The organism is Intestinibacillus sp. Marseille-P6563, from assembly GCF_900604335.1.
Taxonomy (GTDB): Bacteria; Bacillota; Clostridia; order Oscillospirales; family Butyricicoccaceae; genus Butyricicoccus_B.
The window spans coordinates 1,370,666-1,417,500 of sequence record NZ_UWOD01000002.1 but is presented as its reverse complement, the minus strand read 5'-3'; the positions used below and the strand labels follow the sequence as shown (position 1 = coordinate 1,417,500).

The 46,835-nt window shown below is 58.8% G+C and carries 35 protein-coding genes and 3 tRNA genes (2 of these 38 running past the window's edge); 19 read left to right on the top strand and 19 right to left on the bottom strand.

Going from position 1 to position 46,835, the window contains the following annotated elements:
• Window positions 1-3,211: the 5' portion of a helicase-exonuclease AddAB subunit AddA gene (addA, locus tag EFB11_RS15160; RefSeq protein ID WP_122791156.1), read on the bottom strand. The gene continues 323 nt to the left of window position 1, outside the view; 3,211 of the gene's 3,534 nt are visible here — the first part of the coding sequence; the start codon lies at window positions 3,209-3,211; its stop codon lies off the left edge, out of view.
• The gene (locus EFB11_RS15155; RefSeq protein ID WP_122791155.1) at window positions 3,192-6,617 is read right to left on the bottom strand and encodes a PD-(D/E)XK nuclease family protein; all 3,426 of its coding nucleotides are present in this window, start codon (window positions 6,615-6,617) and stop codon (window positions 3,192-3,194) included. Before EFB11_RS15155 ends, addA begins: the two co-directional genes overlap by 20 nt.
• 184 nt (window positions 6,618-6,801) lie before the next feature.
• On the opposite strand from EFB11_RS15155, the gene EFB11_RS15150 reads away from it, so the two are divergent.
• The 5 genes from EFB11_RS15150 (at window position 6,802) to EFB11_RS15130 (ending at window position 10,096) form a co-directional block, all read left to right on the top strand.
• Window positions 6,802-6,878: transfer RNA gene (locus EFB11_RS15150), tRNA-Asp, on the top strand.
• A gap of 9 nt (window positions 6,879-6,887) precedes the next feature.
• Window positions 6,888-6,963 (top strand) — tRNA-Phe (locus tag EFB11_RS15145).
• A 5-nt stretch (window positions 6,964-6,968) separates the two neighbouring features.
• A tRNA-Gly gene (locus tag EFB11_RS15140) sits at window positions 6,969-7,044 on the top strand.
• 101 nt (window positions 7,045-7,145) lie between these two features.
• Window positions 7,146-9,266, top strand: coding sequence for a ribonuclease R (gene rnr, locus EFB11_RS15135; RefSeq protein ID WP_122791153.1), 2,121 nt, complete (start codon window positions 7,146-7,148; stop codon window positions 9,264-9,266).
• On the top strand, window positions 9,254-10,096 hold the full coding sequence (locus EFB11_RS15130) for a patatin-like phospholipase family protein (protein ID WP_122791151.1): 843 nt from the start codon (window positions 9,254-9,256) through the stop codon (window positions 10,094-10,096). Before rnr ends, EFB11_RS15130 begins: the two co-directional genes overlap by 13 nt.
• A gap of 41 nt (window positions 10,097-10,137) precedes the next feature.
• On the opposite strand, the gene EFB11_RS15125 is transcribed toward EFB11_RS15130, so the two are convergent.
• The 10 genes from EFB11_RS15125 to EFB11_RS15080 form a co-directional block, all read right to left on the bottom strand.
• Window positions 10,138-10,530 carry a thioesterase family protein gene (locus EFB11_RS15125; RefSeq protein ID WP_122791149.1) on the bottom strand — a complete coding sequence of 131 codons (393 nt, stop codon included), beginning with the start codon at window positions 10,528-10,530 and terminating at the stop codon, window positions 10,138-10,140.
• A gap of 111 nt (window positions 10,531-10,641) precedes the next feature.
• The gene (locus EFB11_RS15120; RefSeq protein ID WP_164706798.1) at window positions 10,642-11,217 is read right to left on the bottom strand and encodes a TetR/AcrR family transcriptional regulator; all 576 of its coding nucleotides are present in this window, start codon (window positions 11,215-11,217) and stop codon (window positions 10,642-10,644) included.
• Window positions 11,210-14,347, bottom strand: coding sequence for an efflux RND transporter permease subunit (locus EFB11_RS15115; protein ID WP_122791141.1), 3,138 nt, complete (start codon window positions 14,345-14,347; stop codon window positions 11,210-11,212). The genes EFB11_RS15120 and EFB11_RS15115 overlap by 8 nt, the downstream gene beginning before the upstream one ends.
• A 1-nt stretch (window position 14,348) precedes the next feature.
• Window positions 14,349-15,551, bottom strand: a complete 1,203-nt coding sequence (locus EFB11_RS15110; RefSeq protein WP_122791140.1) for an efflux RND transporter periplasmic adaptor subunit — start codon at window positions 15,549-15,551, stop codon at window positions 14,349-14,351.
• 23 nt (window positions 15,552-15,574) lie between these two features.
• Window positions 15,575-16,912: a TolC family protein gene (locus EFB11_RS15105; protein WP_122791139.1), complete on the bottom strand. Its 1,338-nt coding sequence runs from the start codon at window positions 16,910-16,912 to the stop codon at window positions 15,575-15,577.
• A gap of 269 nt (window positions 16,913-17,181) precedes the next feature.
• Window positions 17,182-20,370: a UvrD-helicase domain-containing protein gene (locus tag EFB11_RS17430; protein WP_122791137.1), complete on the bottom strand. Its 3,189-nt coding sequence runs from the start codon at window positions 20,368-20,370 to the stop codon at window positions 17,182-17,184.
• Between the two features lie 14 nt (window positions 20,371-20,384).
• Window positions 20,385-21,140, bottom strand: a complete 756-nt coding sequence (locus tag EFB11_RS15095; protein ID WP_164706797.1) for a YdcF family protein — start codon at window positions 21,138-21,140, stop codon at window positions 20,385-20,387.
• A complete protein-coding gene (locus EFB11_RS15090) occupies window positions 21,137-23,026 on the bottom strand; it encodes an ABC-F family ATP-binding cassette domain-containing protein (protein ID WP_122791133.1) in 1,890 nt (629 codons plus the stop codon). The genes EFB11_RS15095 and EFB11_RS15090 overlap by 4 nt, the downstream gene beginning before the upstream one ends.
• Before the next feature lie 72 nt (window positions 23,027-23,098).
• On the bottom strand, window positions 23,099-23,818 hold the full coding sequence (locus tag EFB11_RS15085; protein WP_122791131.1) for a hypothetical protein: 720 nt from the start codon (window positions 23,816-23,818) through the stop codon (window positions 23,099-23,101).
• A 57-nt stretch (window positions 23,819-23,875) separates the two neighbouring features.
• Entirely contained in the window at window positions 23,876-24,394 is a 519-nt protein-coding gene (locus EFB11_RS15080; protein ID WP_122791130.1) for a peptidylprolyl isomerase, read from the bottom strand.
• Between the two features lie 302 nt (window positions 24,395-24,696).
• Here EFB11_RS15080 and EFB11_RS15075 point away from each other — a divergent pair, with 302 nt between their 5' ends.
• From EFB11_RS15075 to EFB11_RS15010, 14 genes are all read left to right on the top strand, one after another.
• Window positions 24,697-25,533 (top strand): hypothetical protein, encoded by an 837-nt coding sequence (locus EFB11_RS15075; RefSeq protein ID WP_122791128.1) that lies wholly within the window; start codon window positions 24,697-24,699, stop codon window positions 25,531-25,533.
• A gap of 40 nt (window positions 25,534-25,573) precedes the next feature.
• Window positions 25,574-27,082, top strand: a complete 1,509-nt coding sequence (locus tag EFB11_RS15070; RefSeq protein ID WP_122791127.1) for an MBOAT family O-acyltransferase — start codon at window positions 25,574-25,576, stop codon at window positions 27,080-27,082.
• 15 nt (window positions 27,083-27,097) lie between these two features.
• Window positions 27,098-28,186: a hypothetical protein gene (locus EFB11_RS15065; protein ID WP_122791125.1), complete on the top strand. Its 1,089-nt coding sequence runs from the start codon at window positions 27,098-27,100 to the stop codon at window positions 28,184-28,186.
• Between the two features lie 18 nt (window positions 28,187-28,204).
• Entirely contained in the window at window positions 28,205-28,561 is a 357-nt protein-coding gene (locus tag EFB11_RS15060) for an arsenate reductase family protein (protein WP_122791123.1), read from the top strand.
• A 141-nt stretch (window positions 28,562-28,702) separates the two neighbouring features.
• Window positions 28,703-29,152 carry a MarR family winged helix-turn-helix transcriptional regulator gene (locus tag EFB11_RS15055; protein WP_122791121.1) on the top strand — a complete coding sequence of 150 codons (450 nt, stop codon included), beginning with the start codon at window positions 28,703-28,705 and terminating at the stop codon, window positions 29,150-29,152.
• A 21-nt stretch (window positions 29,153-29,173) separates the two neighbouring features.
• A complete protein-coding gene (locus EFB11_RS15050; RefSeq protein ID WP_122791120.1) occupies window positions 29,174-31,234 on the top strand; it encodes an ABC transporter ATP-binding protein in 2,061 nt (686 codons plus the stop codon).
• Between the two features lies 1 nt (window position 31,235).
• Entirely contained in the window at window positions 31,236-33,080 is a 1,845-nt protein-coding gene (locus EFB11_RS15045; protein WP_122791118.1) for an ABC transporter ATP-binding protein, read from the top strand.
• A gap of 89 nt (window positions 33,081-33,169) precedes the next feature.
• A complete protein-coding gene (locus EFB11_RS15040) occupies window positions 33,170-33,826 on the top strand; it encodes a hypothetical protein (protein ID WP_122791116.1) in 657 nt (218 codons plus the stop codon).
• 20 nt (window positions 33,827-33,846) lie between these two features.
• Complete coding sequence (locus EFB11_RS15035; RefSeq protein WP_122791115.1) at window positions 33,847-34,659, top strand: Cof-type HAD-IIB family hydrolase; 813 nt, start codon at window positions 33,847-33,849, stop codon at window positions 34,657-34,659.
• A 576-nt stretch (window positions 34,660-35,235) separates the two neighbouring features.
• Complete coding sequence (locus EFB11_RS15030) at window positions 35,236-36,573, top strand: sodium-dependent transporter (protein ID WP_279220558.1); 1,338 nt, start codon at window positions 35,236-35,238, stop codon at window positions 36,571-36,573.
• Window positions 36,574-36,700: 127 nt separating this feature from the next.
• Window positions 36,701-37,150, top strand: a complete 450-nt coding sequence (locus tag EFB11_RS15025) for a MarR family winged helix-turn-helix transcriptional regulator (protein ID WP_122791113.1) — start codon at window positions 36,701-36,703, stop codon at window positions 37,148-37,150.
• Window positions 37,147-38,502 carry an MATE family efflux transporter gene (locus EFB11_RS15020; protein ID WP_122791111.1) on the top strand — a complete coding sequence of 452 codons (1,356 nt, stop codon included), beginning with the start codon at window positions 37,147-37,149 and terminating at the stop codon, window positions 38,500-38,502. The genes EFB11_RS15025 and EFB11_RS15020 overlap by 4 nt, the downstream gene beginning before the upstream one ends.
• A 99-nt stretch (window positions 38,503-38,601) precedes the next feature.
• Window positions 38,602-38,916: an imidazolonepropionase gene (locus EFB11_RS15015; protein WP_122788647.1), complete on the top strand. Its 315-nt coding sequence runs from the start codon at window positions 38,602-38,604 to the stop codon at window positions 38,914-38,916.
• Window positions 38,917-38,966: 50 nt separating this feature from the next.
• The gene (locus EFB11_RS15010; RefSeq protein ID WP_243115141.1) at window positions 38,967-39,770 is read left to right on the top strand and encodes an IS3 family transposase; all 804 of its coding nucleotides are present in this window, start codon (window positions 38,967-38,969) and stop codon (window positions 39,768-39,770) included.
• A gap of 80 nt (window positions 39,771-39,850) precedes the next feature.
• Here the strand turns inward: EFB11_RS15010 and EFB11_RS15005 are convergent, their stop codons facing one another.
• The 7 genes from EFB11_RS15005 to EFB11_RS14975 all read right to left on the bottom strand — a co-directional run.
• The gene (locus EFB11_RS15005) at window positions 39,851-41,215 is read right to left on the bottom strand and encodes a sodium-dependent transporter (RefSeq protein ID WP_122791109.1); all 1,365 of its coding nucleotides are present in this window, start codon (window positions 41,213-41,215) and stop codon (window positions 39,851-39,853) included.
• A gap of 134 nt (window positions 41,216-41,349) precedes the next feature.
• Window positions 41,350-42,882 (bottom strand): putative basic amino acid antiporter YfcC, encoded by a 1,533-nt coding sequence (gene yfcC, locus EFB11_RS15000; RefSeq protein ID WP_122791107.1) that lies wholly within the window; start codon window positions 42,880-42,882, stop codon window positions 41,350-41,352.
• Between the two features lie 162 nt (window positions 42,883-43,044).
• Window positions 43,045-43,959: a 4Fe-4S binding protein gene (locus EFB11_RS14995; protein WP_122791106.1), complete on the bottom strand. Its 915-nt coding sequence runs from the start codon at window positions 43,957-43,959 to the stop codon at window positions 43,045-43,047.
• Window positions 43,960-44,098: 139 nt separating this feature from the next.
• Window positions 44,099-44,914 carry a zinc ribbon domain-containing protein gene (locus tag EFB11_RS14990; protein WP_122791104.1) on the bottom strand — a complete coding sequence of 272 codons (816 nt, stop codon included), beginning with the start codon at window positions 44,912-44,914 and terminating at the stop codon, window positions 44,099-44,101.
• Between the two features lie 67 nt (window positions 44,915-44,981).
• Window positions 44,982-45,818 carry an undecaprenyl-diphosphate phosphatase gene (locus EFB11_RS14985; RefSeq protein WP_122791103.1) on the bottom strand — a complete coding sequence of 279 codons (837 nt, stop codon included), beginning with the start codon at window positions 45,816-45,818 and terminating at the stop codon, window positions 44,982-44,984.
• Between the two features lie 67 nt (window positions 45,819-45,885).
• The gene (locus tag EFB11_RS14980; protein WP_122791101.1) at window positions 45,886-46,539 is read right to left on the bottom strand and encodes a hypothetical protein; all 654 of its coding nucleotides are present in this window, start codon (window positions 46,537-46,539) and stop codon (window positions 45,886-45,888) included.
• A 139-nt stretch (window positions 46,540-46,678) separates the two neighbouring features.
• A protein-coding gene (locus EFB11_RS14975; RefSeq protein WP_164706796.1) for a sensor histidine kinase crosses the window boundary here: on the bottom strand, window positions 46,679-46,835 show its end. It continues 1,334 nt past the right edge of the window; the window shows 157 of its 1,491 coding nt (coding positions 1,335-1,491); the start codon falls outside the window, past its right edge — the gene reads right to left on this strand; its stop codon occupies window positions 46,679-46,681.

Sequence of the window (46,835 nt, the reverse complement as noted above, 5' to 3'; positions counted from 1 at the left end):
CCTGCCGGTACAGATCGGAAGCAAAGAATGCTTCAATCCGGCGCACATCCACGGCGTCGGCCTGCTCGGGCGACAGGATATGTTTGTCCCGCAGGCGGGGAAGTTCTTGTTCAGCTCCGCCCGGCATAGCGCAGGTGTCAAAATCGCAAAACTGCATAAACAGATGATGGGCTGTGCCCCGCTCGGCCGGGGTCAAGCCGCGTTTCTCCTGCGCAAAGCGCGGCTGCCGCAGCGTAACCTCGGGACGCGGCAGTGGGGTATCCTCGGCCGCTTCGGCGGCCTTGTAGCTTTGCCCCACCCCGGTGGCGGTCAGCTTGGCCGGGATGTCCTGCAAATAAGGATGTACATAATCCAGCCGGGTATTGACAACCGGCCGTTCCTCTTCGGTTTGGTCGGCATCCGCTTGGGCCCGCCCAGCTTCGAGTGCTTCGGGCGTGACCACCCGGATGTCAAACACATCGGGTGCATCCAGGTCGGGCAGGCCGTCAAATCCGGCCATCTGCCGGAGCGCATCCCCAGCCGGATGGCGCAGCAGCGGCAGCAGCAGCCACGGCAGCGTGGAGCGCATGCGCGAGAGCGCATAGGGCGGCAGCCGGTCCATCCGCGCCAGGGTCGCCCATTTTTGCAGGTCTTTGTTAAGCCGCGCCCCGGCGGCGGTGATAATCAGCTTTTCCTCGGCACGGGTCAGGGCAACATATAACACGCGCAATTCCTCGCTGACCGCTTCCCGCCGGGCGCGCACGGCCACCGCCTGCCGCCACAGGGTCGGATACTGCACCCCGCGTGCCAGGTCGCGGCACTTGGGCCCCAGCCCCAGTTCGGGATGCACCAAAACCGGCGCGCGCAAGTCCTGCTCGTTGAACGACTTGGCGCAGTCGGCCAGGATGACGATCGGAAATTCCAGTCCCTTAGACTTATGAATGGACATCATGCGCACCGCGCCGCCACTGCCGCCCGCGCGGACGGTCTGCCAGTCCTCGCCACGCTCGGCCATGCCGCGCAGCAAGGCGGTGAATCGGAACAGACCTCGGCTGCCGTTTTCCTCAAAGGCGCGCGCCCGCTCGAAAAAGGCGAGCAGGTTGCGCTGGCGCTGCTTGCCGTTCGGCAGCGCACCATAGACGCCGAGTGCACCGTACTGGTCATACAATCGCTGCACCAGCGATGACACCGGCAAATCGGTCGCCAGACGGCGCAGGGTGTCCAGCTGCTGCAAAAACAGGGCAGCTTTTTCGTTCCCCGCTTCGGCGGCCAGATGCAGGGCGTCAAAGAAGGCGGCTTTTTTGTCTGTGAGCCGCACTTCGGCCAGCTCCTGCTCGGTAAAACCGATGAGCGGCGAGCGCAGCAGGCCGATGAGTTCGACATCCTGCCGCGGGTTGTCGATGACATGCAGGAAAGACACCATGGCCGCAACCTCGCTGGTCGCGAGCAAGCCGCTCGACTCGTCGGTTTCGGCACTGAGGCCGATTTTTTCGAGTGCCTGCCGGTAAATGGCCGCCTTGCGGCTGATCGAACGCAGCAAAATCACGATATCCCCCGGCGACACCGGGCGCGTGGCGTCCTGTCCACGGTCATAGACCGGCAAGCCATCACGCAGCAGCTGCCGGATGCGCCCCGCGACCAGTTCGGCTTCCAGGACGGTCTTGTCCTCCTCGCCGTCCGCGGTGTCGAGCAGCAGCACCTCGGTCTTGTAGCGGCTGTCTCCCGGATTCGGGTAGTCCGCGCCGACATAGAGGGCTTCGCGGTCGGTGTAAGCCAGGTCGCCGACCTCCTCACACATGACGCGGCGGAAGATATAATTGGTCGCGTCCAGCACCGCCGCCCGCGAACGGAAGTTGCGCGTCAGGTTCAGCTTGCGCGGCGCGCCGTCCTCTGCCCCGTCCGCGTCCGGCCAAGCGCGGTATTTTTCCAGAAAGATATAAGGGTTGGCCAGGCGGAAACCATAAATGCTCTGCTTGACGTCGCCGACAAAGAATAGGTTGCGCCCCTCGCGGCTGACCGCACTGAAGATGGCTTCCTGCACGGCGTTGGTGTCCTGGTATTCATCGACCAGGATTTCGTCAAACCCGGCCGTGACCGACCGCGCCAGCGCGGTCGGCTGGCCGTTTTCGAGCAGCAGCCGCACGGCGAAATGCTCCAAATCCCCGAAGTCGGCCACGCCCCGCCGCAGTTTTTCGTCGGCGAACGCGCGTCCAAAGGCGCACACGGTGGCGACCAACGCGCCCATGGCGGGCGCGACCAACGCCCGGTGGGCCTGTTCGGCCCCTCCGTCCACGGCCAGCAGGCTGGTTTGAATACGGGCGCAGGCGTCCTTCCACTCGTCGCGCAGGCCCTTGATGTACTCCTGAAAGGCTTTGTCCTCGTACCCGCGGACGGCGCCCAGGCGGTCGTGGGTGATGGACTGCGCGGCCGCGACCGCCGCATCCCAGCCTTTGCCCAGGGCGTCCAGTAAGGCACGGGCATGGGCTTCGTCGGCCAGAAAGGCCGGGCCGTAGGCGGCATTCAGGTCGCCGTCGGTTTCCAGTTCGCCGAGCGCCAGCTTCAGGCAGTCCAGACCGTATTCGGCCGCGCTACGGGCTTCGTCCAACAGGGCGGCGCGGTGCTTTTCGCTGTTGCCCTGGAACATGGACTCGACCTCGCTCAAAAAGGCGTCCGGGTCGGCATGGCTCTGGATTTTCTCAAACACCTCGAGCACGACCTGGCTCAGCCGCTTGTCGTCCCGTCCGGCCGAAAGCAGGTCGCTCAGGGCTAAAAAGCCCTCGTCCTCGCTGTCGTACCCGGCTTCGAGGACGGTTTCCATGCACTCCTCCTGCATTTCCGCCCGTTCGCCCTCGTCCGCAATGCGGAAATCGGGTGGCAGGCCGAGGGTAGCGAACTGTTCGCGCACCAGCTGCAAGCAGAAGGCATGGACGGTCGTGATCTGCGCCCGGTGGACGAGCAGCAGCTGGCGGCGCAGCCGGGCATCGTCCGGCCGCTCGCTCAGGCGTTTGGTAATGGCATCCGCGATCTTGCCGCGCATTTCGGCGGCTGCCGCGCTGGTGTAAGTTACGAGCAGCAGACGGTCGATGTCAGCCGGGTTTGCTTCATCGGTCAAGCGGCGCAGCACCCGCTCGACGAGCACCGCCGTCTTGCCCGAACCGGCCGCCGCCGACACCAGCAGCGCGCCGCGGTCTTCTTTAATGGCCGCCCATTGTTCATCCGTCCACTTCGGCATGGTCCTCCCCTCCTTCCTCGAGTTTTTCCCAAAATTCGCTGTCCTTTAAATGGGCGAGCGCGCGCACCCGGTCGCCCAGTGTTTCGTCAAACCGGCAGGCGGCGCGGAATTCGCACCAGTCGCATTGCAGCGCCTGCCCATGGCGGCAGGGCGCGGCGTCGATGCTGCCCGCCTTGAGTTCGCGGCCCATCTCGATCAGCTTGCCCTGCGCAAACCGCGCCAGACGGCCAAACCGGGCCAGATCGGCCACGGCCGACGTGGCCGACAGCGTCGGCGCCGGGTCGGGATTCTTTTTGGTGGGCTTGGCCACTTTGAGCTTGACCGGCAGGAACCGGCTCTCGTCGGCAAGGCCGTGCTCCATGGCTTCCAAGAGCGTTAAATCGTCGCTGACCAGCCCGCTGCGGCGCAACGCCTTGTCCTTCAGGGCGCGCAGCTTGTCCTCGTCCGGCTCGTCGGCGTCCAAGTCCATCACCTCGTCGCGCGCCGGGATGTACAGCACGCCCGCGGCCTCGATGCCGTCCAGGTCGGCGGCCAGCTTGTGGCGGTAGCGTTCCAGCCCCTCCCGCTCGATGGCAAAGAGATAAATGATGAGCTGCAAATTGAGGCCATTCCAGACGTCCGAGAGCGAAAACGACTTGTAGCCGCTTTTGTAGTCCATCACGCGCACATACAGCCGTCCGCCCCTAACATAGCCGTCCACGCGGTCGGCCGTGCCGCTCAGGTAGACCGCGTCCTCCCCTTCCGCGCAGCGCACGGGCGGCAGGTCGCCGTCAAAACCGAATTTCAATTCATAGTCAATGGGCGAAAAGTCCGAGTTTCGCATTTCGTCCAGCACGTTTTCCAAAATGCCGCCCATCATCTTGACCAGCCGCCGGAACAGATACCGGAACCGCGCGGTCTGCTTGTCCAGACTGCCGAGGTAGGTCTCCACATAGGTCTGCACCCATTTCTTCATCGTGCGGCGGACGGTATCGGCGTCTGCGCCGCGCGCGCCGTCCGGGGTCTTATCCAGATCGGCCAAAGTATTTTCCAGGACATAATGGATGAAGGTGCCGGTTTCGGGCGCGGCGAAGGCTGCGCGGCGGCGGGGCTTGGCGCGCAGGCCGTGGCGCATAAAGAAGGCGAACCGGCAGGAATAGAACAAATCGACCCGCGACGCGGTCAGGCCGGGGATTTTGCCGTACAGCCCCTCGACCGTTTTGCGGTCAGCCACCGGCCCGCGGCTAATGCGTGCATTTTTGGCGCGGTGCACGCGCTCATCCTCCGCAAAATAATCAAGCGCCGCCTGCTGGGCCGAGGTGCGTGCGCCCTCGGACAGGGCCGCGCAGGCCAGTTCGACCGCCGGACGGTCGGCGCACAGGCGGTCGGCATCCGCTGCCCCGGCGCCGGTCTCCACCGGCAGGCCGGGCAGTTTTAACCGAAACGCCCCCAGCAGATAGGACGGTCGCATCTCCTTGCCGTCCGCCCCGGCCAGATGGCAGGACAGCAGCAGGCTTTCGGTCGGGCAGGCCAGGGCTTTGTAGATGGTCTCCTGCTCCATGAGCATGCGCTCAGCGCCCGACGCCGACAGGCTCAGGCCCAGATTATCGAGCGCTAAGCGGTCGTTGTCGCTCAAAATGCCCGCGCTCGCGGGCGCCTTGGGCAGCAAGCCGTCGTTGACACCGAGCAAAATCACGTGCTTGAACCGTCCCCCGCCGCATACGCGGTCGATGGCGCCGCAGGTCACGCGGTCGAGCGACACCGGGATGGAACCCACGTCGTACTCACCCAGCACCAGCGGGAACAGGGCGGCGAACCGCTCCAAATCCATGGGGCTATCGCCGCACACCCAGGCCATTTCCTCCATGGCGGTGACGAGAATTTCCCACAGCTGGCGGTATTCGTCGGCCAGCTGCAGTTCGCCCGCCTGCTCATACCCGGCTGCGCGGTCGGCCATGCGGTCAGGCGTGCCCTGAGCGGTCAGAAAATCATAGAGCGCCTGCAAAAATTCGCGCGCCAGTCCGACTTCCCGCAGGCCGTCGGCCAGCGCGGCAAAGGGTGCTGCCGCACGTGCACGCAGCGCGTTGAGTTCGTCCAACTCCTGCTGGGCCGCTTCGTCCATCTGGTAGCCGTAGCCGTCCGGGTGACCGGTGAAGTCGGTGCGCCAGGCCGACGCGCCGCGCACCCGCCAGGCGAGCACGTAGTTTTCCAGCCGGTCGATCTCATCTGGCTCCAGATTGCACAGCCCGGTTTTCAGACACCCGAACACATCCTCATACCGCCAGCCACCGGTCACGACCGCGAGTGCGCCGGTCACCAGCCGCAGCGGTGGGCGGGTGAGCAGGTCGGCCTTGGCGCTCTGGAAGATGGGCACATCATATCGCGCCATGGCCATTTGCAGGGCCGCGGTGTAGCGGTCCCCGTCCCGGGAAATAACGGCAAAGTCGCGCCAGCGCGCCCCGGTCTGCTGGACGGTGCGACGGATGTAAGCCGCCGCGTGTTCGCACTCCTCGAAGGGGTTGGACGCATAAAACAGGCGGACGCTGTGCCCGTCCGAAGGGGTAGGCGTCGAGGTCGGCAGCAGGCCTTCGCGCTCCAAAACCGCCAAATCGTGCGGTTTTTCGAGCTTGCATTCGCCAAAATCGGTCACATCCGCCGGTTTGCCGACACGGGACGCCATGCGCCGCAGCAGGCGCACGGTCTTATCGGCGGATACAAACAGGTCGGGCTCCTTTGGGTCGACGGTGACCGCCGCGGTCAGCGACAGGCCCAGATGCAGCAGGGCGTCGAGCACCGCGACTTCCTGGGGGGTAAAGGACGCGAAACCGTCCACATAGACCTCGGCGCCGCGCAGAACGGTGCTTTGGGGCAGCAGTTCTGCCATGCGGGTGAGCGCGTCGCGCGGGTCGGGCAGGGTATTGTCGCACAGCGCTTCATAGGCCGTAAATAGCTGGGACAGGTCGCTTAACTTTTCGGCGAGCGCGGGGGCTTCCTCGCGCAGCTCGCCCGCGGCGCGGAAGGTGTCCTCGGGCCGCACGCGGCAGGTCTTGCACTCGTCGATGATGGTGAGCATCTCTTTGACCAATTCGGGTTTGTCAGCCAGACCGCGATAGGTGGACAGGCCGGCGTCCACCCGGCGGGCGGCTTCGGTCAGGGTCAGCAGCCGGCCGGCCGGGGTGAGGGCCACATCGGCTAGGCCCCCCATCTCGGCAAATACCCGCCCGGTCAGGCGGGAAAAGGTGATAACCTCGGCCGTGCGGCCGCCGTGGTTATTGGTTGCCTGTGCCAGCCGCCGCTCGTAGGCGTGGGAAAACAGTTCCGGGACAAGCAAGATCTGCCGACCTTCGCCTTGTTCGGCTTTTTGCGCGATTTCGCGCAGGATGGCGGTGGTTTTGCCGCTCCCGCCGCGCCCGATGAAAATGCGCATGGGGATCCCTCCTTTTGTGCTGGGATTGTGATTGGTTTCAGCATAGCATGACGCGGGGCGGACGGTCAAGCGAACCCTGCCGCCATGGTCTGCAAAGACGCGGTAAAATTTCTTTCAAATTTTTTTGAAAAACCTGTTGACAAATGGCGGATTATTGGGTATATTTATTAAGCGCTTTGCAAGTGGCCCGGTAGCTCAGTCGGTTAGAGCGCTGGCCTGTCACGCCAGAGGTCGAGGGTTCAAGTCCCTTCCGGGTCGCCACTTTCATTCGCCTCTGTAGCTCAGTCGGTAGAGCAGGGGACTGAAAATCCCCGTGTCGGTGGTTCGATTCCGCCCGGAGGCACCATAGATGCGGATGTAGCTCATCTGGTAGAGCGCCACCTTGCCAAGGTGGAGGTAGCGAGTTCGAGCCTCGTCATCCGCTCCAAACAAAACCACTATCTTCGGATAGTGGTTTTTTGTTCTTTTAAATTGTCCGGCGGGGGCGTATAATGAAAGCATCCCCAAAATCCGGAAGGAGGGCATCTCATGGATTCGCTCGACCAAAAGGTCTTTGAACTACTCGCGCGGCCCCAGCGGCAGGAGGAACTGCGCCGCCAGCTGCCGGGTGTCGGCAAACAGGCGCTTGCCGACTGCATCCAGCGCCTGACCGCCAGCGGCAAGATCGTCAAAAACAAAAAGAACCGTCTGGCCCAAGCCGCCCATTACGGTTATATCGCCGGCACGTTCCTGGCGACCGAGCGCGGCTTTGCCTTTGTCGCCCCGGACGAAAAGGACGACAAGGGCGATATTTTCATCCCGCCCCACGCGGACGGCGGCGCCTGGCAGGGCGACCATGTGCTCGTCCGGCTGGGCGAGGACGGCCGCCGTCGGGATGGCACCCGCCGCCGCGAAGGCGAGGTGGCACGCATCCTGGAACGCAGCCGCGCCGAAATCCTAGGCGCGGTGCGTCAGCGCGGCAAATCGTTCGTTTTGGAGCCGTCCAGCAAGAAATATCCGTCCGAAATCGTACTGCCCAAGGCCCATCTGGGCGGGGCGCAGCCGGGCGACAAGGTCGCGGTGCGCATGATGTATTACGGCGAAGGCCGGGTGCTGCCGCAGGCGGCTGTCGTGCAGGTTTTTGGCAAAAACGGGACCATGCAGGCGTCCATTGCGGCCATTCTGCATGAAAACGGCATCCAGGAAGCGTTCCCAGAGGATGCGCAGCAGCAGGCCGGTTCGCTGGGCGATCGCGTCCCGGCAGATGCCTACGCCGGACGGCGCGACCTGCGGGACGAACTCATTTTCACCATCGACGGCGACAGCGCCAAAGACTTTGACGACGCCGTATCGCTCAAGCCGCTCGCGAACGGACGCGTGCAGCTCGGCGTGCACATCGCAGATGTGTCACACTATGTTACACCCGACAGTCCGCTTGATGCCGAAGCCTACCGCCGCGGCACTTCGGTCTATTATCCCGGCCACGTGGTGCCCATGCTGCCGTTTGCCCTGTCCGACGGGCTGTGCTCGCTCGTGCCAGGGGAGGACCGGCTGGCCTTTTCGGCCTTCCTCGAAATTGGGCCGGATGGCCGCTGCCACAAGGCCGAGTTTGCCAAATCGGTCATCCGCTCCAAGGCGCGCATGACCTATAACAACGTGAATAAAATCCTGGACGGCGACGCCGAACTGTGTAAAAAATACGATTTTCTGGTGGATACCGCCCGGAAAATGGCCGATTTGGCCGACCTGCTGCGCCGCCGGCGCATGGAGCGCGGCGCGCTCGATCTGGACATCCCAGAAGCCGAAATTGCGGTGGACGAGCAGGGCGAACCGGTGGATGTATTTTACCGTCCGCGCGGCCGCGCCGAAAAGATGATTGAGGAATTCATGCTCCAGGCCAACGAGGCAGTCGCCCAGTTCATGGACACCCACAACCACCCGGCGGTGTACCGCGTGCACGAGAACCCAGATCCGGAAAAGCTGCGCGTCTTTGCCCAGTTTGCCCGGCCGTTCGGCCATCGTATCGACCCCTCCAAACCGCAGGACACCCGCCAGCTTCAGGCCGTGCTCGACCAGGCGGCGGGTGATCCGCGCCAGCGCGCCCTGCCGACGCTATTGTTGCGTTCGCTTGCACGCGCACGCTATTCGGAGGAAAACCTGGGCCATTACGGCTTGCAGGCCAAGTATTATCTGCATTTCACCTCGCCCATCCGGCGGTATCCCGACCTTGCCACCCACCGCATGCTTACGCGTGCGCTCGATGGCGCGGCCTTCACCCGCGCCGACTACACCTTTGTCGAAAACGCGGCCATCCAGTCGACCACCCGCGAACTTGCCGCCGACACGGCCGAGCGCGAGATTGACAAGCTGTATATTGCCGCCTATATGGAGCAGTTCCTCGGTCAGGAATTTGACGGCGAGGTGTCGGGCGTGCAGGCATTCGGCCTGTTCGTCGCCCTGCCGAACGGCGCCGAGGGCCTCATCCGGGTGGAAGCGCTTCCCGGTTACTACGAATACGACGATCAAAAAATGGTGCTATTCAATCGCAGTGGGGTGCGCTACACCATCGGCACGCCCGTGCGCGTGCGCTTGATCGGCGCGAGCCGCGCCAGCGGCCAGATCGACTTTGCACTCGCCGGGGAAGGGGGGAGCGCTCCATGCCCGGACTGATTCTCGAGGGCGGCACCTTCCGCCCGGTGTTCTCCTGCGGCGTACTCGACGCCCTGCTCGATGAGGGGCTGATGTTTGACTACATGTCCGGCGTGTCGGCCGGCATCACCTATGCCTTTTCCTATCTGGCCCGCCAGCGCGGCCGCAATCTGCGCATCTTCACCACCTATCGCAACGACAAACGCTATCTGTCCATGCGGAATTTCGCCAAATGCGGATCGATCTTTGGGCTGGACTTTGTCTTTGACGAGGTGCCCAACCGGCTGGTGCCCTTTGACTGGGAAACTTTCCGCCGCTATCCGGGGCGGGTACGGGTCGGCGTGACCAACGCGCTGACCGGCAAGGCCGAATATCTGGACGGCATGCAGCTCGACCGGCCGTGCACCCTGCTGCGGGCGACCTGTGCGCTGCCGCACATGTTCCCGCCCATTGAGATTGACGGCACGCCCTACTATGACGGCGGCGTAGCCGACTCGGTGCCCATCGCGCAGGCGCTGCGCGACGGCAGCCGCCGCAATCTGGTTATTTTGACCCGTCCGGCGGGCTACTGGAAAACCACCACGCCTTATGTGCGCCTGGGGGCACGGGCCATGCGGCACCGGTTCCCGGCCATGGAGCAGACCATGCTGCACCGCGCCGAACGCTACAACCAGACCACGCTGCTGCTGGACGAACTCAAGCGCCGTGCGCCAGCCGACACGGTCATTTTACGCCCCGCCATGTCGCTGGACTCGTTTGAAAAGGACGTATCCGTCCTGCACCGCAGCTACGACCACGGTTATCAGCTTGCCATGGACAATATGGGCGCCATCCGCGCGCTGTTTGACTGAAAAAAAGACCGCTCCCCAGCCGGGGAACGGTCTTTTTGTATTTACGCCTTTTTGGCCTGTGCCTTAGCTTCAAAACGCTCCTTGTCGACAATCGCACGCTGATGGGTGCCTTCGCCGATCAGGCCCGCTTCGTCGTAGGCTGCCACACGGAAGGTGAGTACCTTGCCGTTCGGGGCGATCTCGGTCAGTTCGGTTTCAAACCGCACCTTCATGCCTGCCGGGGTGGCAGCCACGTGGCTGACGTTCATCTGAATGCCCACGGTGGTCTTGCCGGGGTCGAGCGCGTCGGCTACCGAGCCCGCGGCCGTGCCTTCCATGCCTGCAATCATCATTGGGGTCGCATAAACAGCCACCAGGCCGCTGCCGACCTGATTGGCCAGCAGGTTTTCGGTGACCGTGATTTCTTTTTTGCCTTGGATACCGGTTGTCAGCATAGCTTAAACTCCTCGCTTTTATCAGTCTGTTTCCAGCTTATCCTGTTTTGGGGCGTTTGTCAATCGCCCAGAGAAAATCCCGGCGGGATGAACCGCCGGGATACGCTTTTTTTATTGGGGCGCCATGCCGTGCATCATCAGTTCGATCATGGGGTCGAGCGCCTGCTCGCCTTGCTCCGCAATCTGCTCGGCAATCAGGGGAGAGGGCAGGGTGACCATCAGCATCGCCACCGCCCGCTCGTCGACATCGGCCCGCAGTTCACCTTGCTGGCGGCCATATCGCACCGCGTCGATCGCAGCGCCCAAAATCTTCTTGGACAGCTGCCGCGTGCATCGCTTGATGATGCAAAGCATCTCTTTGTTATCGCCGTGCATGTACAGCATTCCATGCCCCATATGCTGCAACAAATGGCACATATACAGTATATATGCACGGATTTTTTCCTCAAAGCGGTCCGGGCTTTCCATGATCTTGCGCACATCCACATCGACCCGGCCGATCATCCAGTCAGCCGCCTGTTCGAGCAGGTCGGTTTTGGACGGGAAATATTCATACACGGTCGATTTTCCGATGCCGACCTGCCGGGCGATCTCCTCAATTTTAGCGCCTGCAAAACCCTTTTCGGAAAATTCCTTACAGGCGGCATGCAAAATGGCGCTGCGGCGGTTTTCCCGCGCTTCAGACATGAACGCCTTCCTCCTTTGTTTCGGGTTCCAGCGGCGGCTCTGGTTCTTCGTCGTCCGGGTCCCCATTTTTGCCGCCGCGGCGGCGCTTGCGGTTCTTAAACCGCTCGGATATGCTGTCGATGAGCGAATAATACACCGGCGTAAAGAACAGCGTAACAATGGTGGAAACCACCATACCGGTAATCATAACCACGGCCATGGGGGCCATCATTTCCGAGCCTTCGCCCTGGGCGAATGCCATAGGCAGCAGGCCTAGGATGGTGGTCAGCGTGGTCATCAGCACCGGCCGGATACGGCGCGGGCAGGCGTTTAAAATCGCCGTATTTTTGTCTTCGCCACGCTTACGGCGGGTGTTGATGTAGTCGACCAGAACGATGGACGAGTTGACCACCGTACCGGCCAGCATAATTACGCCAATGAATGCCACGATCGAGATCTTCTGTCCGGTCAACGGCAGGCCAAACAGCGAGCCGATCAGACCAATGGGCAAAATCATCATGACGATGACCGGCATGATAAACGATTCAAACTGGCTGGCCAGGATGAAATAGATGAGTCCGAGGCCAACAACCAGCGCCTGGCCGAGCGAGCCAAACGATTCGGCCATATCGGCCATTTCGCCGCCGGTTTCGATGTCCACGCCGTCGGGCAAATTGAAGTCTGCCAGAATTTCATTGACCTGCTGATTAAAGGCCACCACATCGTCCGATTTGGTGCCTGCTGTGACCATAATGGTACGGCTTTGGTTGTCGCGGCTGATCTGCTGGGGCGCCTGTACGACCTGCACATCGGCGACCACGCTCAGCGGCACCGAACCACCCGAATTGGTCGGGATGGGTACCGCGCGCAGCGCATCCAGGCTGGTGCTCGACCGGCTGTCGCCCTTGACACTGACGTTGATCTCCTCGCCGTCGACCTTCAGTTTGGTGGCTGTCGAGCCGTCCAGTTCACTGCGCACCGCAGAGCCAATGGTCGAAGCATTCAAGCCATAGCGCGCCGCGTTGGTGTGCCGGAGGGTAATATCCACCTGCGGCACCTGGTCGGATGCCGAGGATTTGACATCGATCGCATCGGGCAGGGTCTCAATTTCCTGCACCAGACGGTCGCCCGCTTCGGTCAAAGCGTCGTAATCGTTGCCGCGCAGCGATACCGAAACCGCACTGCCGCTCGACGTGCCCATGCTGGTGGTGCTGGTCGCTTCCACTGTCAGTTCACAGCCCGCAATATCGGCCAAATCGTCGCGCAGGGTGTTTGCAATCTCTTCCACACCGCGGTCACGGTCTTTCTTGGAGCCCACGTCAATGGTCAGCGAGGTACCGCCGCCCATGATCGAGGTGCCGCCCGTAGTGTAGTAGATGCTTTCGAGTTCGGGGATGGTTTCCACTGCAATATCGGTCACCCGGTCGGCAATTTCGGCGGTTTCTTCCAGTTCTGCGCCCACCGGCATTTCCAGGGACACACTGATCTGGCCTTCGTCGGTCGCGGGCATGAGCTCAAACCCAGCCAGACCGATCGACATGCCAAACACCACCAGAAGCGCGAGCGATACCAGGACCGCGATCTTGCGCTGAGTGATGAACAGCCGCAATAGTTTTTTGTAGCCGCGCAGCATGGGCCGGTCGGCAATGTCGCCCTTGTGACCGGTCAGGCGGCGCTTTTCCTTGCCGCGGTCGAGCAGGATATAGCACAGCAGCGGCACCAGCGTCAGCGCGATGAACAGCGACGCAAACAGCAGCGACGAAATCGTAATCGAAAATTCCTTAAACATCATGCCTGCGAGACCGCCGGACAGACCGATGGGCAGGAACACGGCCACGGTCGTCAGGGTACCGGCTGTGATGGACAACGAAACTTCGGCCGTACCCTTGGTACACGAATCCCAGCGGCTAAAGCCGTCCGAACGGTAACGGAAGATGTTTTCCAGCACAACGATCGAGTTATCCACGATCATGCCTACGCCCATGGCCAAACCGCCCAGACTCATCATGTTCATGGTGATATCCAGCGCATTCATGACCAGGAAGACCGAGATGATACAAACCGGCATGGAAATGGCGATAACGGTCGTTGCGCCCAGGTCGCGCAGGAAGACGAGCAGCACAAGCGCTGCCAGCACAACGCCCAGCACGATGTTCTGCACCACCGAATCAACCGACAGGTTGATGTAGTCCGACTGGTCCATGAGGATCGACCAGTCGAGCGTCGGGTTTTCCTCGGTGATGGTGTCCAGCTGCGCCTTGACGCGGTTGGCCACATCCACGGTGTTGGAGTCCGACTGCTGCTGCACGGTGATGATGACACACGGTTCGCCGTCGATCTTGGCAATCGCGTCCTGATCGGTCGGCTGCATGGATACGTCCGCGACTTCGCCTAGGCGCACACTGCCACCCGTGGGCAGCGGGATGAGCAGATCGGCGATATCATCCACCGATTGGAATTCGCCCGTGGTGCGCACCGACAGCGACTGCGAACCATTGTCCACGTCACCGGCCGGGATGGCGATATTTTGGGCCGCCAAAATCTGCGAAATGTAGGAAATGCTCAGCCCATAGCCGCTCATTTGGTCGGCATGGGTCTGGATGGATACTTCATTGTCGTAGCCGCCCGAAACCGTGACCGAGGCTACACCATCGATACGTTCGAGCGCCGGGGTGATGTCATCGTCGGCGATCTGCTGGAGCTGGGCCAGGTCGGCGCCGCGCAGGCCGATCATCACGACCGGCATGGAGCTGATGTCCATTTTCATGACCGTCGGCGCCGAAGCGTCGTCGGGCAGCATGGATTTGGCCTGATCGACCTTATCTCGCAGGTCGGTGAGCGCTTCGTCCAGGTCGGTGCCGTCCGAGAACGTCACCATGACGATGCTCGAGTTTTCGCTCGACTGCGACTGCAATTCTTCCATGCCCGCCACGCTGGCGCACGCGCTCTCAATGGGTTTGGTCACGAGGTTTTCGATTTCCTCCGGACCCGCGCCCGCGTAGGTGGTCATAATAATGGCCATGGGCAACTCAATGTCCGGCATGAGCGCCAGGGGAAGCGAGGTAAAGCCCATGATACCGAAGATCACGGCCATGATATAGATCATGATGGTCGTAACCCGGTGCCGGATACAAAATGCTGCTGTTTTCATTTTATTCCTCCCCGTCGACGATGCGCACCGCCGTGCCATCAGACAGGTAGCTTTGTCCCTTGACAACCAGCGATTCGCCGCCGGTCAGGCCGCCTGTCACCTCGGTCACACCATCCCCGACCAGACCGGTCTGGATGACGACCTTGGCTGCCACGCCGTTATTGACCACAAAGACATACTGTTCCTCTCCATCGGTCAAAATGGCCTCGGTGGGGATTTGGATAGCACTGTCACGGCGGTCGGTGTATAACGTCACATCGGCAAAGGCGCCAATGGGCGGATTGATGCCGTTGGGTAAGTAGAGGGTGATTTCATAGAGATTGGTCTGCGCATCGGCCGTTTCGGCTACGGTGCGGATGGAGCACTGCATGGGGTCGCTGGAAACCGATTCAATGGTCACATCGGCCACATCGCCCACTTGCAAGCCGGCGCGCACGTTTTCGCTGGCAAACACCGAAACCATCAGCGCACTGTCCTTGGCGATGACAACGGCGGGCGTGCTCTGGGCCGCCATGCCGCCCAGGGTGATGTTCACTTCGGTGACCTTACCGGACACTGGTGCGGTAACCGTGCCCAATGCTGCCTGGGCCTTGATCTGGTCAATGGACGCCTGAATCTGGGCCAGGGAGGACTGCTGCGACGCCTGGGCCTGCTGGACGCTGGCCTGGGCCTGCTGCAAGGCGGCCTGCGCCTGCTGCAAGGCCTGTTCGGCCTGGGTCACCTGCTGGCTGGACGCCGCGCCCACTTCAAACAGGGCGTTGGTATTGTCGAGCGACGTCTGTGCCTGGGTGACTGCCAGTTCGGCGTTCTGCACGCCGATCTGTGCACTGGAAATCGCTTGATCGGTAGCCGTCTTGGTGGCGTTATAGCTTTGCTGCAACGCGCTCAGGGTCGAAGTGACGGTCGTGGTATCGATGGTAAAGAGCGTATCGCCCTGGTTCACCACCTGTCCTTCGGCCACATTCAGGGTCTGCACCTGTCCGGAAAGCATGGGGAACACCTGAATGGACTCGATCGGGGTGACCTGCCCAGCCAAGGTGTTGGAGGCTGCCATTTCCCCCTGCGCGACTGTCTGGACTTCGACGGCCGTTGTTTTGAGTTCATCCTCTGCGGAGGAATCCCCAGCGCCGTTGTTGCCACAGGCGCCGAGCAGCAGCAGGCAAGCTGCCATACCGAGCGCCAGGAACCGTTTGGTTTGCTTCATCTTGGTTTCTCCTTTTTGCCGATTTACATCACGCCGCGCTTGGCCCAATCATAGGTATTATACGCGGTAAACAGATCGGTCTGCGCGGTTGTGATCGCCGCCTTGGCCGTCTCCAGGGTGTCTTGTGCATTTTCATACTCCAATTTGGAGATCATGCCTTTTTCGTACTTGGTTTCCGCGACTTTATAGTTGCTCTCTGCCAGTTCCAGGTCGCTTTCGGCCTTATCCAGCAGACGCTTTTTCTCGCTCACGTCATTGAACAGCTTACGGAAATCGTTTTCCACCTGTTCCTGCGCCGCGGCCAAATCGATCTTGGCGGCATTGTACGCATCAAGCGTTGAGGTTACATCATCTTCGTAGTCGTTGGAGGCTTTGCGCAGCGCATCCCGCTTCTGCCAGATGGTGTAACTGTTTGTCTTGGCCTCTTCCAAGTCTTTTTCATAATTCATTTCGCGCAGCTGCCGGTCGGTGACTTCAGGCACCTTCTGCACATGCACGGTCGTGCCCGCATCGTTGCCGAGCGTGAGCGACAAGCTGTTTTCAATCGAAGCGATTTGGTTTTCCAGTGTCAGCTTGCTGGATACGGCGGCTGCCCGCTGGTTTTTGAGGTTTTCCACGTCCAGCGCGGTCGCCATGCCGATCTCATACTGCTTTTCGACGACCGGAAGCTGCCGGTCAATGGCTGCAATCGTGCGGTCGAGCGCTTCGATGTTGTCCTGCATGGTGCACAGCGAGATATATTGCGTCTGGGCGCCCATGACAATCTGGTTGGCCGAATTTTCCACCTGCTTTTCGGTGGTGGCGTAGGTATCTGCCAGGTCGGCCGGCGCATCGTCCTTGGAATCCTCCAGGCCGTTGATGACCGCCTGATTCTTCTGGATATTCGCTGCCGCGTTATTCGCCAAGGTATTCATTTGCTCAATCTGTGCCTTCAAAGAGGCTTCCAAATCTGCATTACCGCTCACTTGATTCAACTGATTCCGCAAATTCTGTGCTGCTTTTTCATAGCTGTTCTTTTGAGCTTCCAGATTGCTGTTTTGCATCTCATAATTCCAAATCTGGTCCTCGATCGGGCCGACTACGTCGGTCGAGCCCACACTGGCCAGGGTCTTTTGCAAACTTTGAATGGTTTGGTTATTGGCCCGCACGGTCTTTTCCAGGCCATAAAAGCCGATGGATTTGCTGTCCTGCAAGGGCGGGGTCATCCCGCTTTCCGACATGCTGGTATCGATCACTGCTTGCGCGCCGCCCAGCGTCAGCGCCAGCCCGGCATCCATGCCTGCAATGGCGCCCGCCGGCGTTGTCAGACCGACTGCCATCGCGCCTGCTGCCAGCATGGCGATTGCCTTTTTTCCCATCATTCCAGGCACCTCCGTTTCTCCAACAATAAGACCGAAATTTCGTTTCCGACCGATCGGTCGGTCGAATAACCTCTCCTATTATATGTTGCTTATTTTTCCCTGTCAACCACTTGTCGGTTTCATTCACAATTTTTTAATGTTTTCGTGCATCGCTGTCGCATTGGGTCGCTTTTCTTTGAAAAAAATCATCAAGAAAACCCGCCGGAAAACCGACGGGTTTTGGTTGTTTTCACCATTTCTCCGATCATCACACCCACCTGCCCCAAATGTTAAAACAGGGTCAGCTGTGCACCGGTATCCGGGCGCGAAACGCCTGCCTTTTCTTCGGCATAGTCTCCTGCCGGCAGTTCACTTAAAAACGGGGAGGGGAGCTCCTGCGACACCAAAATCAGCGCATCACGCGCGCGGGTCATACCCACATAAAACAAGCGCCGTTCTTCCTCGATATCGTTCGGACGGGTACCGCTTTCGAGCGGCACACAGCCGCGCGTCAGGCCGCATAGATACACGGCACCAAATTCCAAGCCCTTGGCGCCGTGCAGGGTGGACAAGGTCACGGCCCCGGATGCATATTTGTGCGCACTCTCGCGCCGCAGGTCGCCTTCGGCGCCGAGCAGGACGCCGTCCAGCAGGGCGGGGACATCCTTATAAAAGGCGGCCAGCTGAATGAGACGGGCAAAATCACCGTCTTCGGTCAGGCCGTGATGGGTGGCCCAGTCTTCGAGCAGGCGCACGGGCTTTTGCTTTCTCCAGACCGGGGAGAGGGCTTCGAGCTCGTCCCAGAAGAGCGAGAGGTGACCGTCTCCGGCGTAAGCTACCATGCGGTCGCGCAGGGTGTCCAGCGGCGCATCCGGGGCAGCGGCGACCGCGCTTGCCACGGCGTCGATCCGGTCGACCGGACAATCCCAAATTGCACGCAAAGCGGCACGCATCGACAGCAAATCCCTGGGGTCCTGTAAGAAGCGCAGTAGGCAAAGCACGCTATGCACGCAAAGTGCGTGCAGGTAGTCGCCCCGTCCGGCTACCACGCAGGGGATCCCCGCATGGCCCAGGGTACGCTCGATGCGGTCAAGCTGGCGACGGGTGCGGCACAGCACCGCAATTTCGCCAAAGCTGCGTACCGCCGCCGGGGTGCCGTGCCGGCCAGCGGCCAGCATATCCACGCCGCCAACCATGGCGGCAATGTCCCGGGCGAGGAAGGACGCTTCATCGCCCGCGCCCTGGGCGCGCACCAGACGTACGGTGCCGCCTGCCGGACGCATGGCATCGAGCGGCCGCGCGCCGCCCGGGTTGTGTTCGATGACCGCCTGCGCACACCGCACGATTTCGGGCGCAGCGCGGTAGTTCTGGGTCAGGCGGACGGTATACAGTTCGGGTTCGTCCTCGGCCAGACGGGCAAAGCACCCAGCCGACGCGCCGCGGAAGCCGTAAATTGCCTGGTCGGGGTCGCCGATGACGAATAGAGTGCCCGCCCGGCTCCACGCCCGCGCCAAGCGGTACTGGGTGTCGCTCACGTCCTGAAACTCGTCCACCAGCACATGGCAGACCTTGGCTTTGCCATCCTGTGCGGCTTCCAGTTCGTCGAGGAGCAGGTCGTCAAAGTCGACCGCCCCGGCGGCGCGCAGCTTCCAGTCGTAAATCGCCATTTGCTCGTGCGCGAGCCCGGCGTGCGCTTCGTCGATACCGTTTTTGAGGGCCGACACGGCCTGCAAAAACTTGTCCGGCGGGCCGTCAAACCCGCTCTCGCGTGCAGCCTGCTCGGCCAACGCACGCGCTTCGTCGGGGGCGAGCAGGGTCCCCGCCTGCCCACGGGCGGTGCGCCGCTCGAGCGCGATGGCGTGGAAGGTGCCCACGGTCAGGCCGCGGATGGCCCGTTTGCCGCCGAGCACGGTAGACAGGCGGGCTTTGAGTTCGGCCGCCGCCTGATTGGTAAAGGTCACGGCCACGATGCGCGAGGGTGAAATACCTCGCGTGCCGATGAGATGGGCGATGCGGGAAACCAGTGTCTGTGTCTTGCCCGTGCCTGGCCCGGCGATGACGGCGGTGATGCGGGCATTCGCCTGCACGGCTGCCTGCTGAGCCTCGTTGAGCGTCGCCGCCGCCGGGGCAGGGGAGGGGACAGGCATCGCCGGGGCCGGATGGGCGTCCGTTTTGCTGACCGTTGCTTTCTTCGCTTCGGCGGGTTTTTCGGGCAGGCCGAACAGGCTGACCTGTCCGCCGATGGCACCGATCTCAGCCGGGGAGAGCAGTTCAATAACGCCGTATTGGCCGTCAAAGCCGGGCTTGCGCACGACTTCGCCTGCGCGCAGGCGACGCAGGCCCTCCTGCACCCATTCGCCAGCTGCTTTTCCGACGTCCCCCAGCGGTGCGTCGCGCAGGATATAAAACTCCGGGCCAAGTGTGCGCAGCAAGTCCAGATACTGCCGCTGGACGCGCGCCCCGGTCGCCGACGCGCCGGTGGACGCGGCGATGACCTCGGGCAGGGGGGCCAGACTTTCAAACGGCACTGGCCGTTTGGCGCCCGCCGGGCGGTCGGCCAAGTCCTCGACCCGGTGCTCAACGCCTATGGTCAATTTGCCGCCGCACACCGGGCAGCGGAACCCACAGGCGATCGTTTCGGCCGGGGTCAGGCACACGCCGCAGTTGCGGTGACCGTCCAGGTGATACTTGCCCTCCTCGGGGAAAAATTCGACCGTGCCGCGAAACCCTGCCGGATTGCGGCCCTCGAGCGCATCGGCCAGCGCATCAAACCCAAAGTCGATGTCCAGCAGATTGGCCTCGCGCCCCAGTTTGGCGGGGGAGTGGGCGTCCGAGTTGGATACCAGCGTATAGCGGTCGAGCATGGACACCCGGGCGTTCATATCCGGGTCAGAGGACAGGCCGGTTTCCAGCGCGTGGATGTGCTCGGTCAGGTCGCCGAAGCATTCCTCGAGCGTCTGAAAGCCGGAAAACGCGCCGAATACCGAAAAATGGGGTGTCCAGATGTGCGCCGGGATGAACACCGCGCGCGGGCAGGCTTCGAGCGTGATTTCCAGCAGATCGCGGCAGTCCAACCCCAGAATGGGGCGTCCGTCCGAATGCAGGTTGCCGATGGCTTCCAGCCGCCGGGCGAGCACATCAGCCTCGTCCAAACCGGGCAGCAAAATGAGATTATGTACCTTGCGGACCTTGCCGTCCTTTTTATAGATGGAACTGATTTCCCCGGAAATAACAAACCGCGGGGGTTCCCCCGCGGACAGGCCGGGCAGGCGTAGTTCTTCGCGCAGGATATACATCCCGTCCTCGGCCGGGACAAGGGCCTCGCGCAGCTCGGCCCGCCAGGCCGGGTGGGTGAAATCCCCGGTGCCGAGGATGTGAATGCCCTTGCGCCGCGCCCACAAATCGAGCTGAGGAACGTCCAAATCGCGGCTGGTGGCGCGGGAAAAGCGCGAATGGATATGCAAATCGGCAATTTTCATACCGTACCTCCCTTTTAAAAGTATCGGCCGGTCAAAATCAGCCCAAGCGTGGAGCAGTATTCCCGCAAATGGCTGACCAGCCGCAGCGACAGATAGGGGGTGGGGGCGGGCAGGCCGTAGGCGTCCAGCCCGGCCTGGTCCATCAGCCGCCGGGCGCGCGCCAGGTGAAATTCGTTGGTGATGACCGCGGTTTTCTTGCCCGCAAGGTCAAATTCGGCCTTGGCGTTCGCGATGTTCTGGATGGTGTTGTTGGACTCGTCCTCAATGAGCAGGCAGCTTTCGGGCACGCCCTGCTCGATGAGATAATCGCGCATCATGTGCGCTTCGGGCATGTTTTCGTCCGGTCCCTGGCCGCCGCACAACACCAGCGTCGCGTCGGGATTTTGCTCGAGCAGGTCGGCTGCCACGTCCAACCGGCTTTGCAGCGCAGCCGACGGCCGGTCGGGGTAGATGTGTGCGCCCAGCACCAGCACATAATCGGCCTCATAGACCTCGGGGTCGGCCTGTTCGCCCGACACGATCAAGGTCTGAATGCCCACAAAGGATGCCAAAAACAGGCCGAACAGCGCCCGCCCCAGCACGGCCACCCGGCGGCAGAGCGGGTATTTTTCCGCAAACGCGACCATGAATGCCTCGCCCGTGCAGCCCACGGCCAGCGTGCCCAAAAAGGCTGCGCCGAACCGGATAGGCTCCCAGGTCAGGCAGGCGCCGCCGAGCACGGCAAACACAGCCGCCAGCACGGCCCAGATTTTGACTTCCAGTTTTTTCATTCGCCTTCCAGCTCCTCGCTCAAGCGTTCCCATTCGTCCATTTTTTCCAGCAATTCGGCGTCGGCCTCATCCTTTTCGGCCAGCAGGCCCATCAGTTTTTCCGGGTCCGCCGCGTTGTGGTTGATTTGGTTATCCAAATCGGCCAACTTGGCCTCCATTTGCGAGATTTCCCGCTCCAAAACGGCCAGCCGCTTGGCTTTGTTCTTGGTGCCGCCCTTGGGACGGGGCTTTTGCGGCTTGTCGGCCTTGGGAGCCTGCACCGGCGTCTGGGCGACCTGTTCGCTGCGCAGCCGCTCCCGGTAGGCCAAAAACTGCTCGTACGTGCCCGTATAATCCAGATAGGTGCCGTTTTCCAGATAAAGGACGCGGGTGGCGAACCGCTCGACAAAGTACCGGTCGTGCGACACGAACAGCAGCGTGCCCGTGAACGCTTCCACCGCTTCTTCGATCCATTCGCGGCTCAAGAGGTCTAAATGGTTGGTCGGCTCGTCCAAAATGAGCATGTTCAGCGGGTCATACATGAGTTCGCACAGCCGAAGACGGCTCTTTTCGCCGCCCGACAGGGTCTTTACCGTCTTGAGCTGGTCCTCGCCCGAGAACTTGAACGCACCCAGACGGTTGCGCGCGGTCTGCATGGTGACATTTTTGTCGTAAATGAGGGTATCGATCAGGTTGCGATTTTCGTTTGCAAAGTGGACAATCTGGGGCAAGTAGGCCGGCCGCAGGCCGACGCCCTTCTTGACCGTGCCGTCGTCGGCAACTTCCTCGCCCAGCAGGATTTTCAGCAGCGTGGTCTTGCCCGCGCCGTTGTCACCCAGAATGGCCACCCGCTCGCCGTTGCGCACGTTAAAGGTTACGTCCTGTAATATTTTTCGGCCATCATAACTCTTTGTAATCCCACGCACCTTGAGTACTTCTTCGGTTTCATAGTTCGGGTCGCCGAAAGACACGTTCATCTGCTTTTCGCGGCGCGGGCGGTCGGTGACTTTCATGCGCGCAATGCGCTTTTCGATCGAGGCCGCGCGCTTGGCCAGATGCTCGGTGCCGTGCTCGTGCATAATGCGCGCCACGCTTTCCAACCGCTTTTTCTCGGCCATCTGGTTTTCGTGTTCGCGCAGCTGCTGCTCATAGCGGCGCTCGCGCTCGACCGCATAGAACGAGTACGACCCCGCATAGAACTCGATCGTATTGTCGTGCACTTCGATGATGCGCTCGCAGCACTGGTCGAGGAAGTAGCGGTCATGCGATACGGTGACGACCGTGCCCGGATAGGCGTCCAGATAGTCGCCCAGCCAGCGCACCGCGTCCATATCCAGATGATTGGTCGGCTCGTCCAGTAATAGGATGTCGGTTTGCTCCAAAATGATACGCGCGAGGTTGACGCGCGTTTTTTCGCCGCCCGACAGCTGGGCGAACGGCTGCGCCCGGCGGGCCGGGGGAATGTCCAGGCCGTTGCAGACCTTATCGACCTCAAAGTCGCGGTTGTAGCCGCCCAGCGCGTCCAGCTTTTGCTGCAAGACGCCATAGCGGCGCAGCAGGTCCTCATCCTCGGGATGAGCGGCCATTTCCCGCTCCAGCCGCTGCATCTCGTCCTGCACCCGGTGGGCGTCGCGGAAGGCCGAGCGCAGTACGTCCTCGACGGTCACTTCGGCGGGGTAGTCGGGCATCTGGTCGATCATGCCCACCGCGCGCCCGGCGCCGATGGCTACCACGCCGCTGTCATAGTCCAGCCGGCCGGCCAAAATATGCAGCAGGGTGGTTTTGCCCGCGCCGTTCGGGCCCAAAATGGCCACTTTTTCGCCCGGCTGGATATCGAACGTCAAATCGGATAAAATCAGCCGGTCGCCATAGTATTTGGTCAAATTTTGTACGGTGATATCAGCCAATGGGATTGTTTCCTTTCTCACAAAATATCAAAAAGCCGCGACAGCATTTTGTCGCGGCTGGCTGTGGTTGTCTTACTCGGCTTCGTCCAGAGCCTGCGGCAGCAGGGCACGGGCCAGGTCGGGCCGTGCGGTTTCGATAAAGTTGACGCCCTGCTCGAACATGCGCATGAGCTCCTCGCCGTCGGTGGTTTCGGTGGAGGCCAGGAACAGGCCGCAACGCAGCGCTTCCTGGCAAAGTGCGGGGGTCATAAATTCTGGTTTGCCGCGCAGGCCGAACAGGCCGGTTTCCTGGGCCGCACGCACCAGCGTGACCGGATCAGACGGTTCGCTGGGCAGATCGCCCATGATATGCAGCGCCGGATTACGGCGCACGGCCTTGGCCGCCTCGGCCGGGTCCAGACCGCCCACATAGGCGTTGTCCAGATAATCGGCGTGGCTGAGCGCGATCTTGACCTGCGGGCAGACCGCCATGGTCTTGAGGTCCACACAGATCTTGGCTGCGCACGATTTGGCCAGCTCGACCGCCTGGCCGACGGTGACGATCTTGGGGAACAGGCGGCGCAATTCGATAAAATCGGCCTCCTGCACGGCATGGAAGGAGCCATCTGCGCCATGAAAGCCGTGTTCGGCGCACAAAACGGCGATGCCGTCGAGGGTCATGTCCATGGGCAGGGTGCAACCGCCCGCGCCTGCGTCATGACCGGCCATAATGGACTCCAAGCTGCTGGGGTCGGTATACATGCAGCCCGGAGCGGACACGATAAATTGATCTCGGTTGGTGTAAAGCATCATGCAAATGCGCCTCTTTTTGTAGGATAAACGAAGGACACGGCGTATGCCGCCCTGTTTTTAGATGGTTTCCGGCGCCGGATAGTCCACACCGAAGGTGTCCACGGTGACCTTTTTCATCTTCTGTTCCTTGCGGGGACGGTCATGCCAGTCGCGGGGGGTGTTGACCACTTCGTCGACTGCCTCCATGCCCTCGATGACCATGCCGAAGGAAGCATACTGGCCGTCCAGATGGGGCGAATCCTCGGTCATGATGAAGAACTGGGAACCTGCCGAATCGGGCGCCATGGTGCGCGCCATAGACAGCACACCGCGGGTGTGATTGAGATCGTTCTGGAAGCCGTTCGAGGTAAATTCGCCGCGGATCTCATAGCCGGGGCCGCCCACGCCGGTGCCTTCCGGGTCGCCGCCCTGGATCATGAAGCCCGGGATGACGCGGTGGAAGATCAGGCCGTCATAAAAGCCCTTCTGTGCCAGAGAAATAAAATTGTTGACCGTGTTGGGCGCGATTTCGGGGTAAAGTTCCGCCTTGATGATGCCCCCGTTTTCCATCTCAATGGTTACGATTGGATTTGCCATATATCCTGCACTCCTAAATTCTGCAAAATTCATGCGCCGGGCCTGTGCCCGACCTTACTCTATGGTCTATTCTAGCAAAAGTTTACACTGGTTACAAGTAAGGCGGGCGGCTTTTTTCAGTTTTTTTGCAGCTTGGAGCACCGCATGCCGCCAGACGGCGCGGCAAGAACGCCAAATTTCCGGGGTGAACTTTTGGGGGCTTTGTCCGGTTTGACGCTCGATTTTTTGCCGGGATTTTGTTATACTAATACCATCTATGAATTTCTGCGGGGTGTGTCCCGCTGACCCTGGGAGGGAATGCTATGAAGAAAACGGTTTTCATGCCGGTCTTTATCGCCATATTTGCGCTGACAGGCGCGGTTTTGCGCGGCCTGAACCTGATGCACGGCTACGAAGCCGCCACCAAACTGCCGGTCCCGGGCGACAAGGCTGAAATGGCCCTGATCGCGGTCTGTGGTTTGGCAGCGCTGGCACTGGTCATCCTGGCCATTGCCCATCGCGGTCTGCGCGGCATGCCGTTTGAGGATGCTTTTGGCACCGACAACACTCTGTTTAAAATGATTTCGGTCATCGCCGGCCTGGTGATGATCGCCGCCGGCGGGTTTGGCCTGTATCTGGCCGTCACCCAGGACCCGCAGCTTCCGATGCTCAATAAACTGCCGCTGTTTCCGCTGTGGCTGCTTGCCATGCTCACGGGCGGCTGCCTGATCGGCATTGCCACCATGCTCAGCCGCCGCACGGTCACCGAAGGGTCGGCCATGCTGACTATCATCCCCATGTTCTGGGCCTGCTTTGACCTCATCATCACCTTTAAGGACAACGGCGCTTCGCCCTTCGTCGGGCTGTATGCCTTTGAACTGTTGTCCGCCATTGCGCTGACCTATGCGTTTTATGCGCTGGCCGGGTTCCTGTACTCGACCGCCAGCCCGAGCCGGTTCATCTTTTCGGCGGGTGCGGCTGTCATTTTGTGCCTGACCTGCGTGGGCGGCACCCTGATTTCGATGGCGTCGGGCGTTTCGGCCATCGTGCCCACGACTGACACCCTGCTGCGGTATGCCTGCTTCCTGGCATCCGGCGTGTGGCTGTTTGCCATGCTGGTACTGCTGTCCCGCGCAGACGACCGCGAACACGTCCGGTAAAACCGGCTGACGTTTCAAAAAAACACATCGAGGATGCAACATGAATTTTAATTCGCTGCAATTTTTGATCTTTTTCCCGGTTGTCACGCTGCTGTATTTTCTCATTCCGCAGCGGGTGCGCTGGGTGTGGCTGCTCATCACCAGCTATTATTTCTACATGGGCTGGAACCCGCGCTATGCGGTGCTGATCGCCACCAGCACGGTCATTACTTTTATCAGCGGCCTGCTCATCGACCGTGAAAACCATCGCGCCGACCAAACCCACGCGGTCCGCAACAAAAAGCTGTGGGTGGCGCTCAGCTTTGTGCTCAACCTCGCGATTTTATTCTTCTTTAAATACTGGGGCTTTTTCACCAAAAACGTCATCGCCATCGGCGGCCTGTTTGACATTACCATCCAGATGCCGACCTTTGACGTGCTGCTGCCGGTGGGTATCTCGTTTTATACCTTCCAGGCGCTCAGCTACACGATGGACGTTTATCGCGGCGAGATCTACGCCGAGCGCAACCTGTTCAAATACGCTCTGTTCGTATCCTTTTTCCCGCAGCTGGTGGCTGGCCCGATCGAGCGTTCTGAAAACCTGCTTGTTCAGGTCAACCAGCCGCACGAGTTCGACGCCGACCGCGCCCGCGACGGCCTGCTGCTGATGCTGTGGGGCTTTTTCCAGAAAGTCGTCATCGCCGACCGTATCGCCACCCTGATTAACCATGTATATGGCAACTGGACCGAAGTGGCCGGTATCTCGATCGTGCTGGCGACCGTGCTGTTCGCCGTGCAGATCTACTGCGACTTTGGCGGCTATTCGAGTATTGCCATCGGTGCGGCCCAGGTGATGGGCTTTACGCTGATGGAAAACTTCAAGCAGCCCTATCTGGCCACGTCGTGCGCCGATTTCTGGCGCCGCTGGCATATTTCGCTGTCCTCCTGGTTCCGCGACTACTTATATATCCCGCTCGGCGGCAACCGCAAGGGCAAATGGCGCAAATATTTCAACAATCTGGTCACCTTCCTGGTATCCGGCCTGTGGCATGGCGCCCAGTGGAGTTATGTCGCCTGGGGCGGCTTAAACGGCCTGTATCAGGTCATCGGTGACATCTTAAAGCCGGCGCGCACCAAGGTTTTGGACGCGCTGCACGTCAACCGGGAATGGAAGATCTGGAAGGCGCTGCGCATCCTGCTGACCTTCTGCCTGATCGACTTTGCCTGGCTGTTTTTCCGTGCGCCGTCGTTTTTGACCGGTGTGGCCATGATTCGCCGCACACTGACGAATTTCTACCCGGACGCGCTGTTTACCGCCGGGGCAGACGGTTCGCTGGGGCTTTATACACTGGGCCTGGACGTGGCCGAGTTCTGGCTGGCCATCGTTGCCATCCTGATCCTGGCCGTGGTGGACATCCTCAAGGAAAAGCGTCCCCTCCGGCCGTATATCACCCGGCTGCCGGTCGTACCTCGCTGGATTTTCTATTTTGTCAGCGTGTATGTGATTCTGATTTTCGGCGCTTACGGTCCGGGCTTTGACGCTTCGGCGTTCATTTACTTCCAGTTCTAAGAAGGAGGCAATCGCATGAGCAAAACCAAAAAATTTCTGCTTCAGGGCCTTCTTTTCTGCGTGATCTTTGTTTTGACCTTTTTCCCCATTCAGGGGGTATTTGCACGCAAATCGCTGGAAAAGCCGTGGGACATGACCAATAAGATTTCGGGCTTTTACCACGAGCCGGAAAACGAGTTTTCGGTGATGTATTTCGGTTCGTCGCACGCATATGCTTCGTTTTCGCCCCTGGAGATCTGGGAGCAGACGGGCGTGAAAAGCTATGTTTTTGCCACCCAGATGCAGCCCATGTGGGCGAGCGTGACCTATTTAAAAGAAGCGCTCAAGACCCAGAGCCCCGAGCTCGTCATCCTGGAATGCAACATGCTGTATGCCGATGAGGAATACATGAGCGAGGGCACCAACTATTCGTTTATGGACGATCTCCCGCTGAGCCTAAATAAAGTCGAACTGGCGCAGGTTTCGGCCGAGGAGGGGGGACGGTTCCCGCTGGTCTTTAACTTTGTCAAATACCATTCGCGCTGGCCCAGCCTGACGAGCGAGGATTTCACCTTCCGCCGCAGCCAGACGCGCGACCCTTACAAGGGCTTTGTGCTGCTGCCGCCCAAGGAGGGCGGCGACCCGATCGACCGCTTTGATCTGACGGGCGAGATCGGTACCACACCGCTGAGTGAAAAGAATGAGAAGTATCTGCGGGAATTCATCGAGATCTGCCAGGAAAACGACATCGAAGTCTGGCTGGTCAAGGCGCCCAGCAACATTTCGCCGGACGACCTGTCCAAAATGCACGCCGCTGCCGCGATTGCGGAGGAATACGGGGTGCCGTTTGACGATTTCAACAGCGAGGAAGCGTATGAAGCCATCGGCATCACAGCGCGCGAAAACTTCTTTGACCAGCGCCACATGGACATCGTCGGCTCGACTCGGTTCAGCGATTATTTTGCCAAACTCATGTTGGCGCGCTATCCCAACCTGACGCGCGACGCGGACGACGACACCTGGCAGGAGGCCTATGACGCCTATACCGCCGATGTGGCCGATGCCATCGCCAACCCGGTGCAGGGCACCACGACCACGGCGGCCCAGGACCAGGCTGCTTCCTAAAACGAAAGGAGATTTTTCATGGCTCTGTTTGTCTGTTATGAAAAGTGTTCGACCTGCAAAAAGGCGCAGAAGTGGCTGGACGAACACGGCGTATCCTACGACCTGCGCCCGATCAAGGAACAAAACCCTTCGGCCGAGGAGCTGCGCACCTGGCAGAGCAAAAGCGGCCTGCCGCTCAAGCGCTTTTTCAACACTTCGGGCCAGCTTTACCGCTCCATGGAGCTGACGAAAAAGCTCCCCGACATGTCCGAGGACGAGCAGTTTGCGCTGCTTGCAACCGATGGTATGTTGGTCAAGCGTCCGATCTTGGTGGACGGCGACACCGTTCTGGTCGGCTTCAAAGAGGCCGAATGGGCGGAAAAACTGCAAAAATAATCATCTTGGTAGGGATGGGTCCTGTGGGGCCCATCCTTTTTTATGTTCACACAATGTTCACTTGACTTCCCCCTGGGGGCAGCATATAATAAACTACGTTAATTATTAACCTGGTTATCTATCCAGAGAAGGGAGGGGCCTATGGAAATCGGGCTTCAGTTTTTTACGGCTATGCACCGCTTCCGGCAACTGCGCATTCCCGAACGGCTGGGCATGCTGCCGCGCAGCGAACACATGGTGCTGGAAATGCTCATCGAGCATGAAACCCAAAACGGGAAAGGTGCAGCCCTTTCGGCTATCTGTATCGCACGCCGGATGAAGGTCACAGCCCCCGCGATCTCGCGCACGCTGCGCCATTTGCGGGAGCATGGACTGGTCGATACCGAACCCGACCCGCGTGACCGGCGTGGTACGTGCATCCGCCTGACCCAAGAGGGCCGGCAGTCGCTCGTGCGCGACCGGGAGCAAATCAACACCCTGATGGAACGTGCCGTGGCACGGCTGGAACCAGGGGAGATCGATCGTTTCTTTTTGACGTTTGGCCGGATTTGTGACAGCATTGCGCTTGAACTCGACCAGGCGCAAAAATAACCCCTTAGAAAGGAAGAACGTATGCGAAGTATCTTCAAACATTTGCGGCCTCAATGGAAGGCCGTATTGCTGATTATCGTGTTCCTGTTTGTCCAGGCCGTGTGCGATCTGGCGCTGCCGACTTACACTTCTTCGCTGATCGATGTGGGCATCCAGAACAGCGGCGTAGAATATGCCGTGCCGGTGTCCATGCGCGCATCCAGCTATGAAGCGGTCGCCAGCCAGATGACCGACGACGAGCTTTCGCTCTGGCAGCAGAACTACACCCAAAACGGCGAAGTATACACCCTGCACGAGGACGCCGACCAGGAAGCGCTGGACGAAGCATTCACGACGCCCATCACGCTGGCCGCGCTCGAAGCGCGCGGCACCCCGGCAACCCGGGAGGACCTGCGCCTGATGGGCGACCAGACCGTGCACTCCACCGCCATTTCGTTTGTCAAGAGCGAATATGAGGCCCTGGGCGTCGACCTGGGTGACATCCAGACCAGCTATCTGCTGCGGACGGGCGGCAAGATGCTGGCCATGGCGCTCGGCATGGCGCTGGCGGTTGTCGTCGTCAGCTTTTTGGCTGCGCGCGTGGGCGCTGCGGTAGGCCGCGAACTGCGCGGTAAGGTGTTCCAAAAGGTCGTACACTTCTCGGGTGCGGAATTTTCCAAGTTTTCCACCGCTTCGCTCATCACCCGCTCGACCAGTGACATCCAGCAGATCCAGCTGGTTGTGACCATGCTGCTGCGCATGGTGGCCTATGCGCCCATTCTGGCGCTGGGCGGCATTTTCATGGTCATCCGCACCAGCTCGGGCATGGAATGGATCATTGTGCTGGCCGTGGCGCTGCTGCTCACGCTCATCGGCGTGCTGATGAAGGTCGCCATGCCCAAGTTCAAGAAAATGCAGGTTTTGGTCGACCACGTCAACCTGGTCGCGCGTGAAATCCTGACCGGTCTGTCGGTCATCCGTGCCTTTGGCCGCGAAAAGGTCGAAGAGCAGCGCTTTGAAGGCGCCAACCGCGACTTGACCCGCAACATGCTGTTTACCAACCGGTGCATGAGCTTCATGCTGCCGTGCATGATGCTGCTGATGAACGGTATTTCGGTGCTGATCGTGTGGACGGCTTCCCACCGCATCGATGCTGGTGCGCTGGGCGTCGGTGAAATGACCGCCTTCATCACCTATACCATGATGATCGTCATGAGCTTCCTGATGCTGGCCATGATGAGCATTATGCTGCCGCGTGCAGCGGTGGCCAGCGAGCGTATCGACGAAGTGCTTTCGACCGAGCCGACCATCCACAATCCGGCATCGCCCGAACCCTTTGCGGCTTCTGACGGCGTCATCCGGTTTGAGCATGTCTCCTTCCACTATCCGGAAGCGTCGGACAATGTGCTCACCGACATCGATTTCGAAGCCCGTCCGGGCCAGACCACGGCCATCATCGGTTCGACCGGCTGCGGCAAGTCGACGCTCATCAACCTCATCCCGCGTTTTTACGACGTAACCGAGGGCCGCATCACCATCGACGGCCAGGATGTGCGCCAGATGGATCTGCATGCGCTGCGCGGCCTGATTGGCCTGGCGCCGCAGAAGGGCGTATTGTTCTCGGGCACCATTGTTTCGAACATCTGCTATGGCGCGCCGAATGCAACGGCCGATACCGTGCATGAAGCGGCTGCCATCGCCCAGGCGACCGAATTTATCGAAAGCAAGCCCACCGGGTATGACAGTCCGATTGCGCAGGGCGGCTCGAACGTATCGGGCGGCCAGAAGCAGCGTCTGTCCATCGCGCGTGCGATTGCCCGCGATCCCAAGATCTATATTTTTGACGATACTTTCTCGGCGCTCGACTTTAAGACCGACGCGGCGCTGCGGCGTGCGCTCGGCCCCAAGACCGAAAAGAGCACGGTCATTATTGTCGCGCAGCGTATTTCGACCATTCTGCACGCCGACCAGATCCTTGTGCTGGACGACGAAGGCAAACTGGTCGGCAAGGGCACCCATGCCGAACTGATGGCCTCGTGTGAGACTTATCAGCAGATCGCGCGCAGCCAGCTTTCCGAAGAAGAACTGAAGGAGGGAGCATAATATGGCGTCCAATCACCCCAGACGTGGACCGGGCGGCCCGGGTGGCGGGCCGGGCGGCTATGTGCCCGGCGAAAAGGCCAAGAACTTCAAGGGCACCATCCGCAAAATGATCCATTATATTGGCTCGTACCATGCGGCGGTTGTATGCGTGGCGCTGTTTGCGATTGGCGGCACGATCTTTAACATCGTCGGCCCCAAGGTGCTCGGGCAGGCCACCACCGAACTGGCAAACGGCCTCATGGCCAAGATCGGCGGCACCGGCGGCATCGACTTTTCGCTCATTGCCCGCATTTTGCTGTTTGCCTTAGGCTTGTATATCATCAGCGCCGCACTGACCTTCTGCCAGAGCTTCCTGATGACCGGCATCACACAAAAAATCTGCTACCGCATGCGCCGCGAGATCGTGGAAAAGATCGACCGCATGCCCATGCGGTATTTTGAAGAACGCACCTATGGCGAAGTGCTTTCGCGTATCACCAACGACGTTGATACGCTGGGCACAGGCTTAAACCAGAGCGTAACCCAGCTCATCACCTCGGTATCGACCATTCTGGGCGTACTGGTGATGATGCTGTCCATCTCGCCGCTGATGACGCTCATCACCGTCGTGCTGCTGCCCATCAGCGTGGGTCTTATCACCCTGGTGGTGCGGTTCTCGCAGAAATACTTCCGCGACCAGCAGGAATATCTGGGCGAAGTCAACGGCCAGGTCGAAGAGATTTACAGCGGCCATCACATCGTGCAGGCCTTTGGTCAGGAAGATACGGTCTGTGAGACCTTCCACGAAACCAACGAAAAACTGTATGAATCGGCGTGGAAAAGCCAGTTTCTGTCCGGTATGATGCACCCGATCACGGTCTTTGTCGGCAACCTCGGCTATGTCGGCGTTGCGCTGTCGGGCGCCATCCTGGCATCCCATGGCCGTATCACCATCGGTAACATTCAGGCATTCATCCAGTACACCAAGAACTTTACCCAGCCCATCCAGCAGATCGCACAGATCACCAACATGCTGCAATCGATGGCAGCCGCCGCCGAGCGCGTGTTTGCCTTCCTGGAAGAAGAGGAAGAAGAACAGTCCTCGGCCAGCGATTATCACCCGGGGAATATCCGCGGTGAGGTCACCTTTGACCATGTCCGTTTCGGCTATCGTCCCGATCAGGTGGTCATCAAGGATTTCTGTGCCAAGGTCCAGCCCGGCCAGAAGATCGCCATTGTCGGCCCGACCGGCGCAGGCAAGACCACTATGGTCAAACTCCTGATGCGCTACTATGACGTACAGGGCGGCGGCATCTATCTGGACGGCCACAACATCAAGGAATTTGGCCGCCGCGGTTTGCGTGACGCCTTTGCGATGGTCTTGCAGGACACCTGGCTGTTCCAGGGCACCATTATGGAAAACCTGCGCTATGGCCGCATGGATGCGACCGATGAGGAGGTCATCGAAGCGGCCAAGGCCGCGCGTGTGCACCACTTCATCCAGACGCTGCCGGGCGGCTACCAGATGGAGCTCAATGAAGAAGCGTCCAACGTATCCCAGGGTCAAAAGCAGCTTTTGACCATTGCGCGTGCCATTTTGGCCAACCGTCCGGTACTCATTTTGGACGAAGCGACCTCGTCGGTCGATACCCGTACCGAGTCCGAGATCCAGAAGGCCATGGACACCCTGGTCGCCGGGCGCACCAGCTTTATCATCGCGCATCGTCTGTCGACCATCAAAAACGCCGACCTCATTTTGTGCATGAAGGACGGCGACATCATCGAACAGGGCACCCACGACGAACTGATTGCCAAAAACGGCTTTTACGCTGGGCTGTACAACAGCCAGTTTGAAAAGGTGTCGTAACACACAAAACACCGCTCCGGGTTCGGAGCGGTGTTTGCTTTTTTCTTCCATCTGCGGTATGATAAAGCCAAAGAGGGGAGGGGAGCGGTATGCGCCGGAATATCATCCTAATTTTGCTCGCTGTGCTTGTGCTGGCCGGGCTGGGAGCACTGTACGTGGTGCCCTGGTATCAGACGCTGTATCACGCCCCGGCCATTCGGTATGACCATAAGGTATTCGTCTGCGCGGACACAGCCGGGGACGTGCGGCGGTATACCGACGGGCAGAGCACCTTCACGTTTACCCCTACGGCGGATGGCACAGAGGTTGCCATCGACTTTGCCTATTATGCACCCGCCAGCTTTGTCGTCACCGAGCGTGGGCAGGCGGTCACGGTTTCCCGCGCCGACGGCACAAAAGCTCTCTCAGGTGTCTGGCGGGATGGGGAACTCATCGACCCGCAGACCGGGCGGGTGCATGCGATTTACGACTTTGAGATCCTGTCCGATGCACCCAGCGCCTCGCTTGCGCTGTGGCTGTATCAGGAGCAAAAGCACGGTATCCGCGGCCGGCCGGGCATTGAGGGCGGGATTATTGTCTGCTTTCTGGCCAGCGGTCGTGTACTGCTCGATTTTCGGCCTTCCCGCAAAAAGTCTAAAAATTCAATCTTTGCCCGGTCGCCCAGGATACGCCGCGGAATCTTTATATTTTTTTGCATCTTTCCCTTTGCCGCGATCCCTGTTATATTATATTGGGGAGTTACTTAAAAGAAAGCAGGGAAGAAGCTATGCAATACAATCTGATTGCGCTCGATTTGGACGGGACGGCACTCGACCCGACCAACCAGGTCGCGCCCGCGACTGTGGCCGCCATTGCCAAGGCGCGGCAGCGCGGCATGCGTGTGGTCATCTCCACCGGCCGTATCTGCGGCGAAGCGTCCGAGTTTGCCCGCCAGATGGGTGCGGACGATTATATGGTCACCTCGGGCGGCGCGGCCGTATCCATGTGGGGGGAGGAGCGCTGTCTGATGCGTCTGAGTATGCCGTGGGAAGCGTCGGTGCGCGCAGCGGCAGCTCTGGAGCGTGTCGGCCTGTCCACCATGGTCTATGTGGGGGAGCGCATCCTCATCACGCCGTATGATGAGATGATGTTCGGCAAATACAAATCCAACGAAGGCTATCTGGCCATCAAAAAAGTCGTGCCGTCGGTGGCCGAATGGGTGGCCCAAAACCGCGTGATGGTCGATAAAATCTTTTCACGCAGCGCCGACCCGGCCACCATCGCCCGGGTACGGCAAGTCCTCAGCCAAATCGAAGGCATCCGGGTGATGAGTTCGGCGTCCGACAATGTGGAGATCGTATCCCCGGCCGCCGACAAGGGCACAGCCCTTGGGCTTTTGTGCCGGCTGTATGGCACCGACCTCAGCCGATGCGCGGCCGTGGGTGACAGCGAAAACGATTTGGAAATGCTGTCTGCCGTCGGCATGCCCATCGCCATGGGCAATGCCCGGGACGATGTCAAGGCGTTGTGCCGCCATGTCACGAGCGATAATGCACACGACGGCGTCGCGCAGGCCATTGAATGGCTGCTCGAGCAATAAAAAAGGAAGGGAGCAATCCCTTCCTTTTTCTTTAGCGGTAGTCGTAACGACGCAGTTCCTTCATCTTGCTCTTTTCTGCCTCACGATAGGAAAATGCGTTTTTCAGGTTTTCGAAGAACTTCATAATGTTGATTCCTTTCCGCGTCCCGGGGGCGCTCCTTTTCTTTTCTGTATATAGTATGCCGGAAAGTTTTCTGAATTGCAATATGTAATCTTGTGAAAATGATAATTTCTTTGTGATTTTTTGATATTTTTTCGATTGCGTTTTCGAGCGTTTGTTGATTTATTCATGGTTCACTTTTCATGAAGTCGTTTTTTTATGCAGTAATTTTGAGTATATTCGAGGATTTTTCCCGTGTTTTGGTTGTTTCTTTGCAATTTTATTCAACCTGTGTTTTTGTTGTCTAAATTATAACTTTTGCACACGATTCAAACAGTTGAAAAGTTGTGCAAAACTTTCGTATTCTTGCGTTTTTGACATCCCTCCTGCGGGAAATGATTGACAAAGTGCTCATTTTCGCATACCATTACGATATATGCGGCGCGCGTGGCGCGCCAAAGAGGGGGGACCTTGATTTGAAGAAGCATTCTGCGCGCGATTCCTTTGGCAGCCGCTGGGGATTTATCCTGGCCTGCATCGGCTCGGCCGTCGGTATGGGAAACATCTGGATGTTCCCGACCCGCGTGTCCAAATTTGGCGGCGGTTCATTCCTGCTGGCCTATTTTTTATTTGTATTCGTCATTGGTTTTTCGGGGGTTATTGGGGAGATGGCCTTTGGCCGTGCTACCCGCTCGGGGCCGATCGGCGCCTTTTCCCAGGCGGTCGCCTCGCGTGGCAAAAATCCGCGCATCGGCGCTGCCATCGGCATCATCCCGGTGCTCGGCTCGCTGGCGCTCGCCATCGGCTATTCGGTCGTCATGGGCTGGATTTTGCGCTATATGATCGGCGCTTTTACCGGTTCGGTGCTGAAACCGGAGGGCGTGGACGGGTTTGCCGCGCAGTTCGGCGGTGTTGCGACTGCATTCGGCAACAACCTTTGCGTCATCCTCAGCCTGGTGATCGCCTTTGGCATCATGGCTTTCGGCATTGCGTCGGGCATTGAAAAGGCCAATAAAATCATGATGCCGCTGTTTTTCTGCCTGTTTTTAGGGCTTGCGGTGTATATGTTCTTGCAGCCCGGCTCGGCCGCAGGCTATCAATATATGTTCCGCATCGACCCGGCTGCTCTGCGGCAGCCCGAAACCTGGGTCTTTGCGCTGGGACAGGCCTTTTTCTCGCTGTCCCTGGCCGGAAACGGCACGCTCATCTATGGTTCCTACCTGCGCGACGAAGAGGACATCGTCGGTTCGGCCTGGAAGGTCGCGCTGTTTGACACCCTGGCCGCTATGCTGGCCGCGCTGGTTATCATCCCGGCCATGGCGACCGCAGGCAGCCAGCTGGACCAAGGCGGTCCGGGGCTGATGTTCATTTTCCTGCCCAATCTGTTCCAGTCCATGCCAGGCAGCCGCCTGATCGTGATTGTGTTCTTTGTCGGCGTGTTCCTGGCCGGTATGACCTCGCTCATCAACCTGTATGAAGCGCCCATTGCGACCTTGCAGGAAAAGCTGGGCCTGAGCCGTCCGCGCGCGGTGCTGGTGATCGCCGCCATCGGCGTGGTGGTCTCGCTGCTCATCCAGGGCATCGTGGAAGGCTGGATGAATTTTGTTTCCATCTATGTCTGCCCGCTGGGCGCCGGACTGGCCGGTATCCTGTTCTATTGGGTATACGGCGAAAAATTCGTGCGCGAACAGCTTCAAAAGGGCCGCGCCAAGCCCATTGGCCGCTGGCTGGAGCCCATGACCAAATATGTATTCTGCGGCCTGACCGTCGCGGTATTCATCCTGGGCGTTCTCACCCCGGGCGGCATCGGATAAACATGCAAAACGGAACCCTTGTGGTTCCGTTTTTTTTTTGCTTGACAAGGCGGTGGCCTGCGGTATAATACTCTATGGAGAATGTTTTAAATGGAACTGTTTTTATAAAAACTTTTAGGAGGGTATCATGCGACCCATGACCGATTTTCTCGCGACCATCCAGCAGATCACCAAGCTGCACGAGAGCATGCTCAAAGACATCTGCATGGAGCATGGGCTTTCGCTGCTGGAAGCCAAGGTCCTGAGTTTTCTGCACAACAACCCGGACCGGGATACCGCAGCCGACATTGTCGAGCTGCGCATGCTGCCCAAGGGCAATGTTTCCCAGGCGGTAGAAAGCCTGGTGCAAAAACAGCTTTTGTCGCGCCGGCCGGACACAGTGGACCGCCGCCGCATCCATCTGTCCCTGACCGAACCGGCAGCGCCCATCGTCCTCGATCTGGATGTGCTGCGTGTGCGTTTTCAGGCGGCTGTTTTTGCGAATATTTCGCCCGAAGAACAGCAACAATTTGAACAGATTTACCGCCGTTTGGGCGAGAATGCCCGCAATGCCATGAACAAGGGGGCCAAACTATGAAGGACGATTTTCTCGGCACCGAACCGATCGGCCGTCTGCTGCGGCGGCTGGCGCTGCCGACCGTGACCGCACAGGTCATCAATATGCTGTACAACATCGTGGACCGCATCTACATCGGCCACATCCCGGAGGTCGGCTCGCTGGCGCTGACCGGTGTGGGCGTGTGCATGCCGCTGATTATGATCGTGTCCGCGTTTGCAAGTCTGGTGGGCTTTGGCGGGGGACCGCGTGCCTCCATTTTCCTGGGGCGAGGCGATCACGATATGGCCGAAAAGACGCTGGGCAACTGCTTTACCACCCAGATTATCATTTCGGTGGTGCTTACTGCCGCGCTGCTGCTATGGAATCGGGATTTCCTGCTGGCCTTTGGCGCAAGTAAAAACACGATCGAATACGGCGTTGCCTACATGAATCTGTACGCAATCGGCACCATCTTTGTCCAGCTTACGCTGGGCATGAATACTTTCATCACCGCCCAGGGCTTTGCCCGCACGGGCATGCTGTCGGTGCTCATCGGTGCGGTGGCCAACATCATTTTGGATCCCGTCTTTATTTTCGGCTTCGGCATGGGCGTGCGCGGCGCGGCACTGGCGACCATTTTGTCGCAGGCGCTCTCGTGCACCTGGGTGCTGTGCTTCCTGTTCGGACGGAAAACCCAGCTGCGCATCCGCCGCCGCAATCTGCGGCTGGAACGGCAGATCATCCTGCCCAGTCTGGCGCTGGGGCTGTCCACCTTTATCATGCAGGCCAGCGAAAGCGTGATTTCGGTCTGCTTCAATGCTTCGCTTCTGCGCTATGGCGGTGACATCGCGGTCGGCGCCATGACCATTTTGACCAGCGTCATGCAGTTTGCGCTGCTGCCGCTGCAAGGGCTGGGGCAGGGGGCACAGCCCATCATCAGCTACAACTATGGCGCGCGCAATGCGGCCCGCATTCGGCAGGCATTCCGGCTGCTGCTGCGGTGCAGTTTGCTGTATTCGTGCACCCTCTGGCTGTGTATCATGCTGTTCCCGCAGATTTTCGCCATGATGTTCACATCCAATGCCGCGCTTTTGGAATTTACCAAATCGGCACTGCGCATCTATACGGCCTGCCTGCTTCTGTTCGGTATCCAGATGGCCTGCCAGATGACGTTTACGTCGCTCGGCAAGGCCAAATCCTCGATCATTGTCGCGGTCATGCGTAAATTTATCCTGCTGCTGCCGCTCATTTATATCATGCCCCATCTGCTGCCGCAGGACCCCACCCGGGCGGTCTACATGGCCGAACCGGTGGCCGATTTCCTGGCCGTTACGTTCACCGCCATCCTGTTTACCTTCCAGTTTAAAAACGCCATAAAGAGCATTGAATAAAAAAATCCCCTGTGCCCAAAAGTGAACCGGTCCAGTAAAAATGGACAGTGACAAAAACCCCCTGATGTAGGAAAATAGACTACATCAGGGGGTTTTGTCATGGAGAAACGAAAATACACACACATTCAAGTGCTGTTGCCAGAAATCAAGGCTATGCTGGCAGCGGGGAAAACCCAGCGGGAAGTTGCAGAATATTACGGTTTTCAGGATAAGCAGGTGATAAAAAGTCTACTTAAGCGTGAACGGAGGAAAGAACGTATGTTAGAAGCTGGCATCCTTGCGCGGCCCCAAGGGCGGCCAAGAACAAATGCCGCACCAAGAGATATTATAACCGAGCAGGCACATGAGATCCAGCGACTTCGTATGGAGAATAAGCTGCTGCGGGATTTTCTGCACTGCATAGGAAGGAAGTGAGGGCAAAGGTAAAATATCACATTATATATCGTCACAGAGCAGAGTATTCCGTGGCAGTTATGTGCAAATTCTTTGGAGTATCCAGAAGCGGATACTATGCCTTCGTCCATCGCCTTGGTAAGCCGGAGAAGGACGCAGCTCTTGCAGAACTAATTGGACAACAGCGGGAACGCAGCTTCCGCACCTACGGCTACCGGCGGATGTGTCTATGGCTGAAGAACCAGAATATTTTCTGTAATCCAAAAACAGTGCTACGGATTATGAAGAAATATGATCTGCTCTCAGAAATCCGCCGACGCAGGAAATGGCAGCAGATGGGGCAGCAGCTCCACAAGTACGAGAATCTGCTAAGCAGGCAGTTTCAGGCCGACAAGCCCAACAGCAAATGGGTAACGGACATCTCCTACATCCACACTAAGCAGGGCGTACTGTACCTGTCCATGATCCGGGATCTCTATGACAACAGTATTGTGGCTTACAAAACCGGAACGGAACAAACGGTGAATCTGGTTCTGGACACCATTCGTCTGGCAATGAAGCAAGAGAAAAAGAGGGCCGCTGCAGAGTTGCAGCTCCACAGCGACCAGGGTGCTCAGTACGCCTCACAAGCATATTTTGAGCTAACTCAAACATACGGCATTACGCCATCTATGTCAAGACGTGGAAATCCTTATGACAACGCTATGGCGGAAAATTTCTTCTCTATCCTCAAAACAGAGTGCATCTACCGCCACAAACCGGCTACCTTCTCGCAAGCCAATGAAATGATTGACCGCTACATCTACTTTTACAACCATGAGCGCATCCAGCTAAAGACTGGAGAAGCGCCGCTTACGCGACGCCTCTCCACTTAAAACTCAATCTTTCCTACCAGGGCTCTTTTTTATACTGTCCGCACAATCTGGGGCAGTCCAAAAGCACAGGGGAACATTTTTTATGCGCCAAATTTCTGAATGTAGCCCATCACGAAGATGAACAGAACGATCAGCGGCAGGATATAGCTGACATAGATGCGCACCCAAGCCGGGAATTTCAGGCCCTGGCCGGCATCGGCTTCGTTTAAGAAGTTCTTCCAGCCCCAGCCGTACCGGGAGGTACAGAACAGCAGATAGACCATTGAACCGAGCGGCAGCAGGTTGTTGGACACGATGAAGTCCTCCAGGTCCTGAATGGTGCCGATGTGCGGGATGCTGACCGTAAAGCCAACCACGCACGGGATGGAGATGAGCAGGATGACCACGATGTTCACCAGCACAGTCTTTTTGCGGCTCCAGCCCCACAGGTCCATGCCGAACGAGATGATGTTCTCAAATACGGCAATGATGGTCGAAAAAGCAGCAAATGCCATAAAGACGAAGAACAAAGCGCCCCAAATGCGGCCGCCTGCCATCTGGTTGAAGATATTCGGCAGGGTCACGAAGATGAGTGCCGGGCCCTGGCCAGCGTCTACGTTAAAGGCTGCGGCAGCCGGGAAGATGATGAGACCGGCGGTCAATGCTACAAAGGTATCCAGTACACCGATGCTGAGCGCTTCACCGGTCAGGCTGCGGTCCTTGCCGATGTACGAACCAAAGATCGCCAGCGCACCGATGCCGAGCGACAGCGTAAAGAACGACTGACCCATGGCGGCAAAAACCGATTCCATCAGTCCGCCCTTGGCTTCAAACAGCTTGGAGAAGTCGGGCTTTAAGTAGAATTCCAGACCTTCGCCCGCGCCTTCCAGCGTCACCGAACGGAAGACCAGCACGATCATGATGGCAAGCAGAGCGACCATCATCACCTTGTTGACCTTTTCTACGCCGTTGCGCAGACCGCGCGAACAAACCGCAAAGCAGATGAGCACGGTAATAACCATCCAGAAACCCATATACTTCGGGTCGGCCAGCATATTATTGAAAATAGCGCCGACCTGTTCGGGCGACTGTCCATCGAACTCGCCCATAATCATCTTGAAGAAGTAGGCCAGCATCCAGCCGCCTACGGTCGTATAAAACGCCATGAGCATGTAGTTGCCCAACATGGCACCATAGCTATACAGATGCCATTTGGTGCCTTTTGGCTCCAAAACATGGAACGAACGTGCCACCGACTGCTGGCTGGCACGACCGACTGCAAACTCCATAACCATGATCGGCAGGCCCAAAATGACCAGAAACAGCAGATAAACCAGCACAAATGCTGCGCCGCCGTACTGTCCGGTGATGTAAGGGAAACGCCATACGTTACCCAGGCCGATCGCACAGCCCGCCGAGATCAGAATAAAGCCCAGTCGGGAACCAAACTTTTCTCTTTCTTTCATGATATTACCCCCTTTGCGGCCAAAGCGCCGCGTGGCACTATTATAGCAAAGTTCTTCCATGGAAACAAGGCTCGACCGGGCAACCGGACAAAAAAATACCCGCTTTTTCAAAAAAGCGGATATTTTGATTTGTTTTACGCATATCCCATGAAGAATCCAACGGTCAGCGCCAGGAACCCCAGACCGACCACCACAGCAAGTGCCTTCCACTGCGAGCGCAGCCAGTCGCCCCATTCCAGACGGGCGATGCTCAGAATACCGATCAGGCAACCCGAGGTTGGCATAATCAGATGCGCCAGGCAGCCACCCAGCTGGAACGCCAGCACCGAAATCTGCCGGCTGATGCCCAGGCTGTCAGCCAGCGGCGCCATGACCGGCATGGTCAGCGACGCCTGACCGAGGTCACTCGGCATCACGAAACTGAGGAAAAAGTGGAAAATGTACATCAGCCACGAGGTCAGCACACTGGGCAATTCGCGCAGGACCCGTGCGGTCCAGTGCAAAATGGTGTTGAGCACCGACGCATCGGTGGGATTGATGCCGCCGAGCAGCAGCACCATACCTTGCGCCATGCCGACCACCAGCACCGCGCCGACCAACTCGGATGCCCCCGATTGAAACGCGCGCGGGATGTCGGCAAAATGCATGCCGCCCACATGGAACCACACGCCCAAAATGCTGACAACGACCGCCATCACAAAAAAGATGGACGCAATATCGGCCAAATTGTATTCCATAGTCAGTGCGCCCCACAGCATCCAGCCCAGCGACAAGGCCACGGTCAGCAGCACCAACCGGCCGCCCAGCGTCAGCGGTTCGCGGCGCTCGCGCAGGTTTTGCAGGCGACCGCGGCAGCGCGCATCGCTCTGATACGACACCGACCGATGAGTGCTGGTATGGATGCGCCAGGCATAGCGTGTCGTATACGCGGCGCCCAGCAGCGTCAGAATCAGCCAGAGGATAAACCGGAAACTGGACCCGGAAAAGACCGGTACGCCAGCAATGGTCTGCGCGGTGGTCAGCGCTTCCGGGCTGCACCACGAAGCGGCAATGCCGATTTGCGTAGCGACAAACGTGACCAAAACACCGGTCACAGCATCAAAATCCATGCCGATAAGCAATGGAATAATCAACATCGCCAAGGGGATGGCGCCTTCGCTAAAGCCAAACACCGCTCCCGCCAGTGAAAATAGCACAAACAGCAGGGGAGGGAAGAGCATGACCACCCCTTCGGTACGGTGCAGGATGCGCAAAATGCTCTGGTCGATGACACCGGTGCGCAAAAGGATACCAAAGGACCCACCGATGACCAGCATATACGCGATCAGACCCGCCGTACCGGCTGCCTGTTCGCCGTATTCCAAGCCGGAAAACAGCACATTCATCATGCCTTGCCGGCCGTGGGCCGAGGGTCCAAACAAGGGCGCCGGATAGACCACCCGCTCGCCATTTTCGTCCAGAATATAGCGGAAACTGTTCGGGTCGACCACGGTTTCGGTCTTTTGCTCGCCGCCGACCAGGGTGGTCACCTGCTTGAGCTCATACCGCCCCAGCGGCACCAGAAAAGTAAGCACCATGGCAAATGCCATGGCGGCAAAAATCACCACGAAAGGATGCGGCGGATGCAATTTGGTTTTGGGTTTTTCGGTTTTGGTCGATTCCCGCATGTTCCAGGCCCCCTTTTCGCAGTATCTTTTCCCCCAGAAAAATAACCTACCATTATATTACCGAATTTTTTGTCTACATTCAAGGCAAACCGCGAATTTTTGGCGAAAACCTGACACAAACTGAAAAAATCCCGCCGAAATGGCGGGATTTTCCGATATTTTTTATTGGATTTCCTTTGCGAGGATCTGCTCGCGGCGCTCCATCAGGTCGCCATGGAGCAACATATCTACGGCTTTGTCCTCGCCGATGCGGTCGATCATCGCCGCAAAGCGTTCGCCCTTCTTGCCCTGGTCGCGGAAAAGCAGCATCGCCTTTTCGATCATATCGAGCGCCTGCTGCTCGGTGTACAGACCGGGCAGGGGGGTGCCATGACGGACCACACGGCCCCAACGGCCACCGATATACAGCTTGTACGCAACTTCTTCGGCATAAATGGCATCAAACGGGCACTTGCCAACACAATAGCCGCAGTTGTTGCACACCGTGGTATCGCGCTGCATCTTGCCGTCTACGACTTCCATGCAGCCCATACGGCAGAACTTTTCGCACAGCTTGCAGCCGCGGCACAGTTCTTCCTTAAACTTGGGCGGATGCTGGCCGACGATGCCAAAATCATTCAGGTCGGGCTTGATGCAGTTGTTCGGGCAGCCGCCAACCGCAATCTTAAACTTATGCGGCAGACGCACATCGCCCATGCCTTCATAAAACCGCTCATGCACCTTCTGGCCCAGCGCCTGGGTGTCATAAAAACCAAACACACAGGTCGTGCCCTTGCAGGCCGTGACCGGACGCACACGCGCACCGGTGCCGCCGGTGGTCAGGCCAACCGCTGCCAGTTCCTTGACCACATCCTCAATGCTTTCATACGGCACACCTGCAAACTCAACAGTCATACGGGTGGTAAAGGCACAAACACCGCTGCCATATTTCTCGGCAATGCGGCCCACTGCCTGGAGCTGCTCCGCCGTCAGGGTGCCGTTGCCGGTGATCACGCGGCAGGAAAAGCGCTCGGTCTCCCGGTTGTGCAGGAAGCCCATCAGTTTGACGCGCTGGATATCCTGTTTTGAAATAGCCATACTCGTTCCTCCTTCAATCTTATTTTATTATATCATAGATTATTTACCGTGCATACCAGCGAAATTCATCGAAAAATCGCCAAAATCCGGCCGATTTACGGCAAAACGCGCGACCCTTGGCAGAGCCGCGCGTTTCTTGTCACATCGATTCTGGTTCGGTTGTGATGTCCGGTTCCACATTTTCCAAAAGCAGGTCGTTCGCGCCCTGCTCATCCAGCATCTGCAAAACTGGATAAAATGTATCTGGTTCCATCCACGGGACATCGCCAAATTCATTATAAAAATAGATTTCTCCCGGGTCGCTGCGCGACTGGTAGACACTTATATAACTGCCGATCTCGCGGTATTCCTCCAAAGCATCCGGGTCGAGTGTCGTACCACCCTCGATCTGCTCCGGATTTATCGAGATCATCCACCAGATATAATCGGACGCCGGATATTCCTCCGGGAAGGTCATATCTTCTTCGGTGTTTTGGAAGGCCGTATACCAGCCAGACTCCACATAATCGCCCGCCTGGATTTGATATTGCTCATTTTCGGTAAACAGGAAAACCGTAAACGTTTCTTCACTGGAAAGCCATGCGCCGCCATAGGGGAAATCCATCGGTTCGGCTTCGGCGACATCATAGGAAAAATCCAGATTATCAACCACATTGGCCACCACAGCAAAGAGTATCGGTATCACATTGATCGCAATCACAGCCAAAATCACGATCAGAACAACGATCTTGCTGGTGCCGCGCTTGGCGTTTCGCTCGGCATTGCCACCCAAACTTGTGACCTTCACCGCATCTTTGGATGCCTTATTGGGACGTGAAACCGAAGGCCGCGCCAGTTCACCAGTGGTTTTCGCCAATCGAGAAGCATCTTTTTGGAATGCGGGTTTGCGCGCCCCACACATAGGACATTCGCGCTCGCTGTCATCATAATGGATGCCACACTGCGGACATTTCATAGAAAAAGCCCCCTTTCCTCTTCTTTCAGAATACCAGAGAATAGGGGGCTTTTCAAGTACGATTCGGTTACGCTGCGAGCAGAGTATACACCCAATAGCCGAGCACCAGGGCGCCCAGCACGATGCGGTACCAGCCAAACACCTTGAAGTCGTGGCGCTTGACGTAACCCATCAGGAAGCGGATGGCCAGGAGCGATACGATATAGGCCACCACGGTACCAATGATGAGCAACAGCCATTCAAACCCGGTATACGCAAAGCCGAGTTTGAAAAATTTGAGCAGACTTGCACCAAACATAACGGGCACAGCCAGGAAAAACGTAAATTCAGCCGCCGCCGGGCGGGAAATGCCGATGGCGATGCTGCCCAGAATGGTCGCGCCCGAGCGCGAAGTGCCCGGGAAAATGGCGGCAATCAGCTGGAATACGCCGATGATGAACGCATCGCCGTAGGTGATGTCATGCACCTTGAGCGCACGCGGCGCCTGACCGCCGTTGCGGTTTTCCACCGCGATGAACGCGACACCAAAGACGATCAGGGCAATACCGACCGTCTGGAAGTTGTAAAACATGGCGTTGAGCTGCTCGTCAAACAGCACGCCGATGACAGCTGCCGGCACGCAGGCGATGATGATCTTGAGCCACAGACGGAACACCTGCGGATCGGCCACCACCCGACCATGGCGGGTGCGCCGCAAGGGGATGAACCGTTTCCAATAAATCGTCAGTACGGCCAAAATCGCGCCGAACTGGATGACGACAAAAAACAATTCCTTAAATGCTTCGGATGCGTCGAGCTGTAAAAATTCATCGACCAGGATCATGTGGCCGGTGCTCGACACGGGCAGCCATTCGGTGATGCCCTCCACGATGCCCAGGAATATGGCCTTTAATATCTCGATCATGCAAAATCTCCTGTCTTGCCGGCGGCAAACCCGGCTTTTTCTTTATCCTATGCCAAATGCAGATTGGTTATTCGGTGCGCTTGAAGACCCCTTCGGCTGCACCCGACAGGGTGATTGCACCGTCGGCGTACGTGAAGGTGATGTTGTTTTCTTCGTCGGTCGCCGTGTTGCCCATGCCGCGGGCCACACCGTTCTGATCGTCCAGCATGTACTCGAACGAGCGCTCATCCATGGGGATGAGTTCAAGCGTGCGGGTGCCATCCGAGAACGTACCTTCCCAATCGACGATCGCATCGGTCGCCGGGTCATACAGCTGGAAATCGGAATAATCGGTCAGCTTATTTTCGCCGGCATAGTTGAACTTCTCACCGGTGCGCTTGTTGACCGCCACCTGGCCAACTGCCGTGTTATCCGACTTCTGTGCCACCAGGAATACATAATATCCTTCTCCATCGACTTCGACCTTGGTGCTGCCGTCCAGAATCATATATGTATCGGTGTCAATGGTTTCGGCCAGCAGGTTGCGGGCATCGGACACCGACATATCCGGGCTTTCGGTCACGATCTCAGGCGACGCATCCGGCTGTACGTCGGACACGGGCAGGGAGGACGAAACCGGCTCCACATCCGAAGATGCGGCATACCCTTTTCCTTTTTCACATCCGCCCAGCGCGAACAGGCAGATCGCTGCCAAAGCGATCCAAGCAATCGATTTACGCATAAGAATTGCCTCCTTTGGAAACTGCACAGACGTGCAGCACGGCGCCGGCACAGCCGGCCCCGGTCATTCGGTTGGGGAAAACGCAAAGGTTCTCTTGTTATCATACCGGACTTTTCCCCAAAAGGCAACTACAATTTCTTTACAGGACTTTTACCGCTGTACCGGGTACGGTGAACCAGAATTCAATACCGCCCTCGACATTGCGGGCCCCGCAGGCGCCGCCCAGCACCTCGGCCATGGCTTTGACGATGCTCAAACCCACGCCGCTGCCGCCCAGCGCGCGCGAGCGCGCCTTG

What these genes read in the sequence shown, in the direction of transcription:
- EFB11_RS15105 (WP_122791139.1), bottom strand. Translation starts at nt 16,912, where the DNA reads ATGATGGGAAAAAAGGCAATCGCCATGCTGGCAGCAGGCGCGATGGCA.
- EFB11_RS15035 (WP_122791115.1), top strand. Translation starts at nt 33,847, where the DNA reads ATGCAATACAATCTGATTGCGCTCGATTTGGACGGGACGGCACTCGAC.
- rnr (WP_122791153.1), top strand. Translation starts at nt 7,146, where the DNA reads ATGGATTCGCTCGACCAAAAGGTCTTTGAACTACTCGCGCGGCCCCAG.
- EFB11_RS15055 (WP_122791121.1), top strand. Translation starts at nt 28,703, where the DNA reads ATGGAAATCGGGCTTCAGTTTTTTACGGCTATGCACCGCTTCCGGCAA.
- EFB11_RS15045 (WP_122791118.1), top strand. Translation starts at nt 31,236, where the DNA reads ATGGCGTCCAATCACCCCAGACGTGGACCGGGCGGCCCGGGTGGCGGG.
- yfcC (WP_122791107.1), bottom strand. Translation starts at nt 42,882, where the DNA reads ATGCGGGAATCGACCAAAACCGAAAAACCCAAAACCAAATTGCATCCG.
- EFB11_RS15130 (WP_122791151.1), top strand. Translation starts at nt 9,254, where the DNA reads ATGCCCGGACTGATTCTCGAGGGCGGCACCTTCCGCCCGGTGTTCTCC.
- EFB11_RS15065 (WP_122791125.1), top strand. Translation starts at nt 27,098, where the DNA reads ATGAGCAAAACCAAAAAATTTCTGCTTCAGGGCCTTCTTTTCTGCGTG.
- EFB11_RS17430 (WP_122791137.1), bottom strand. Translation starts at nt 20,370, where the DNA reads ATGAAAATTGCCGATTTGCATATCCATTCGCGCTTTTCCCGCGCCACC.
- EFB11_RS15075 (WP_122791128.1), top strand. Translation starts at nt 24,697, where the DNA reads ATGAAGAAAACGGTTTTCATGCCGGTCTTTATCGCCATATTTGCGCTG.
- EFB11_RS15015 (WP_122788647.1), top strand. Translation starts at nt 38,602, where the DNA reads ATGGAGAAACGAAAATACACACACATTCAAGTGCTGTTGCCAGAAATC.
- EFB11_RS15005 (WP_122791109.1), bottom strand. Translation starts at nt 41,215, where the DNA reads ATGAAAGAAAGAGAAAAGTTTGGTTCCCGACTGGGCTTTATTCTGATC.
- EFB11_RS15120 (WP_164706798.1), bottom strand. Translation starts at nt 11,217, where the DNA reads ATGTCTGAAGCGCGGGAAAACCGCCGCAGCGCCATTTTGCATGCCGCC.
- EFB11_RS15125 (WP_122791149.1), bottom strand. Translation starts at nt 10,530, where the DNA reads ATGCTGACAACCGGTATCCAAGGCAAAAAAGAAATCACGGTCACCGAA.
- EFB11_RS15060 (WP_122791123.1), top strand. Translation starts at nt 28,205, where the DNA reads ATGGCTCTGTTTGTCTGTTATGAAAAGTGTTCGACCTGCAAAAAGGCG.
- EFB11_RS15085 (WP_122791131.1), bottom strand. Translation starts at nt 23,818, where the DNA reads ATGATGCTTTACACCAACCGAGATCAATTTATCGTGTCCGCTCCGGGC.
- EFB11_RS15070 (WP_122791127.1), top strand. Translation starts at nt 25,574, where the DNA reads ATGAATTTTAATTCGCTGCAATTTTTGATCTTTTTCCCGGTTGTCACG.
- EFB11_RS14990 (WP_122791104.1), bottom strand. Translation starts at nt 44,914, where the DNA reads ATGAAATGTCCGCAGTGTGGCATCCATTATGATGACAGCGAGCGCGAA.
- EFB11_RS15095 (WP_164706797.1), bottom strand. Translation starts at nt 21,140, where the DNA reads ATGAAAAAACTGGAAGTCAAAATCTGGGCCGTGCTGGCGGCTGTGTTT.
- EFB11_RS15080 (WP_122791130.1), bottom strand. Translation starts at nt 24,394, where the DNA reads ATGGCAAATCCAATCGTAACCATTGAGATGGAAAACGGGGGCATCATC.
- EFB11_RS14980 (WP_122791101.1), bottom strand. Translation starts at nt 46,539, where the DNA reads ATGCGTAAATCGATTGCTTGGATCGCTTTGGCAGCGATCTGCCTGTTC.
- EFB11_RS15025 (WP_122791113.1), top strand. Translation starts at nt 36,701, where the DNA reads ATGCGACCCATGACCGATTTTCTCGCGACCATCCAGCAGATCACCAAG.
- EFB11_RS15050 (WP_122791120.1), top strand. Translation starts at nt 29,174, where the DNA reads ATGCGAAGTATCTTCAAACATTTGCGGCCTCAATGGAAGGCCGTATTG.
- EFB11_RS15155 (WP_122791155.1), bottom strand. Translation starts at nt 6,617, where the DNA reads ATGCGCATTTTCATCGGGCGCGGCGGGAGCGGCAAAACCACCGCCATC.
- EFB11_RS14985 (WP_122791103.1), bottom strand. Translation starts at nt 45,818, where the DNA reads ATGATCGAGATATTAAAGGCCATATTCCTGGGCATCGTGGAGGGCATC.
- EFB11_RS15040 (WP_122791116.1), top strand. Translation starts at nt 33,170, where the DNA reads ATGCGCCGGAATATCATCCTAATTTTGCTCGCTGTGCTTGTGCTGGCC.
- EFB11_RS15110 (WP_122791140.1), bottom strand. Translation starts at nt 15,551, where the DNA reads ATGAAGCAAACCAAACGGTTCCTGGCGCTCGGTATGGCAGCTTGCCTG.
- EFB11_RS14995 (WP_122791106.1), bottom strand. Translation starts at nt 43,959, where the DNA reads ATGGCTATTTCAAAACAGGATATCCAGCGCGTCAAACTGATGGGCTTC.
- EFB11_RS15020 (WP_122791111.1), top strand. Translation starts at nt 37,147, where the DNA reads ATGAAGGACGATTTTCTCGGCACCGAACCGATCGGCCGTCTGCTGCGG.
- EFB11_RS15115 (WP_122791141.1), bottom strand. Translation starts at nt 14,347, where the DNA reads ATGAAAACAGCAGCATTTTGTATCCGGCACCGGGTTACGACCATCATG.